The 55664-nt window shown below is 67.8% G+C and carries 54 protein-coding genes and 1 pseudogene (1 of these 55 running past the window's edge); 38 read left to right on the top strand and 17 right to left on the bottom strand.

The window, feature by feature from the left end; genetic code table 11:
* The 5 genes in view from G6035_RS12395 to G6035_RS12375 are tightly spaced (at most 50 nt apart) and all read left to right on the top strand, a layout consistent with a single transcriptional unit that may run on beyond the window.
* Positions 1–259: the end of an ABC transporter permease gene (locus G6035_RS12395; protein ID WP_176617407.1), read on the top strand. It extends 647 nt beyond the left edge of the window; only the last 259 of its 906 coding nucleotides appear in the window; the start codon falls outside the window, past its left edge; its stop codon occupies positions 257–259.
* 47 nt (positions 260–306) lie between these two features.
* Entirely contained in the window at positions 307–1593 is a 1287-nt protein-coding gene (locus G6035_RS12390; protein WP_256127947.1) for a sensor histidine kinase, read from the top strand.
* A 7-nt stretch (positions 1594–1600) separates the two neighbouring features.
* Entirely contained in the window at positions 1601–2314 is a 714-nt protein-coding gene (locus G6035_RS12385; protein WP_176617406.1) for a response regulator transcription factor, read from the top strand.
* 48 nt (positions 2315–2362) lie between these two features.
* Positions 2363–3808 carry an MFS transporter gene (locus G6035_RS12380; protein ID WP_176617405.1) on the top strand — a complete coding sequence of 482 codons (1446 nt, stop codon included), beginning with the start codon at positions 2363–2365 and terminating at the stop codon, positions 3806–3808.
* 50 nt (positions 3809–3858) lie between these two features.
* Positions 3859–5139, top strand: coding sequence for a M18 family aminopeptidase (locus G6035_RS12375; RefSeq protein WP_176617404.1), 1281 nt, complete (start codon positions 3859–3861; stop codon positions 5137–5139).
* Between the two features lie 2 nt (positions 5140–5141).
* On the opposite strand, the gene G6035_RS12370 is transcribed toward G6035_RS12375, so the two are convergent.
* Positions 5142–5783: a DUF1345 domain-containing protein gene (locus G6035_RS12370; protein ID WP_256127946.1), complete on the bottom strand. Its 642-nt coding sequence runs from the start codon at positions 5781–5783 to the stop codon at positions 5142–5144.
* A gap of 231 nt (positions 5784–6014) precedes the next feature.
* On the opposite strand from G6035_RS12370, the gene rpsF reads away from it, so the two are divergent.
* The 5 genes from rpsF to dnaB all read left to right on the top strand — a co-directional run bounded on the left by rpsF (position 6015) and on the right by dnaB (position 9709).
* On the top strand, positions 6015–6320 hold the full coding sequence (gene rpsF / locus G6035_RS12365) for a 30S ribosomal protein S6 (RefSeq protein WP_176617403.1): 306 nt from the start codon (positions 6015–6017) through the stop codon (positions 6318–6320).
* Positions 6321–6381: 61 nt separating this feature from the next.
* Positions 6382–6957 (top strand): single-stranded DNA-binding protein, encoded by a 576-nt coding sequence (locus G6035_RS12360; RefSeq protein ID WP_176617402.1) that lies wholly within the window; start codon positions 6382–6384, stop codon positions 6955–6957.
* A gap of 92 nt (positions 6958–7049) precedes the next feature.
* Entirely contained in the window at positions 7050–7289 is a 240-nt protein-coding gene (rpsR, locus tag G6035_RS12355) for a 30S ribosomal protein S18 (RefSeq protein ID WP_003800144.1), read from the top strand.
* Positions 7290–7304: 15 nt separating this feature from the next.
* Positions 7305–7754, top strand: coding sequence for a 50S ribosomal protein L9 (rplI, locus tag G6035_RS12350; protein WP_176617401.1), 450 nt, complete (start codon positions 7305–7307; stop codon positions 7752–7754).
* A gap of 572 nt (positions 7755–8326) precedes the next feature.
* Entirely contained in the window at positions 8327–9709 is a 1383-nt protein-coding gene (gene dnaB, locus G6035_RS12345; RefSeq protein ID WP_176617400.1) for a replicative DNA helicase, read from the top strand.
* Here the strand turns inward: dnaB and G6035_RS12340 are convergent.
* Positions 9662–10624, bottom strand: coding sequence for a DMT family transporter (locus G6035_RS12340; RefSeq protein ID WP_371131000.1), 963 nt, complete (start codon positions 10622–10624; stop codon positions 9662–9664). The two genes, dnaB and G6035_RS12340, sit on opposite strands and share 48 nt — an antisense overlap.
* 73 nt (positions 10625–10697) lie before the next feature.
* On the opposite strand from G6035_RS12340, the gene G6035_RS12335 reads away from it, so the two are divergent.
* From G6035_RS12335 to G6035_RS12320, 4 genes are all read left to right on the top strand, one after another.
* Entirely contained in the window at positions 10698–11627 is a 930-nt protein-coding gene (locus G6035_RS12335; RefSeq protein WP_176617398.1) for a LysR family transcriptional regulator, read from the top strand.
* A 4-nt stretch (positions 11628–11631) separates the two neighbouring features.
* The gene (locus G6035_RS12330) at positions 11632–13008 is read left to right on the top strand and encodes an MATE family efflux transporter (protein WP_176617397.1); all 1377 of its coding nucleotides are present in this window, start codon (positions 11632–11634) and stop codon (positions 13006–13008) included.
* A gap of 9 nt (positions 13009–13017) precedes the next feature.
* Positions 13018–13608, top strand: coding sequence for a DUF308 domain-containing protein (locus G6035_RS12325; protein WP_176617396.1), 591 nt, complete (start codon positions 13018–13020; stop codon positions 13606–13608).
* A gap of 75 nt (positions 13609–13683) precedes the next feature.
* Complete coding sequence (locus tag G6035_RS12320; protein WP_256127945.1) at positions 13684–14016, top strand: hypothetical protein; 333 nt, start codon at positions 13684–13686, stop codon at positions 14014–14016.
* Positions 14017–14029: 13 nt separating this feature from the next.
* Here G6035_RS12320 and G6035_RS12315 read toward each other — a convergent pair whose 3' ends face one another.
* Complete coding sequence (locus G6035_RS12315) at positions 14030–15016, bottom strand: N-acetylglucosamine kinase (RefSeq protein ID WP_176617395.1); 987 nt, start codon at positions 15014–15016, stop codon at positions 14030–14032.
* 93 nt (positions 15017–15109) lie between these two features.
* Here G6035_RS12315 and G6035_RS12310 point away from each other — a divergent pair, with 93 nt between their 5' ends.
* The 5 genes from G6035_RS12310 (at position 15110) to G6035_RS12290 (ending at position 20222) form a co-directional block, all read left to right on the top strand.
* Entirely contained in the window at positions 15110–16081 is a 972-nt protein-coding gene (locus tag G6035_RS12310; protein WP_218063172.1) for a MurR/RpiR family transcriptional regulator, read from the top strand.
* Complete coding sequence (locus tag G6035_RS12305; RefSeq protein ID WP_176617394.1) at positions 16074–16838, top strand: sugar isomerase domain-containing protein; 765 nt, start codon at positions 16074–16076, stop codon at positions 16836–16838. The genes G6035_RS12310 and G6035_RS12305 overlap by 8 nt, the downstream gene beginning before the upstream one ends.
* Before the next feature lie 80 nt (positions 16839–16918).
* On the top strand, positions 16919–18334 hold the full coding sequence (ngcE, locus tag G6035_RS12300; protein ID WP_176617393.1) for an N-acetylglucosamine/diacetylchitobiose ABC transporter substrate-binding protein: 1416 nt from the start codon (positions 16919–16921) through the stop codon (positions 18332–18334).
* Between the two features lie 92 nt (positions 18335–18426).
* Positions 18427–19326, top strand: coding sequence for a carbohydrate ABC transporter permease (locus tag G6035_RS12295; RefSeq protein WP_176617392.1), 900 nt, complete (start codon positions 18427–18429; stop codon positions 19324–19326).
* On the top strand, positions 19326–20222 hold the full coding sequence (locus tag G6035_RS12290; protein WP_176617391.1) for a carbohydrate ABC transporter permease: 897 nt from the start codon (positions 19326–19328) through the stop codon (positions 20220–20222). The genes G6035_RS12295 and G6035_RS12290 overlap by 1 nt, the downstream gene beginning before the upstream one ends.
* A 14-nt stretch (positions 20223–20236) precedes the next feature.
* On the opposite strand, the gene G6035_RS12285 is transcribed toward G6035_RS12290, so the two are convergent.
* A complete protein-coding gene (locus tag G6035_RS12285) occupies positions 20237–20809 on the bottom strand; it encodes a CGNR zinc finger domain-containing protein (protein WP_176617390.1) in 573 nt (190 codons plus the stop codon).
* Between the two features lie 74 nt (positions 20810–20883).
* On the opposite strand from G6035_RS12285, the gene G6035_RS12280 reads away from it, so the two are divergent.
* A complete protein-coding gene (locus G6035_RS12280; RefSeq protein ID WP_218063171.1) occupies positions 20884–21930 on the top strand; it encodes a DMT family transporter in 1047 nt (348 codons plus the stop codon).
* Here G6035_RS12280 and G6035_RS12275 read toward each other — a convergent pair.
* Genes G6035_RS12275 through G6035_RS12265 form a run of 3 tightly spaced genes read right to left on the bottom strand, consistent with a single transcriptional unit; the run spans position 21880 to position 24796 of the window.
* On the bottom strand, positions 21880–24189 hold the full coding sequence (locus tag G6035_RS12275) for a cation-translocating P-type ATPase (RefSeq protein ID WP_176617388.1): 2310 nt from the start codon (positions 24187–24189) through the stop codon (positions 21880–21882). The two genes, G6035_RS12280 and G6035_RS12275, sit on opposite strands and share 51 nt — an antisense overlap.
* Positions 24190–24236: 47 nt before the next feature.
* Positions 24237–24464 carry a heavy-metal-associated domain-containing protein gene (locus G6035_RS12270; protein ID WP_176617387.1) on the bottom strand — a complete coding sequence of 76 codons (228 nt, stop codon included), beginning with the start codon at positions 24462–24464 and terminating at the stop codon, positions 24237–24239.
* 5 nt (positions 24465–24469) lie between these two features.
* Positions 24470–24796 (bottom strand): metal-sensitive transcriptional regulator, encoded by a 327-nt coding sequence (locus G6035_RS12265; protein WP_176617386.1) that lies wholly within the window; start codon positions 24794–24796, stop codon positions 24470–24472.
* A 118-nt stretch (positions 24797–24914) separates the two neighbouring features.
* On the opposite strand from G6035_RS12265, the gene G6035_RS12260 reads away from it, so the two are divergent.
* Together G6035_RS12260 and G6035_RS12255 are read left to right on the top strand one after the other, a co-directional pair.
* Positions 24915–26027 (top strand): exo-alpha-sialidase, encoded by a 1113-nt coding sequence (locus G6035_RS12260; RefSeq protein WP_176617385.1) that lies wholly within the window; start codon positions 24915–24917, stop codon positions 26025–26027.
* Positions 26028–26038: 11 nt separating this feature from the next.
* Positions 26039–26329 (top strand): MoaD/ThiS family protein, encoded by a 291-nt coding sequence (locus G6035_RS12255; RefSeq protein WP_176617384.1) that lies wholly within the window; start codon positions 26039–26041, stop codon positions 26327–26329.
* On the opposite strand, the gene G6035_RS12250 is transcribed toward G6035_RS12255, so the two are convergent.
* Complete coding sequence (locus G6035_RS12250; protein WP_176617383.1) at positions 26326–26604, bottom strand: HPr family phosphocarrier protein; 279 nt, start codon at positions 26602–26604, stop codon at positions 26326–26328. The two genes, G6035_RS12255 and G6035_RS12250, sit on opposite strands and share 4 nt — an antisense overlap.
* A gap of 53 nt (positions 26605–26657) precedes the next feature.
* On the bottom strand, positions 26658–28343 hold the full coding sequence (gene ptsP / locus G6035_RS12245) for a phosphoenolpyruvate--protein phosphotransferase (protein WP_176617382.1): 1686 nt from the start codon (positions 28341–28343) through the stop codon (positions 26658–26660).
* A 115-nt stretch (positions 28344–28458) separates the two neighbouring features.
* Here ptsP and G6035_RS12240 point away from each other — a divergent pair, with 115 nt between their 5' ends.
* The 4 genes from G6035_RS12240 to G6035_RS12225 all read left to right on the top strand — a co-directional run bounded on the left by G6035_RS12240 (position 28459) and on the right by G6035_RS12225 (position 34233).
* Positions 28459–29181: a TetR/AcrR family transcriptional regulator gene (locus G6035_RS12240; RefSeq protein ID WP_176617381.1), complete on the top strand. Its 723-nt coding sequence runs from the start codon at positions 28459–28461 to the stop codon at positions 29179–29181.
* Between the two features lie 73 nt (positions 29182–29254).
* Positions 29255–31180 carry a PTS mannitol transporter subunit IICBA gene (locus tag G6035_RS12235; RefSeq protein WP_176617380.1) on the top strand — a complete coding sequence of 642 codons (1926 nt, stop codon included), beginning with the start codon at positions 29255–29257 and terminating at the stop codon, positions 31178–31180.
* Positions 31180–32340 carry a mannitol-1-phosphate 5-dehydrogenase gene (locus G6035_RS12230; RefSeq protein ID WP_176617379.1) on the top strand — a complete coding sequence of 387 codons (1161 nt, stop codon included), beginning with the start codon at positions 31180–31182 and terminating at the stop codon, positions 32338–32340. Before G6035_RS12235 ends, G6035_RS12230 begins: the two co-directional genes overlap by 1 nt.
* Positions 32341–32484: 144 nt before the next feature.
* Positions 32485–34233 (top strand): pyruvate dehydrogenase, encoded by a 1749-nt coding sequence (locus G6035_RS12225; protein WP_176617378.1) that lies wholly within the window; start codon positions 32485–32487, stop codon positions 34231–34233.
* A gap of 62 nt (positions 34234–34295) precedes the next feature.
* Here G6035_RS12225 and G6035_RS12220 read toward each other — a convergent pair whose 3' ends face one another.
* Positions 34296–35678 carry an MFS transporter gene (locus G6035_RS12220; protein WP_176617377.1) on the bottom strand — a complete coding sequence of 461 codons (1383 nt, stop codon included), beginning with the start codon at positions 35676–35678 and terminating at the stop codon, positions 34296–34298.
* A gap of 622 nt (positions 35679–36300) precedes the next feature.
* On the opposite strand from G6035_RS12220, the gene G6035_RS12215 reads away from it, so the two are divergent.
* Together G6035_RS12215 and rlmN are read left to right on the top strand one after the other, a co-directional pair.
* Positions 36301–36492, top strand: coding sequence for a hypothetical protein (locus G6035_RS12215; protein WP_176617376.1), 192 nt, complete (start codon positions 36301–36303; stop codon positions 36490–36492).
* Between the two features lie 91 nt (positions 36493–36583).
* Complete coding sequence (rlmN, locus tag G6035_RS12210; protein WP_176617375.1) at positions 36584–37840, top strand: 23S rRNA (adenine(2503)-C(2))-methyltransferase RlmN; 1257 nt, start codon at positions 36584–36586, stop codon at positions 37838–37840.
* A gap of 57 nt (positions 37841–37897) precedes the next feature.
* Here the strand turns inward: rlmN and G6035_RS12205 are convergent, their stop codons facing one another.
* Positions 37898–38545, bottom strand: coding sequence for a peptidyl-tRNA hydrolase (locus G6035_RS12205; protein WP_176617374.1), 648 nt, complete (start codon positions 38543–38545; stop codon positions 37898–37900).
* A gap of 143 nt (positions 38546–38688) precedes the next feature.
* On the opposite strand from G6035_RS12205, the gene G6035_RS12200 reads away from it, so the two are divergent.
* From G6035_RS12200 to G6035_RS12185, 4 genes are all read left to right on the top strand, one after another.
* Positions 38689–39423, top strand: coding sequence for an HAD family phosphatase (locus G6035_RS12200; RefSeq protein ID WP_176617373.1), 735 nt, complete (start codon positions 38689–38691; stop codon positions 39421–39423).
* 49 nt (positions 39424–39472) lie between these two features.
* Complete coding sequence (locus tag G6035_RS12195) at positions 39473–41839, top strand: glycoside hydrolase family 65 protein (protein ID WP_176617372.1); 2367 nt, start codon at positions 39473–39475, stop codon at positions 41837–41839.
* A gap of 23 nt (positions 41840–41862) precedes the next feature.
* Positions 41863–43071: an aminotransferase class I/II-fold pyridoxal phosphate-dependent enzyme gene (locus tag G6035_RS12190; RefSeq protein ID WP_176617371.1), complete on the top strand. Its 1209-nt coding sequence runs from the start codon at positions 41863–41865 to the stop codon at positions 43069–43071.
* Positions 43072–43219: 148 nt separating this feature from the next.
* Positions 43220–43714, top strand: coding sequence for a hypothetical protein (locus G6035_RS12185; protein ID WP_176617370.1), 495 nt, complete (start codon positions 43220–43222; stop codon positions 43712–43714).
* Between the two features lie 22 nt (positions 43715–43736).
* Here the strand turns inward: G6035_RS12185 and purB are convergent, their stop codons facing one another.
* Positions 43737–45179, bottom strand: a complete 1443-nt coding sequence (gene purB, locus G6035_RS12180) for an adenylosuccinate lyase (RefSeq protein WP_176617369.1) — start codon at positions 45177–45179, stop codon at positions 43737–43739.
* Between the two features lie 317 nt (positions 45180–45496).
* On the opposite strand from purB, the gene G6035_RS12175 reads away from it, so the two are divergent.
* Both G6035_RS12175 and G6035_RS12170 read left to right on the top strand, forming a co-directional pair.
* The gene (locus G6035_RS12175) at positions 45497–45748 is read left to right on the top strand and encodes a hypothetical protein (protein ID WP_176617368.1); all 252 of its coding nucleotides are present in this window, start codon (positions 45497–45499) and stop codon (positions 45746–45748) included.
* Between the two features lie 3 nt (positions 45749–45751).
* Positions 45752–47326, top strand: coding sequence for a hypothetical protein (locus G6035_RS12170; RefSeq protein ID WP_176617367.1), 1575 nt, complete (start codon positions 45752–45754; stop codon positions 47324–47326).
* Here G6035_RS12170 and G6035_RS12165 read toward each other — a convergent pair.
* Positions 47323–47736, bottom strand: coding sequence for a phage holin family protein (locus tag G6035_RS12165; RefSeq protein ID WP_176617366.1), 414 nt, complete (start codon positions 47734–47736; stop codon positions 47323–47325). The two genes, G6035_RS12170 and G6035_RS12165, sit on opposite strands and share 4 nt — an antisense overlap.
* Positions 47737–47799: 63 nt before the next feature.
* Between G6035_RS12165 and G6035_RS12160 the strand changes: the two genes are divergently transcribed.
* From G6035_RS12160 to G6035_RS12145, 4 genes are all read left to right on the top strand, one after another.
* Positions 47800–48921 (top strand): histidinol-phosphate transaminase, encoded by a 1122-nt coding sequence (locus tag G6035_RS12160; RefSeq protein WP_176617365.1) that lies wholly within the window; start codon positions 47800–47802, stop codon positions 48919–48921.
* 169 nt (positions 48922–49090) lie between these two features.
* Entirely contained in the window at positions 49091–50281 is a 1191-nt protein-coding gene (gene pdhA, locus G6035_RS12155) for a pyruvate dehydrogenase (acetyl-transferring) E1 component subunit alpha (RefSeq protein WP_371130998.1), read from the top strand.
* Positions 50278–51252, top strand: coding sequence for an alpha-ketoacid dehydrogenase subunit beta (locus G6035_RS12150; RefSeq protein ID WP_176617364.1), 975 nt, complete (start codon positions 50278–50280; stop codon positions 51250–51252). The genes pdhA and G6035_RS12150 overlap by 4 nt, the downstream gene beginning before the upstream one ends.
* A 10-nt stretch (positions 51253–51262) precedes the next feature.
* The gene (locus tag G6035_RS12145) at positions 51263–52624 is read left to right on the top strand and encodes a dihydrolipoamide acetyltransferase family protein (RefSeq protein WP_176617363.1); all 1362 of its coding nucleotides are present in this window, start codon (positions 51263–51265) and stop codon (positions 52622–52624) included.
* A 2-nt stretch (positions 52625–52626) separates the two neighbouring features.
* Here G6035_RS12145 and G6035_RS12140 read toward each other — a convergent pair whose 3' ends face one another.
* From G6035_RS12140 to G6035_RS20160, 4 genes and pseudogenes are all read right to left on the bottom strand, one after another.
* On the bottom strand, positions 52627–53943 hold the full coding sequence (locus G6035_RS12140) for a PLP-dependent aminotransferase family protein (RefSeq protein WP_256883040.1): 1317 nt from the start codon (positions 53941–53943) through the stop codon (positions 52627–52629).
* Positions 53944–54022: 79 nt separating this feature from the next.
* Entirely contained in the window at positions 54023–54652 is a 630-nt protein-coding gene (locus tag G6035_RS12135; protein WP_176617361.1) for a dihydrofolate reductase family protein, read from the bottom strand.
* Entirely contained in the window at positions 54649–55440 is a 792-nt protein-coding gene (locus G6035_RS12130) for an alpha/beta fold hydrolase (protein ID WP_176617360.1), read from the bottom strand. The genes G6035_RS12135 and G6035_RS12130 overlap by 4 nt, the downstream gene beginning before the upstream one ends.
* An 85-nt stretch (positions 55441–55525) precedes the next feature.
* Positions 55526–55664, bottom strand: a pseudogene (locus tag G6035_RS20160) (alanine dehydrogenase); the annotation flags it as partial.

Raw genomic sequence — 55664 nt, 5'->3', positions numbered from 1 at the left:
CAGCTCGGCCGGGGGCATCATCGTCCTGGTGGCACTGTTCTTCCTGCTGGAAATCGCCACCTCGCTCCTGGGCCTGGTCCCCGGTGACTTCTGGAAGTACGTGGGCCAGTACATCCCCAGCGTGGCCGGCGGACGGATGCTGGAGATTGGTGACAAGGCCGCGTTCATCAGCCCCCTGTCCGGCGGGCTGATCTTCCTGGGCTGGATCGTGCTGGTCACGGTGCCGGCCATCATCAGCCTCAAGACCCGTGACGTCTAGGAAGGCCTGGTGGCAGGCGTTGCAGCCTGCCTTCTAGACTCACCCTTATGCGCACACATGACCAGGCGGGGGCTGCGGAACGAACGGCCGCCGTCCCCGCCGATGTACCCGCCGCCGCACTGCTGGCCGATGAATTCTCGGCCAGCCGCCGCGGCGTGGTGCGCAAGTACTTCCACAACCATCCCCGCGTCATGGACGTGGTGGTGGTCCTGGCCTACCTGGTGGCCAGCGCCGGGGCCCTGATCAGCCCGCGAATGACCGGCCACGGTCCCGTCCAGCTGGTCCTGGTGGCCGCGTCCTGCATTGTGCTGATGTTCCGGCGGGACAAGCCCCTGGCCGTGCTGGCCGTGCTGCTCGTCTTTGAAGTCATCAACATTGCCATGGTGCCCGCGGCCAGCAATGTCGGGGCCAGCGTCTGGTTCGCGCTGTACGTGGTGGCCCTGGTCTACCGGGGCATCTTCAGCTTTACGGTCGCCGCCGTGGCATCCATCCCGCTCATGGCCTACACCCTGCTCTTTTATCAGTTTCCCACCGAATTCCTCACCGCCAACGGCCCCACCGCCGGTGAAAGCAACGTCATCACGGCCATTGCGACGCTCCTGTCCAACGTCATCGCCACGGGGGTGGGTGCATCCGTGCGGCGCAGCCGCGAACACGAGGCCGAACTGCGCCAATGGGCCGTGCGCAATGCCCAGCTGGCCTCCATAGGTGAACGGAACCGGATTGCCCGCGAAATGCACGACGTCGTGGCCCACTCCCTGACCGTGATGGTGGCACTTTCCGACGGCGCCGCCGTCGTGGTGAAAAGGAACCCGGAGCAGGCGGCGGACGTGCTGGGCCAGCTGTCCGGAACCGGGCGGACCGCGCTGGCGGACATGCGCCGCGTCCTGGGGGTGCTGCGCGACGACTCCGGCACGGAGCCGCGGTCCCCGCAGCCGGCCCTGACGGATCTGGCAGCGCTGTTTGAAGGATTCCGGCAGGCCGGGCTGCCGCTGTCGGTCACGCAGTCCGGACCGTCGCTGCCCCCGGACCCGGCCCTGCAACTCACCGTCTACCGCATTGTGCAGGAGTCGCTGACCAACGTGCTGCGCTACGGCACCTCGGTCTCGCGCGTACAGGTGCTCATTGAAAACAACCCGGCCGCGGGGCAGCTGAAGGTGGCCGTGGCCGACGACGGGCGCGGCTCGCTGGATGCCTCCATGGGGACGGGGCATGGGCTGGTGGGCATGCGCGAACGGGCCCGCATCTACGCCGGCACCGTCACAGCCGGTCCCGCCCCGGCCGGCGGCTGGGCCGTGGACGCGGTGCTCCACCCCGCCGCGGCGCAGGACTGAGCGCCGGATGTCCACCCCCGCAATCAAGGAGAACACGGTGACCCGCCAAAGCATCAAGGTCCTGCTGGTGGATGACCAGCCGCTGCTGCGCATGGGATTCCGGCTGATCCTGGAGGGCGAGGACGACCTGAGCGTGGTGGGGGAGGCCTCCAACGGGATTGAGGCGCTGGCCGCCGTTGACCGCCTGGCACCTGACGTGGTGCTCATGGACGTGCGCATGCCCCTCATGGACGGGATCGAGGCAACGGGAAAAATCAGCAGCTCCGCCGCTGAGGCCCGGGTCATCATCCTGACCACCTTCGACCTGGACGAATACGCCTTTGCCGGGCTGCAGGCCGGCGCCTCCGCGTTCCTGCTCAAGGACGTGGCACCGGCCGAACTGGTCAATGCCGTGCGCCTGGTGGCCAGCGGCGACGCCGTCGTGGCGCCCCGCGTCACGCAGCGCCTGCTGGAAAACTTTGTCAGGTCGCAGCCCGCACGCACACAACCGCGGCGGGACCCGCTGCTGGAGGAACTGACGCCGCGGGAGATGGAAGTGGCCCTCGCCATTGCCCAAGGCCTTTCCAACGCCGAGATCGCCCACCGGCTGTTTCTGTCCGAGGCCACGGTGAAGACCCACGTGCGCCGGATCCTGACCAAGCTGCACCTGCGCGACCGGGTCCAGGTGGTGGTGTACGCCTACGAAACCGGCCTGGTCATACCCAGTAACCCTGATTACTAAACGGGGTTACCATTGCCTAGAAGCTAATTTCGAGCAGGGGATTTTAACATGTCATCTCCGAAAGAAGAAATTGCGGCAACTCCCGGACAGTTGGTCATCGCCAGGCTTGAGCGCCTCGACGTTTGGTCGCTGTCCTACGTTTTTATCGGAATCATCGGGCTCGGATTCCTTTTCACTTTTTACGACATCTTTGACATCAACGTCTCCTTCATCCAGACGTGTGTGGCCCTCAAGCCCGGCTGCACCCCGGAGAATGCCCTGGAGGCGCTGCCGTACCCGGTGGTCCTGAACCTGGCCGGCTACGTGGTGGGCACCTTGGTCCTGAGTCCTTACGCGGACAAGGTGGGGCGGCGGAACATGCTGCTGATCACCATGCTCATCACCGGGCTTGGTTCGCTCTACAACGCCCTTGCCCCAGGGTACGTGAATTTCAACATTGCCCGCATCATCACCGGCATCGGCATCGGTGCCGACCTGGCCATCGTGAACACCTACATCAACGAGGTGGCGCCCCGGCGTGCCAGGGCCAAATTCACCACCATCATCTTCATCATGTCGGCCCTCGGCGCGTTCGTCGGGATCTGGCTCGGGCTGATCCTCACCACGCCCGCCACACCATGGCCGCAGGGCCTGCCGTTTGCTGTGGCGGGACCGGGGTTCGCCAACGGCTGGCGGTGGATGTACGGGGTGGGGGCCATCCTGGCGCTGGTCGCGATCCTGTTGCGGGTGCAGCTGCCTGAATCCCCACGATGGCTGATCGGCCAGGGCAGGGTGGAGGAAGCCGATGAGGTCGTCAGCGGCATGGAGTCCCGGGCCATCCGCCACGGCGCCTTGCGCGAACCTGTCCCTGCCGACGCCGCCGCCGTCCCGCCGCCGCCGTCGAAGGTCCCCTACCGCGACTTGTTCACCAGTCCGCTCTACCTGCGGCGGATCCTGCTGCTGTTCGCCATCTGGTTTATCGGCTACATCACCGTTTACTCCTATGCCTCAGGGTTCACGAGCATCCTGGTGGCGCTGCACTTCTCGCCGCCTGCGGCCGGCGTCATAGCCGCCGTCGGCACCATCGGCTTCGTGGGCGAGGCCGTTGTGATGTCCTTCCTGGTGGAGAAGCTGGAACGCAGGTATTGGCTGCCCATCGGGGCGGCGGTGACGATTATTGGAGCGCTCCTCATCGCCACGGCCGGAACCACCATCACCATCTCCTTTATTGGCGCCATCCTGATCTTCGCCGGCTTCAACATGTGGGTGTCCCCGACGTACGCGCTCAGTGCCGAGAGTTTCCCGACCCGGGCGCGGACCACCGGATTCGCACTGGTCGACGGTGTGGGGCACATCGGAGGTGGCATCGGCGTATTGGTGATTGCGCCGTTCCTGCCGCACATGTCCGTCCTCGGGGCCTTCATGCTGATTACCGTGTTCATTGTGGTGGCCTCGATCCTTGTCCAGTTCACCCCGCACACCCGCAACCGCCCCCTCGACGCGATCTCGCCGTGACGGCCGGTGGCCGGGGCCTGCCGGCGCGGAAGCCGTGATTGAATCGGAGCATGACTTCCGTTGAGCACATCCAGGACCTGCGCGACTTCATAGAAGCGTCGCCGTCCAGCTTCCACGCCGCCCATGAAGCGGCCAGGCGGCTGGCGGCGGCCGGCTTCACCCGGCTGGACGAACGCGCCGACTGGCCCGCCCATGGAAAGCACTTTGTGATCCGCGACGGCGCCATCATCGCCTGGGCCGTGCCGGAGAACGCCACCGCCACCACCGGGTTCAACATCCTCGGAGCCCACACGGACTCGCCCTCCTTCAAGCTCAAGCCCAAGCCCACCACGGGCCGGTTCGGCTGGCTCCAGGCCGGCGTGGAAGTCTATGGCGGGCCGCTGCTGAACTCCTGGCTGGACCGCGAGCTCCAGTTCGCCGGCCGCCTCGTGGACCTGGACGGCACCGAAACGCTGGTGGCCACCGGGCCGCTCCTGCGCTTCCCGCAGCTGGCCATCCACCTGGACCGCGGGGCCAACGACGGGCTGAAGCTGGACAAGCAGCAGCACATGAACCCCATCTGGGGCCAGGGCCACCCCGGCACGGCGGACCTGCTGGGGCTGCTGGCCGAGAGGGCCGGCCTGGCCGCCGACGCCATCGGCGGCTACGACATCGTGGTGGCGGACACCCAGCCCGGACAGGTTTTTGGCGCCAACAACGAGTTCTTTGCCGCCGGCCGGATGGACAACCTGACATCCGTCCACGCCGGCCTGGCGGCGCTCATCAACGCCGCGGCCCCCGGCACTGCCGCGGACACCGTCATTCCCGTCCTCGCGGCCTTTGACCACGAGGAGATCGGCTCGGGCTCGCGCTCGGGCGCGTGCGGCCCCCTCCTCGAGGACATCCTGGTCCGCGTGTCCGACGGCCTGGGCGCCTCGGCGAGCGAGCGGCGTCGCGCCTTCAGCACTTCCTTTTGCCTCTCCGCCGACGCCGGCCACGCAGTCCACCCGAACTACTCCGAGCGCCACGACCCGGCGAACCTGCCGGTGCTGGGCGGCGGCCCGCTGCTGAAGATCAACGCCAACCAGCGCTACGCCACCGACGCCACGGGTGCCGCCATCTGGGCCGGGCTGTGCAGCGCGGCCGGCGCACCATACCAGGAATTCGTCTCCAACAACGATGTGCCGTGCGGCTCCACAATCGGCCCGCTGACGGCCACCCGCCTGGGCATCCGCACCGTGGACGTGGGCACGCCCCTGCTGTCCATGCACTCGGCCCGGGAGCTGTGCGGGGTGGAGGACCCCTTCCACCTGGCCCGCATCACGGAGACGTTCTTCCGCACGGCGGTGTAGGGCTACGAGGCCAGGCTCACCACCAGGTTGATGGTGGTGGCCAGGATGCCGGTGCCAAACACAAAGGCGAGCAGGCTGTGCCTCAGCACCGCAGAACGCATGGGCCGCGTGGTGATGTTGGTGTCCGAAACCTGGTAGGTCATGCCCACGCTGAAGGCCATGTAGGCGATGTCGGTGTACTGCGGCGGCTCGTCCTGGTTGAAGCTGATGCCGCCCGGCTCGCCCGCGTAGTAGATTTCCGCGTAGCGCAGGGTGAACAGCGTGTGCACCAGCAGCCAGGACATGGCCGTGCACGCCAGGGCCAGCAGCGCCAGCAGCAGCCTGGCCCCGCCCGTGACGTCCTTGCTGCCCACCATGACCAGCACGACGGCGGCCAGCGAACCCAGCGCCGCCAGCAGGATCAGCAGGTCCGAGGTGCGCCGGTCCGGATCTTCCTCCAGCGCGTGGGCTGCGGTGCGGCGGCTGTCCATGGGGGCGATGACCAGCCACACCCACAGGTTGTAGATCAAGGCGGCCACGGACCAGCCGATGGCGGGGGCGTACACGCCTGCGCCGAATACGGCGGTGGCCGCCGCCGCGGCCAGCCCGGCCAGGAACATGACGGCCAGGCGCCGCTTGCGGTGTTGGGCACGTGTGGTTTCCATGGGGAGATCATGCCACGGGCGGGGCCGCTGCGCGGGCAGGCCCGGCCCCGCGCTGTGGCGGGGCTTACGGGAAAAGGGGAGCGCCCGGCGTCGTGCGTAAGCTAAGATGGATAAGTCTGTGCCGGCCCCTGCCCACCTTGCGGTGGACAAACGGGGTCCGCAGGCACCGCAAATGAACCTCCTGTTACGGAAAGACCGTAACCGCTTAGCCCAAAGGAGGTGGGTTCACATATGCGTCCTTACGAATTGATGGTCATCATCGACCCCGAGGTCGACGAGCGTACCGTAGAGTCGTCTCTTCAGAAGTTCCTCAATGTCATCACCACCGATGGTGGAACCATCGAAAAGGTAGACATCTGGGGCCGTCGCCGCCTGGCGTACGAAATCAAGAAGAAGTCCGAAGGTATCTACGCCGTGGTGAACTTCACCGCTACGCCGGCTACCGCCCAGGAACTTGACCGCCAGCTTGGCCTCAACGAGACCATCATGCGCACCAAGATCATCCGTCCGGAAGACCAGAAGGTCGTGGCCGAGTAATTTCGGCCCGCCCCACAAGTTTTTCACCGTAGGAAAACACCCAAGCAGGAAGCAGGAGCAGATGGCAGGCGAAACCACTATTACGGTCATTGGCAATCTCACCAGTGACCCCGAACTGCGCTTTACACCGAGCGGTTCAGCAGTAGCGAACTTCACCGTTGCGTCCACTCCGCGGACCTTTGACCGCCAAACCAACGAGTGGAAGGACGGCGAAACGCTGTTCCTCCGCGCGTCGATCTGGCGGGAAGCGGCAGAAAACGTGGCCGAGTCCCTTACCAAGGGCACCCGCGTCATTGTCTCCGGCCGGCTGAAGTCGCGGACCTACGACACCAAGGAAGGCGAAAAGCGCACCGTCATGGAGCTTGAGGTCGACGAGATCGGCCCCTCGCTGCGTTACGCCAACGCCAAGGTCAACCGCACCCAGCGCTCCGGCGGACAGGGTGGGAACAACTTCGGCGGCGGCAACGCCGGCGGGGGACAGGGCGGTTTTGGCGGCGGCCAGCAGGGTGGCGGCAACGCCCCCTGGGGCGGCGGCCAGCAGCAGCAATCGGCTCCGGCCTCCGATCCGTGGGCAACGCCCGGCGGATCAACCGGCGGCTGGGGTGCCGGCCCGGACAATTCTGAGCCTCCCTTCTAGCAACAACGTTTTACATAGTGCGGCAACCGCCGCACACCCACCATCCCGCGGATTAATATCCACGGGCTCCACGAACACTAAGGAGCTCCACGATGGCTAAGGCTGAACTCCGTAAGCCCAAACCAAAGTCCAATCCCTTGAAGGCCGCTGACATCACCGTCATCGACTACAAGGACGTAGCATTGCTGCGCAAGTTCATCTCTGACCGTGGAAAGATCCGTGCGCGCCGCGTCACGGGCGTCACGGTCCAGGAGCAGCGCAAGATCGCCCAGGCAATCAAGAATGCCCGCGAAGTTGCACTGCTGCCCTACTCCGGCGCTGGCCGCGGTTAAGGGAGATAAATAAACATGGCAAAGCTCATTTTGACCCACGAAGTAACCGGTCTCGGCACCTCGGGCGACATCGTCGAGGTGAAGAACGGTTACGCACGTAACTACCTTCTGCCCCGCGGCTTCGCCCTGCCCTGGTCCAAGGGAGGCGAGAAACAGGTTGAGTCCATCAAGGCTGCACGCGCCGCCCACGAGCACGCTTCCGTTGAAGCTGCCCAGGCCCAGGCTGCCGAGCTGTCCGCCAAGCCGGTCACGCTGACCGTCAAGGCCGGCGAGGCCGGACGCCTGTTCGGCACCGTCAAGACTGACGACGTCGCCAAGGCCGTTGCTGCTGCCGGTCTCGGCAACATCGACAAGCGCAAGGTTGAACTGCCCGCCCACATCAAGACGGTTGGCAAGTACACGGCAAACGTGCGTCTCTACGAAGACGTCACCGCCGTCATCACCCTGAACGTCGTGGCCGGCTAACAGCCCGCTTCACGCTTCAGCCCGAAGGCCGGTTCCCGTTCGCGGGGGCCGGCCTTCAGGCGTTCCCGGCCAGCCCGGCGCCGCAGCGCGGCGGTCCTGTTACCGGCTGGTACATGCGCCTTCGTACATAACTGCAGGTCAGCGCCGCCCTGTCGGGCTGCGTGATTCACAGCTGGGCATACTTCTGTGGATATCCCGGGCCCACCCCTTGATTTTCCTCCTTGTCAACATGCAAGTTGTGGATGGGAGCGATGTGAAAATTTCTTTTCCTCCACAGGCGGTGGGGAGTGTTTGTGCAGGTCAGAGCCGGATTGGTGATGGAACTCATTGCTTATCCACATAGTTCTCCCCATCCTGTGCACAAGGCATGGCACTTAATGCACAAGTTATGCACAGGGTCGGTGGACAACGAGGTTGGCAGTTGTCCACAGAGCGTCTACCGTTGCAGGGGATCCCCTCCGCGAACGGCAATAATGTCGTTATGTGCTGGTAGGACGGGAGGAAGCACTCCAAGCCGAATCAATCGGTTGCGTAGCATGCCAGGCCAGCAGGTAGGAAAGTGGGCACAACTCATGTCAGCTCCAGCAATGGACACCGCCGTTTCGTCCAGGGAGCCGGACTTCGCCCGGACGCCCCCGCAGGACCTTGTCGCCGAGCAAAGCGTGCTGGGCGGCATGATGCTCTCCAAGGACGCCATCGCGGACGTCGTGGAGGTGCTGCGCGGCAACGATTTCTACCGCCCCTCCCACGAGAGCATCTATGAGGCCATCCTCGACCTCTACGGCCGCGGCGAGCCTGCCGACGCCGTCACCGTTGCCGACGAGCTGACCAAGCGCGGCGAGATCGCGAAGGCCGGCGGCGCCGCCTACCTGCACCAGCTCATCCAGTCCGTGCCCACCGCCGCCAACGCCGGCTTCTACGCCGAGATCGTGGCCGAGCGCGCCGTGCTCCGCCGCCTGGTCACGGCCGGCACCAAGATCGTCCAGATGGGGTATGCCCAGGACGGTGAGGTGGAGGACGTGGTGAACGCGGCCCAGGCGGAGATCTTCGCCGTGGCCGAACGCCGCACCACCGAGGACTACGTGATCCTCAAGGACGTCATGGAATCCACGGTCGATGAAATCGAGGCGTCGGGCCACAAGGGCGAGGGCCTGACCGGCGTGCCCACCGGCTTCTACGAATTCGACGAACTGACCAACGGCCTGCACCCGGGGCAGATGATCGTCATCGCGGCCCGCCCGGCCGTGGGAAAGTCGACCTTCGCCCTTGACTGGGCGCGGTCGGCCGCCATCGGCCACAACATGGCGACGGTGGTGTTTTCCCTGGAAATGGGCCGCAACGAGCTGGCCATGCGCCTGCTTTCGGCCGAGGCCACCATCAGCCTGCAGGACCTCCGCAAGGGCACTGTCAAGGACGACCAGTGGTCGAAGATCGCCACGACCATGGGCAAAATGAACGACGCCCCGCTTTTCATCGACGATTCGCCCAACATGTCGCTCATGGAAATCCGCGCCAAGTGCCGGCGCCTGAAACAGCAGCACGACCTCAAGCTCGTCATCCTGGACTACCTCCAGCTCATGTCCTCCGGCAAGCGCGTGGAATCGCGCCAGCAGGAAGTCTCCGAGTTCTCCCGTGCGCTGAAGCTGCTCGCCAAGGAGCTGCAGGTGCCCGTCGTGGCGCTCTCGCAGTTGAACCGAGGCTCCGAGCAGCGCACGGACAAGAAACCGATGGTTTCGGACCTTCGCGAGTCCGGGTCGATCGAGCAGGATGCGGACATGGTCATCCTGCTCCACCGCGAGGACATCTACGACAAGGAGTCCGCACGCGCCGGCGAGGCCGACGTCATCGTCGCCAAGCACCGCAACGGCCCCACCAAGACGATCGTGGTGGGCTTCCAGGGCCACTACTCACGGTTTGCCAACATGGCCAGCGACAGCGGCGGAGGCGGGTACTAGCCCCGGCAGTTCCGGCACTGCAAGCCTGGTCCGGGCCTCGATCCGCTGCCCGGCATGGCATCCTGCCACGATCAGGGCTGCGCCAAGCGCCCCGGACCAGCCAACAGCCTCCCCGGCGAGCAGCACGCCCGCAAGCACGGCCCAGACCGGTTCGGTCCCCATCAAGAGGCTGGCCCGGGCGGCCGAAGTGCGCCGCACCGCCCAGAGCTGGACCAAAAACGCGAACACGCTGCAGGCCAGGCCCAGGAACAGCACGCGCAGCCAGCCGGACGGGCCAAAGGCAAACGCAGCCGTTGCCATTCCCGCCGGATCCATTGCCACGCCGGCCCCCGCGCACACCGCCGACTGGATGAGCGTGATGGTGACGGAATTGAACGGCTTGTGCCGGGTCAGCGTGCCCAGCAGGGTCACGTGGCCGGCCCGGACCGCCGCCGCGGCCAACATGAGCAGGTCGCCGGGGTTGGGTGCGCGGAACCCGCCGCCGGAGACCAGCAGGGCCACGCCCACTACGCTGACCACGGCCGCCACGAAGAATCCGGGCGGCAGCCAGCGCCTCGCGGCCGCGGAATCGACCAGCGGCGTGAACACCACCACCAGGCTGATGATCAGGCCCGCCTTGGACGCGCGTGTCTGGGCCACGCCCCAGGTCTCCAGAAACAGGACCGCCGCCTGGGTCAACCCCAGCAGCACACCGGTCCACAGTTCCGCACGCCCCGGGACCCGGCGCACCCGCCACAGCCACACGGCGCCCAGGGCCAGGGAGGCCACGACAAAGCGCCATCCCAGCACTGCGGGCACGGAGGCCTCCGCCGTCAGTTCCTTCGCCACCAGATAGCTGCCGCCCCACACGGCCGCCACGCCCAGCAGCGCCACATCCACGCCGCGGCCGCCCGGGCCGCCCTTCAAGGTCTTCACAGCCTCCATCCTGACGCCGCAAATACCTTCGCACCAGATGCCAATTCACGGGGCTATGCATTAGTTTGAACTTATGGAAATAGGCCAGTTGAGGGCGCTGCGCGAAGTCCAGGCGAGGGGAAGCATCGCCGCGGCTGCGCAGGCGCTGCACGTCACGCCGTCGTCCGTCTCGCAACAGCTCTCCGCCCTGCAGCGCAAGGCCGGGACGGCGCTGACGTTCAAACAGGGCCGCCGCACCGCACTGACCCCCGCGGGCCTTGCGCTGTGCCGGGCCGCGGCCGACGTGGAGGTGGCGCTGGCCCGCGCGGAAACGGCCGTCCAGAGGTTCGCGGACGACGCCGGCGCCCCTGTCAGCGTGGCCGCCTTCCACAGCGCCGGGCTGGCCCTGTTCCGCACCCTGGAGCAGGCCGTGGCCGAAAGCGGGGGCCCGCGGCTGGCGTTGTCGGACGAGGACGTGGCCCAACAGGACTTTGCCACCCTCACGGCCGACTACGACGTGGTGGTGGCCCACCGGCTGGCCAACAGCCCCGGCTGGCCGGCGACGGTGCACGCCACCGCGCTGGCGTTTGAGCCCCTCGACGTTGCCGTCGGTGCCGGACACCGGCTGGCCCGGCGCAAGAGCCTGGTCCCCGCAGACCTTCGCGGCGAACAGTGGATTTCCGTGCACCGCGGGTTCCCGCTGGAGGGGGCCATCGAGCTGATCGGCACGCTGGCAGGGGAGGAGGCGGCGATCGCGCACCGGATCAACGAGTTCTTCGTCGCCGCATCCGTCGTGGAGCGCGGCTCCTGCATCTCACTCATGCCGCGGTACACCGTGAACCGCATGCACTTTCCACAACTCGTGCTCGTCCCGCTGCGCACCCCGCGGCTCGGGCGGCACATCGACCTGCTGGCCCGGCCCGAGGCGATGGAACGGGCCGGCGTGCAGCACGTCATCCGTGCCCTGCACACGGTCATGGCCGGGCTCGCGGATGCCGGGGCACTGCCGGCGCCGATACGCTAGGTCCATGCCCAAACCTGTGCCGCAAAAGGCTCCGGCTGCCCCCGCGCCCGGACAGTCCACCTCCCGGCAAATCCTGCACCTGGCGGTCCCGGCGTTTGGTGCGCTCATCGCCGAACCGCTGTTCCTGCTCGCCGACTCCGCCATTGTGGGCCACCTGGGTGTTGCCGAACTGGCCGGCGTGGGCCTGGCCGCAACCGTCCTGCAGACCGTGGTGGGACTCATGGTGTTCCTGGCATATTCCACCACCCCGGCCGTGGCCCGGCTGCTCGGGGCCGGCCGCCGCGCCGACGCCCTCGCCGTGGGCCGCGACGGACTCTGGCTGGCCCTGGGCCTGGGGCTGGCACTGGTCGTCGCGGGCTGGCTGGCGGCAGGCCCCGTGCTGTCCGCGATGGGGGCCCGCGGCGTGGTCCTGGGCTTCGCGCACGAGTACCTGCTGGTCAGCATGGCGGGCCTCCCGGCCATGCTGCTGGTCCTGGCGGCCATGGGCGTGCTGCGCGGCCTGCAGGACACCCGGACCCCGCTCGTGGTGGCCGGCGTGGGCTTCACCGTGAACATCGCCCTGAACTTTGCCCTGGTGTACGGCCTGGGCCTGTCCGTGGCCGGCGCGGCGCTCGGCACGGTCCTGGCGCAGTGGGGGATGGCAGTCGTGTACCTGGTGATCGTGGCCCGGGCCGCCCGCGCCGAGGGCGTGTCCGTGCGACCCGACTGGGCCGGCGTCCGCACGGTCTCCCGCGTGGGCGGCTGGCTCATGGTCCGCACCCTGTCGCTGCGCCTGGCCATCCTCGCCACCGTGGTGGTGGCCACCGCCCAGGGGCCGGCCAACCTGGCCGCGCACCAGCTGGCCATGACCCTTTTCACGTTCCTGGCCTTCGCGCTCGACGCCCTCGCCATTGCGGCCCAGGCGCTCATCGGGAAGGAGCTGGGTGCCGGCCGCGTCACGGCCGTGCGCGTCCTCACGCGCACCATGACGTGGTGGGGCCTGGGCTTCGGGGTGGTCACGGGCGTGGCCCTGTGGGCGGCCGCCCCCGGCGTCGGCTGGCTGTTCACCAACGACGCCGGCGTCCACCGGGCGCTCGCCGCCGCCCTCGTCGTGATGGCCGTCGGGCAGCCGCTGGCGGGCTACGTCTTTGTGCTGGACGGCGTGCTGATCGGCGCCGGTGACGCACGGTACCTGGCCCTGGCCGGGCTGGTCAACGTGGCCGTCTACCTGCCGCTGCTGTGGTGGGTCTGGGCTGCCGTGCCGGGCGGCAGCCCGGCAGCCCTGGGCTGGTTGTGGGCAGCGTTCAGCCTCGGCTACATGGCGGCCCGGGCCGCGACGCTGGGGCTGCGCGCCCGCACGGGACGGTGGATGCAGGTGGGGGTCCCGGCTGGCCGCGGCTAGACTTGGGGGGTGAGTGAAACTGCCGTGCCGCAAGGGGCACATCCCACTGTGAACAAAGCCCGCGGGGCCCTGTTGTGGCAGCCGGTGCTGTTCCGGTCCATGGCCACGCTGCTCTTTGGCATCATCACGGTCTTTTTCGGGGCCCCGGGCACGCTGGGCCTCTGCCTGAACTTCGGCTGGTACTTCGTGGTGCTTGGCCTCTCGCACTACTGGATTGTGCGGCGGCTGGCCCTGCCGCGCGGCGATGCCAAGCGTCTGGCCCTCATGGGCGCCGCCGCCCTCCTGGCCGTCGCCGGCGTCGTGGTCTTCATTGCCGTCAGCACCGTGCTGGCGGCGTGGCTGGGCGCCGCGGCGCTTGCCGTCATGGGTGCCGCCGAGCTGTACGCGGCCCTCACCTCGGCCCGCTCGCAGCTGCGCAGCGACTGGCTGATTTCCGGCGTCCTGGGCTTGGGCACCGGCGTGCTCCTGCCCTTTTTCATCACTTCCGGCCCGCACGGGCTGCTGGGCGTCAGCGGCGGCGGGGCGCTCATGACCGGCGCACTGTGGCTGCTGTCCGCGCTCACGCTGCGCCATGACACGCGCACGCCAAAAGGAAAGTAAACTTGAAGCAATTGTTCTACTTAACGTAGAACGCACCGAGGTGAGCCGGTGCCAAACAACACCTAAGGATCCATTGTGGGCAAAGAAGAGCCGCAAAGCCCGAAGTCGGGCAATTCCATCAAGTTCCCCCTGGGCTTTTCCTTTGCGCTGGGGGCCGTGGCCGGCATCGTGGTGCTGGTGGTGTCCGCGGGCGGCACCGTGCACGGGCTGCGCTGGGACCTGGGCGGCATCGCCTTTGGCATCGCGTTCATCGCGGCGCTGTTGATCTCCTCGCTGCTGGTCATGGGGCACAAGGAAAACCCCGACTACCTCAGCGAGGGCTCGGGCGTGAACCGCCGTTCCTCCGACCGCCTGCCGGGCGCCCGGCAGGCTGGAAAAAAGGGCGACGGCGGCACCCCCGCCGCCTAGGCCCGCCCGCGGCTCAGTCCCGCAGGGCGGCCAGGCTGGAGGCGATCCGGCCAAAGACGATGGCATCCACGGCAATACCGTGGCGCTTGAGTGCCAGCACGGCCGCACCCGCCACGCCGTCGTGGACCAGCACCGGCACCGGGCGCGCACCCGGGCGCCGCAGGGAGACTTCCTCCACCACGGCAGCCGCCACCGGGGCACCCTTGGTCAGTACGCTGCCGCCAAACACAAGCGGGCCGCCCGGCCCGCCACCCCCGACGGCCAGCAGCGTGCCGGCCAGCGCGGCTGCCGCACGGTCCATGATGTCCCGGGCCACGGGATCGGCGGGGACATCGAAGACCCTGGGCGCAAAACGCGAAAGCTGGACGGGCATGAACCCGTACACGGCGTTGATCAGCTGCTGCAGGGTGCCCGTGCGGCCCGAGGCCCCGACGGCCGGATCCGCCTGCAGGCCAAGCTGCGCCAGCACCCCTTCCGTCAGCGCGGTGCCCGGCCCCCTGCCGTCCAGGGCGGCTGCGACGGCCCGGACAGCCTCGCGCCCCAGCCAGAAGCCGGAGCCGCTGTCGCCCAAAAGCCACCCGGCGCCGTCGGCCACGGCGGCGAGCCGCCCGCCCTCCACCCGGGCCGCCACCGCGCCGGTCCCGGCGATGAGGGCATGGCCCGCATCGTGATAGCTTCCGGAATAAAATACCGCCAATAAATCAGATTCAATCGTTATGCCCTGTGCCGGATTGAACTCCCGGAGGTGTTCCAGGAGCAGCCCCGGCGGCTGCGCCAGGGAGGCCCCGGCCATGGCGACGGTGGCTGAATGCACCGGGCGCGCGGACCCGCCAAGGGCCTTCCGGGATGCCCGCAGCACGGCATCCGCCGCACCGCGGAATCCGCGCGATACCGGGTTTCCGGCACCTGATTCGCCATACCCGAGGCATGTGCCCGAGGGTGACACCAGCACGGCCCTGGTGGAGGTTCCACCGGCGTCGACTGCCAGGAAATTATGCATCGTTACCATTCCGTGCCCTCGATGTGACTTGACTAACACTCATGATGATAATAGTTTTCAATTATTGATCGCAAAAAGGAAATGGATTTTCACATGACACCGTTCACCGATGCCCCCATGGCGGCACATGCTGCCGGCGTGGTGAACCGCATCCAGGCCAAACTACCGGACATGCCGGCCGCGATGGCGAAGATTGGCGTCTTCCTGCTGGCACAACCACAGGCCCCCCTGGAACTGTCCATCCTGGAACTGGCCGGACAGACCGGGACCTCCCCGGCCACCGTGACGCGCTTCTGCCGCCTGCTCGGGTATGCCGGCTACGTGCCCTTCCGTGTGAGCATCGCCTCGGACGTCGGCCGCAGCGACGCCCGCGAATCCTGGAAAACGGACATTGGGCGCGCTTTTGGCCCCGACGATCCCGCCGGCGACGTGCTCAGCACGCTGGTCAATGCGCACACGCGTTCCCTGGAGGAAACCGCCGCGGTCATGGACCTGGCGCTGATGAACAAGATTGCCCGCCGGATCGCCATGAGCTCACATGTGGACATCTACGGCATTGGCGGCAGCGCCGTCATGGCCAAGGAACTGCAGTCGCGGCTCTACCGCATCGGCGTCAATGCCCACCACTGGTCCGAAGTCCACGCCGGCCTCACCAGCGCCGCCATCCAGGACTCCAACTCGGTGGCCATCGGCATTTCCAACACGGGCCGCACGGAGGAAACCATAGAAATGCTGCGGGAAGCCGGGGAGGCCGGCGCCCTGACCGTGGCCTTGAGCAACAACCCCGGCTCGCCGCTCGCGGAGATCGCCGACGAAGCCATCATCACCTCCGTCCACGAACAGTTCCTCCAGCCGGACGACCTTTCGGCCAAGCACGTGCAGCTCCTGGTCCTGGATATGATCTACCTGCTGGTGGCCCAAACGAACTTCACCCAGTCCGCCGCCAGCCTGGCCGCCTCAGCCGCGGCCGTCTCCCCGCACCGCCGCCCCACACGGGCGGCCCGCCGGGAGCTTGGCGGCGGCCGGCTCCAGCGTGCAGGGGGAAGGGCCCCCGGGCATGTCTGAGGCCATCGTGGACTTCAGCCGGGAAGTCAGCTCCCGGCTGGCGGAGATCACCGGCTGGGCTGCCGGCGGCGGAATGGCCGCCGCGGCCGCCGCCCTCGCGGACGCCGTGGCCAACGACGGAGTCATCCATGCCTTTGGGACCGGGCACTCCGAGGCGTTTGCGATGGAGATCGCCGGCCGGGCCGGCGGGTTGATCCCCACCAGCAAGATTGCGTTGCGGGACGTGGTGCTGCACGGAACACGGGAGGCGGCTGCCCTGGATGCCACGACGGGGTCCGTCCTGGAGCGTGAGGAAGGCGTCGCGGAGGAACTTTTTGGGCTGCAGGCCGTGGAACCGCACGACATCTTCATCATTGCCTCCAACTCCGGCGTCAACGCTTCCGTGGTCGGCCTGGCACTGCTGGCCAAGGAGCGGGGGCATACCGTGATAGCCGTGACAAGCCTGGCGCACACGGCCGCCGTCGAGAGCAAGCACCCCTGTGGGATGCGTCTCAGCGAAATTGCGGATATTGTTATCGATAACAGGGCGCCGTTTGGCGATACAACCCTTGAGATTTCCGGCGGAGGGGGAGTGGGGGCGGTGTCATCGATAACAGGCGCGTACATTGCGCAGCTGTTGACCATTGAGACTGTCCAATGCCTGATCCGTGCGGGGAAAAAACCGCCCATCTATGTTTCGGCAAACACCCCGGGCGGCGATGAACACAATAATGCGCTGGTGGCCAGCTATGCCGGCCGGCTCAGGCGTGAGGCATGACTGGACGAAGCCGGAACCATACCCAAAGTACAAAGCAGTACCTGTAGCGCTCGTACCAACAATGGAAGGCAGTACAAAAAATGATTATTTTGAACAAGCCGGTGCAACGGCGTGGATTCCTCCGCGGGGCCCTGGCCGCGGCCGTTGTGGTCCCCCTGGGCGGGGCCCTGGCCTCCTGTGCAGGCGGGGGCAGCACCACCCAAACGTCCACCGCTGCCGGTGGCGCCGTCTCGGCCACCAACCCGTTCGGCGTGGCCAAGACGGGCACCCTCGACGCCGTCATCTTCAAGGGCGGCTACGGCATTGACTATGTTGACTTTGCCGGGGACATCCTGAAGAAGAACTACCCGGGCATCGACGTGAAGATCAGCCCCTCAACCAACATCGCCCAGGAGCTGCAACCCCGCTTCGTGGGCGGCAACCCGCCGGACCTCATCGACAACTCTGGCGCCAAGGCCATCGGCTTCAGCACCATCCTGGACCAGCTCGAGGACCTCAAGTCGATCACCGAGGCGAACAACCTGGAAGGCACCAGGATCGCCGACACCCTGTACGACGGCGTCCTGGCCCCCGGGACGTTCGGCGGGAAGGTTGCGGCCATCAACTACGTGTTGACGGTGTACGCCCTGTGGTATTCCAAGTCCCTTTTCGATGCCAACGGCTGGAAGGTTCCGACCACCTGGGATGAGGCCATGGACCTGGGTGCCAAGGCCAAGGCCCAGGGCAAGTACCTGTTCCTCTGGGGCAAGGAAGCCGCCACCTACTACCAGACGATGGCCATCGAATCCGCCATCAAGGAGGGAGGCGACGAGGTCCGCCTGGCGCTGGAAAACCTCAAGCCCAACTGCTGGTCGCTGCCGGCCGTCCAGAGCGTCTTCAGTGCCCTGGAAAAGATCATCAAGGCCGGCTACGTCAAGCCCGGCGGATCCGGAACGCAGTTCACGGCCGCCCAGGCGCAGTGGTCCAACAACCAGGACGCCCTGCTGTACCCGTCGGGGTCCTGGATTGAGAACGAGATGAAGGACCAGACCAAGGCCGGCTTCAAGATGACCGGGACCCCTGTGCCGGTCGTCACCTCGAGCCCGAAGATTCCGCAGATCGGCGTCCGTTCCGCGGCAGGGGAGCCGTACATTGTCCCGTCGAAGGGCAAGAACACCGCCGCCGGCAAGGAACTGCTGCGCACCATGCTCTCCAAGGAATCGGCCGTCAACTTCGCGAAGACCAAGCTGGCGCCCACGGTCGTCAAGGGCACCGTGCCGGCAGACGGCTTCGGCTCCACGGCGCTGGTTTCCCAGATCTCCATGCTGGACAACGCGAAGAAGAACATCTTCACGTGGAACTTCGTGGACCTTTACGGCATCAACCAGGACCAGCTGGTGCCGTGGAACTCCTTCCTGGACGGCAAGCTGGACACCGCCGGCCTGACCAAGGCGCTGCAGGACATCACCGACAAGGTCGCCAACGACAGTTCGGTCACAAAGATTGAAGTGAAGTGACACAGGCACTAAACCGTGTGCAACCGGGCAGCGGCCTTCCGCCCGCTGCCCGGCGGCGCCGGAAAAAACTGACATTCGACAAGGTCAGCTTCATGGCGGTCTTTATGGGGCTGCCGTTGGTGATCTACCTGGTTTTCGTCATCTCGCCCTTTGCCCAGGCCGTGTACTACTCCCTGACCAGCTGGAACGGCTTCAACAACCAAATGCCGTTCATCGGGTTGGCGAACTATGTCCAGCTCTTCCAGGACAACATCTTCATGATCGCGGTCCGCAACAGCATCATCCTGGCCATCTTCCTGCCCGTCATCACCGTCATACTGTCCCTGGTCCTGGCCACCCTGGTCACGATCGGCGGCAGCAGCCGCGGCCAGATCAAGGGCCTGCGCGGGGCAGGCTTCTACCGCATCATCTCGTTTTTCCCCTATGTGATCCCGGCCGTCGTCATCGGCATCATCTGGGGCCAGATCTACGATCCCAGCGCCGGGCTGCTGAACGGCATCCTGACCGGCCTCGGCTTTGACGGCCTGAAGTCCTACCCCTGGCTCGGCGACTCCCGCACCGCCATGGTGGCCTCCATGGTGGTGATCGTCTGGGGTTTTGTGGGCTTCTACATGATCCTGTTCATCGCAGCCATCAAGGGAATCCCCGCGGAGACGTACGAGGCGGCCCGCATTGACGGTGCCGGCCGTTTTCGCACGGCCATCAGCATCACCATCCCGCTGATCCGCGAGAACGTCCAGACCGCCTACATCTACATGGGCATCCTGGCCTTGGACGCCTTTGTCTACATGTCGGTGCTCAACTCCACCGGCGGACCGGAAAACTCCACCCTGGTGATTGCCCAAAAGCTGTTCACCACCGCCTTCTCGAAGGGTCAGTTCGGCCTGGCCTGCGCCATGGGCGTGGTCCTGGCGGCCCTGACCCTGATCTTCGCCGGGCTGGTGTTCCTGGTCAACCGGCTGACCGGCGGACGTACGGAAGTGGCTGAATAATGACGCTCAAATTGTCCAATACGACACCCCCGGTGCAGGGGCACGTCCAACGCAAGGCCCGGGAAACACGCGCAGACAAGACGGTGGCAGGGGTTTCCCACGTCCTGCTGGCGCTGTGGGCGTTGATGGTGCTGATCCCCCTCGCCTGGACCCTGCTGTCCTCGTTCAAGACGACGAAGGAAATCTTTGCCTCGCCGTTCTCCCTTCCGGAGCATTGGAGCTTCACGAACTATGTCACCGCCTGGGCGACGGCGGGAATCGGCAGCTACTTCCTGAACACCGTGATTGTGGTGGGCTGTGCGCTGGTGATTGTCATGGTGCTCGGCGCCATGTGTGCCTACGTCCTGGCCCGCTATGCGTTTCGGGGCTCGCGTGCCATCTACTACCTGATGCTGGCCGGCCTGACGTTCCCGATCTTCCTGGCCATCGTCCCGCTGTTTTTCATCCTCAAGAACATCGGGCTGCTGAACACCCTGCCAGGCCTGATCATTGTCTACGTGGCCTTTGCGCTTCCGTTCACCGTGTTCTTCCTGTTCGCGTTCTTCCAGGCCCTGCCCACGGAAATATCCGAGGCCGCCCAGATCGACGGTGCCGGCGAGTGGCGCACCTTCTTCCAGGTCATGCTGCCCATGGCCAGGCCCGGCATGGCGTCCGTGGCGATCTTCAACTTCCTGGGCCTGTGGAACCAGTACCTGATCCCCGTGGCCATCAACACGGACCAGGACCATTGGGTGCTGTCCCAGGGCATTGCGGCCTTTGCCGGCCAGCAGGGCTATGCCGTGGACTTCGGCTCCATGTTCGCTGCCGCCGTCATCGTGGTGGTGCCGGTGCTGGTGGCCTACATCTTCTTCCAGCGCCAGCTGCAGGGCTCCGTCTCGGCAGGCACCATGAAGTAGCCGCCCCGCCGGCGCTAGTCCTTGGCGAGCCGGCGGCGCCGGTAGGCCGCCACGTGGGCGCGGTTGCCGCAGTTTCCGGTGTCGCAGTAGCGGCGGGAGCGGTTCTTGGACAGGTCGATCAACACGGCCTGGCAGTCGTCGGCCGCACACACCTTCAGCCGTTGGAGTTCCTTGGCGCGGATCACGTCCACGAGGGCCATGGCGGCCTCCACGCCCATGCGCTGGGCCAGCGGGGCCGCCGGGGCGGTGGCGTGCAGGTGCCAGTCCCACTGGTCGTGGCGGACCAGCTGGGGGAGGGCGTTGGCCCGGGCCAGCAGCCCGTTGACCAGGGCCACCGCGGAGTCCTCGCCGGCCGTCCAGATGGCGCGCAGTTCGTTGCGGATCTGATGCACGGCCGCCAGCTCCGCGGCCGTGTGTTGGCGGGAGCCGGTGAACTGCTCAGCCGCCACAAAGGCATCCAGGTCCGCCATCGTGGCCAGCTTCTCCGTGCCGGACACGCCCCCGTCCGGCAGGATGCCCACGGGCGCGGTGTTGATCAGGTTGACCGCTGACACCAGGGCGACTTCCGTGTCATTAGTAAAGACCATGTTGACTCCTGACAATAGGCACGCGTAGTGTCATGAGTCTAACGCCTTTTACTCATGACCTACGGACGCGCCCCATGACCATTTCCAGGAATTCCCGCCCCACGGCCCTGCCGGGCGCACCCGCCCAAAACGCCTCCTCGGCACTGCTGTTTGCCTTCGCGTCGGCCGCGACCTTTGCCCTGTCCGGGCCCTTTGCCAAGTCACTCTTCGAGGCCGGCTGGTCGCCCGGGGCGGCCGTGGCGGCCCGCATCGGGGGCGCCGCCGTCGTGCTGGCCGTTCCGGCGGCCGTCAGCCTGGTGCGGCAGTGGGTGGCCGTGCGGGGCTCGCTGCTGCGCATTGCCGTTTACGGCATTGTGCCCATTGCCCTGTGCCAGCTGTTTTACTTCAACGCCGTCTCCCACCTGTCCGTGGGGGTGGCGCTGCTGCTGGAATACCTCTCACCCGTGCTGCTGGTGGGCTGGGCCTGGCTGACCACCCGCACCCGCCCGCGGCTGCTGACCATTTTGGGTGCCGCCTGCGCCATGTCGGGGCTGGTCCTGGTGCTGGACCTGGCCGGCAGCACCCAGGTCAGCGTCGCCGGGATCCTCTGGGGGCTGGCGGCGGCCGTGTGCTCGGCGGTGTTCTTCATCATGTCCGCACGCAGCAATGACACCGTCCCGCCCATCCTCATGGCCGGCGGCGGCATGGCCGTGGGCGCGGCCCTGATCCTGGGCCTGGGCGCGGCCGGGCTCATGCCCTTGACGTTTTCCGCTGCCAGCCCGGTGTTTGCCGGCCGGCTGGTGCCGTGGTTTGTGCCCGTGCTGGGCCTGGTGCTCCTCACCACCGTCTTTGCCTACGTGGCCGGGATCATTGCCACGCGGGGCCTGGGCTCGAAGGTGGCGTCCTTTGTGGCGCTGTTTGAAGTCCTGTTTGCCGTGTTGTGGGCGTGGGTCCTGCTGGGGGAGATGCCGCGCCTGGTCCAATTGCTGGGCGGGTTGTGCATCATGGCGGGTGTCGTGATGGTGCGGCTGGACGAGCTGCGCGGCCGCGGCCGGCGCGGCCCGTCCTACGCGGTGGACCTGGCCGGCGGGTTACCGCCCGAAGCGGCGCAGCCGCAGCGAATTCGCCACCACCAGGACTGAACTGGCGGCCATGGCACCACCGGCGACCATCGGGTTCAGCAGGCCAAGGGCCGCCACCGGGATGCCGATCGCGTTGTAGAAAAAGGCCCAGAACAGGTTGGTCTTGATGGTCCCCAGCGTCTTCCGGGAGAGGGCAATGGCCGTGGCCACCTGGTTGAGGTCGTTGCCCATCACCGTGAGGTCGGCCGCCTCGATGGCGGCGTCGGTGCCCGAGCCCATCGCGATGCCGAGATCGGCCTGGGCCAGGGCTGCTGCGTCATTGACGCCGTCCCCGGCCATGGCCACGGTGGCTCCGGCGCGCTGCAGCTTCACCACCGCCGCCACCTTCCCCTCCGGCAGGACCTCGGCAAGGACGTCCTCCGGCGCGATCCCCACGGTTGCCGCCACCTGGGCGGCGACGGCGGCGTTGTCGCCGGTGAGCAGGAGGGGGCGCAGGCCCAGTTCCTTGAGCCGGGCAATGGCCGCTGGGGAACCGGCCTTGATGGTGTCCTGCAGCGCGAGGAGCCCGGCGGCCTGCCCGTCCACCGCCACCCAAATGGCGGTGGTGCCGCGCTGTTCCTGGGCGAGCAGGGCACTGCGGTCCTGCCCGGAAAGCTCGACGCCGTTTTCCTCCAGCCAGCCCGCCCGGCCGGCCAGCACGGTGCGGCCCGCTATGCGCGCGCGCACCCCGCCGCCGGGGGAGGAGGTGAAGTCCGCAACGGCGGGCAGGCCGCCGCTCTGGCCTGCGTTTTCACGCGCATGGGCCGTGATGGCGTGCGCGATGGGGTGTTCGCTGTGGGATTCCACGGCGCCGGCCAGGCGCAGCAGCTCCACTTCCGGCACCTGGGCGAGGGGCACGACGTCGACCACGGACAGCCTGCCTTCGGTGACCGTGCCCGTCTTGTCCAGCAGGATGGTGTCCACGGTGCGCGTGTCCTCCAGGACCTGCGGGCCCCTGATGAGGATGCCCAGCTGGGCCGCGCGGCCGCTGCCGGTCAGCAGGCCGACCGGCGTGGCCAGGCCCAGTGCGCAGGGGCAGGCGATGATCAGCACAGCCACGGCCGCCGTGAACGCCGCCTGGAGGTCGCCGCTGAAGGCCAGCCACAGTGCGAAGGTGGCCACGGCGACGGCCAGGACGACGGGCACGAACACGGCGCTGATCCGGTCCGCCAGGCGGGCGATGGGGGCCTTGCCGGCCTGCGCGGCGCTGACCAGGCGGCCCATCTGGGCCAGCGTGGTTTCACTGCCCACGCGGGTGGCCCGCACCAGCAGGCGGCCGGAGGTGTTGATGGTGGCGCCGGTGACCGCGTCGTCCACGGCCACGTCGACGGGCAGCGATTCGCCGGTGATCAGCGAGGTGTCGATGCTGGAGGCGCCGTCGGTGACCACGCCGTCCGTGGCGATCTTCTCGCCGGGGCGGACCACAAAGACCTCGTCCACGGCGAGTTCGGCCGCGGGAATCTTCACTTCAACCCCGTCGCGCAGCACCGTGGCCTCCTTGGCGCCCAGGCTCAGCAGGGCCTTGAGCGCGTCGCCGGCCTTCGCCTTGGCCTTGGCTTCCAGGTAGCGGCCGAGCAATAGGAAGGTCACCACCACTGCGGACACTTCAAAGTACAGCGGGGCGTGCGCACCGTTCATGGGCATGCCGTGCGCCGTCAGCTGCGGGTGCAGGGCCAGTTCCACGGCGGAGAACAGGAATGCCGCGGTGACCCCGATGGAAACCAGGGTGTCCATCGTCGAGGCGAGGTGCCGGGCGTTGACGGCCGCGGCGCGGTGGAACGGCCACGCCGACCACGTGACCACCGGCAGGGCCAGGATGCCCGCCACCCAGCCCCACTGCGGGAACTGCAGGGCGGGGAACATGGAAACCAGGAACACGGGCACGGTCAGGATGGTGGCAAGGACCAGGCGGGGGCGCAGCGTGGCGGCCGTGCCGCCGTGGGCCATGTGGTCGTGGCCGCCGTCCTGTGCGGCACCCGGGTGGGGGCCGTGCGCACCGTGCGGGCCGGCGTCGTGCCGGGGGACGGCGGGGTGCTTCAGGGTGGCGGTGTAGCCGGTGGCGTTGACGGTGTCGATGATTTGTTGGTCGGACATGCCGGCGGGGACCGTGACCGCGGCTGATTCCAGCGGGAGGTTCACGGCAGCGCTGACGCCTTCGAGTTTGCCCAACTTGCGTTCAACCCGGCTGACGCACGAGGCACAGGTCATGCCTTGGATGTCGATCTCGACGACGCGGGGGCCCGGGGTGTCGGTTTGGGACAAAATGTCTGAGGCGCTCATGGCGCTCCTTACTGGTTCCTTGGTGCGGGTTCCTTGGTGCGGGTGGCTCAGGCGTTGGCGGCGACGACGAGGTAGCCGGCCTCCGCGACGGCCTCGCCGATTTCCTGCGGGTCGAGGGTCAGGGAGGAGGTGACGGTGACCTCGGAGATCCCGCCGGCGTGGAGGTCGACGGCGACGTTCTCGACGCCTTTGAGCCCGGTCAGTTCCTCGGTCACGGAGTTGACGCAGTGGCCGCAGGTCATGCCGGAAACGTTGATGGTGGTGGTGTGGCTCATGGGTTTTAGCTCCTCAAAAGGCGGGAAATGGCGGCAGTGGCTTCGGAAACCTTTTCGGAGACGATCTCCGGGTTGCCGGTTTCGGTGGATTCATTGGCGGCGTTGACCACGCAATGCGCAATATGGTCCTCGAGCAGGCCGATGCTGACGGCGTGCAGGGCCTTGTTGACGGCTGCCATCTGGGTGAGGATGTCGATGCAGTACTTGTCTTCCTCAACCATCCTGGCGATGCCGCGGACCTGGCCCTCGGCCCGCTTGAGGCGGCGCAGGTAGGCCTGTTTGGCGTCGCTGTAGCCGTACGGTCCGGCGGGTTGTTCCCCAGTGCTGGTCATACCTTCAACATATACCCCTATGGGGTATGTGTCAATTACCCCCTGGGGGTATATTTTGCAAAAAGTTACCGGCCGGAAAGTCTTGCCGGGCGGGCCGCGGGTGGCAAGACTTGGACCCATGGCTAACAACGCAGAACAGTCAAAAACCACCTACCTGCTGGCCGTGGGGACCAAGAAGGGCCTGTGGCTGGGCACCAGCACGGACCGCGCGGACTACACCTTCACCGGTCCGCACTTTTTGATGAACGAGATCCCCAGCATCGGCATCGACACCCGCAACCACAACACCCGCATCCTGGTGGGTGTGCGCAGCGAGCATTGGGGCCCCACCGTGGCGCACTCGGACGATCTCGGGACCACCTGGACGGAGCCGGAACACGGTGCCATCACCTTCCCGCCGGACACGGGGGCCGCCCTGGAACGGGTCTGGCAGATCCAGCCCGACGCCGAGGACCGGCCCGGCGTCGTGTGGGCCGGCTGCGAGCCGATCTCGGTGTGGAAGTCCACCGACGGCGGCGAACACTTCGAGTTGAACCGCGGGCTGTGGGACCACCCGCACCGGACCGAGTGGGGTGCCGGCTATGGCGGCGCGGCGGCGCACACCGTGCTGCCCAGCCCCGCGGACCCGAACACGATCCACATTGCCATGAGCACCGGCGGCGTGTACCGCAGCACGGACGGCGGCGCCTCCTGGGAACCAAGGAACAAGGGCATCGGTGCCGGCTTCATGCCGGACGGGGAGCCGGAATTCGGCCAGTGTGTGCACAAGGTGGCCCGGGACGCGGGCAACCCGGACGTCCTGTACGCGCAAAACCACGGCGGCGTGTACCGCAGCGATGACAACGGCGACACCTGGAATTCCATCGCCGAGGGCCTGCCCGCCGACTTCGGCTTCACCATGCTGGCCCACCCGCGGCGCTCCGGGACGGCGTGGGTGGTTCCCATCAAGGCCGACAGCGAGCGGATTCCCCCGGGCGGGCGGCTGGCCGTCCACCGCACGGACGACGCCGGTGCCTCCTGGACGCGGTTTGCCGACGGCCTGGTGGAACCGGAGTTCAACGTGGTCCTGCGCGATGCGGCCGCCGTGGACACGGAGGAGCCCGTGGGCGTCTACTTTGGCACGCGCGGGGGCACCGTGTATGCCAGTGCCGACGAGGGCGCCACCTTCGTGCCCGTGCTCAGCCAGCTGCCGGACGTGCTGTGCGTCCGTGCCGCCGCCGTCGAGCTTTAAGGGCCGTGGACGTGGCGGGGGTCAGGGTGCTGGTTCCGAGCCTGCTGCGGCCCGTCACCGGCGGCCAGGAGGAGCTGCGCCTGGAGGTGGACGCCGGCGGTGCCTCCATTGCGGAACTGCTGGACGCCATCGGCGCGCACTATCCGCTGTTCAACCGGCGGGTGCGCGACGAAACGGGCACCCTGCGCCGCTTTGTGAACATCTACCTCGACGGCGACGACGTCCGGCGGCTCGACGGGCTGAAAACCCGTGTCGCCGCCGGGGCCGAGGTGATGGTCATGCAGTCGGTGGCCGGAGGCTAAACGGCGTCGAGGTCCGTTTCGAGCATGGCCACGAGCTTGTCGAGGGCGGCGTCCGCGCCGTCCCCCTCGGCGCGCAGCACCACCACGCTGCCGTGTTCGGCGCCAAGGGTCATGAGGGACAGGATGCTGCTGGCGTCCATGGCATCCTCGGCCGGGGCGCCGTCCATGGCGATCGTGACTTCCACGCCGGCGGCACCTGCGGCCTCGGCAAAGAGCGAGGCGGGGCGGGCGTGCAGGCCGGAGCTGCTGGCAACGGTGGCTTTGCGTTCGGACATGGTTCCTCCTGGGGAGCTGTTGGTGAAAGGGTCGGTGGTCGGTGCGGCCGGGTCTAGAGACCGAGCTCGTCGAGGATGGGCAGTTTTCCGCGGGCCCGGTCCCGGGCTTCCCCGGGGCTGGTTGCGCGTAGGGCAAGTGTAGCGATTTCCTGTGCCTCTTTCAGTGTCACGGTGGCCAGGACGGCGGCCACGGCCGCCAGCGACCGCGCCGTCATGGACAGCGTGCTGACACCGAGGCCCACGAGCACGACGGCGAGGGCCGGGTCCGCGGCTGCCTCGCCGCACACCCCCACGGGCGTCCCGTTTCCCTCGGCTGCGGCGCCGGCCACCGTCAGGCGGACCAGCTGGAGCACGGCGGGCTGCCAGGGATTGTTCAGGGCCGCCAGCGGGCCCAGCTGCCGGTCGGCCGCCATGGTGTACTGCGTGAGGTCGTTGGTGCCCAGGCTGGCAAATTCGACCTCGCGCAGGATCGACTCGGCGGTCAGGGCCGCAGAGGGGACCTCCACCATGACGCCGGGTGTGTGCAGCCCGGCGGCCGCACACAGCGAGGCGAAACCGGCCGCCTCGGCGGGGGTGGAAATCATGGGGGCCATGACCCGGACGTCCGCCGTGGACTGTCCTGCTGCCCGGGCGATGGCGGCAAGCTGGCGTTCCAGCACGCCGGGGGAGGACAGGTCGGTGCGGTAGCCGCGCACGCCCAGCGCCGGGTTGGGTTCGCTCGCGTCGGTGAGGAACGGCAGGGGCTTGTCCGCGCCGGCGTCGAGCGTGCGGACCACCACCTTTTTGCCGGGGAAGGCGTCAAACACGCCCTGGTAGGCCTCCACCTGTTCGACGATGGACGGCTCGGTGTCGCGTTCCAGGAAGCAGAACTCGGTGCGGAGCAGGCCCACGCCCTCGGCGCCGGCGGCGGCCGCCTTCACCGCATCCCTGGCCCCGCCCACATTGGCGAGAAGCGGGACCAGGTGCCCGTCCGCCGTCGTGCCCGGGCCAGTGAAGGCGGCCAGGGTGGAGGCATTGGCCGCCCACGCCGCGGCCGCTGCGCGCTCGCGATCGCCGGGGCCCGTGCTGATGGTCCCGGCGGCGCCGTCCACATATACCTCGGTGCCGTCCGGCAGGGTGTCCACCCCGGCGGCGGCCACCACGGCGGGCAGGCCCAGGGAGCGGGCGATGATGGCCGTGTGCGACTGCGGGCCGCCGCCGGCCGTGACCAGGGCAACCACGACGGCGGGGTCCAGGGTGGCGGTGTCCGCCGGGGCCAGGTCCTCCGCCACGAGGATGAAGGGCCCGTCGGAGGCGGGGATTCCCGGCGCCGGGACGCCGCGCAGTGCGGCGATGATCCGGGCCCGGACGTCCAGGACATCCGTTGCGCGCTCGGCCATGTAGCCGCCCAGGCCCGCCAGCATCGCGGCCACGCCGTCGGCGGCCTCCCAGACCGCCCGCTCGGCGGACGTGCCGGCGTTGATGAGCTTGACGGCAGCCTTGAGGAGCATGGGGTCGGCGGCCATGAGCGCCGTGGCCTCCAGGACCGCCTTCGCATCGCCGGCCGCCCCTGCGGCGCGGCCGCGCAGTTCCGCCTGGACGGCCTTGGCTGCCGCCTGCAACGTGGCGGCGGCGCCATCGGCGGTGGTCCCGGGGGCCCGCTTTTCGCCGGCCGGCGGTTCGGACAGGGGCCGGGGCATTTGCCGGACCGGGCCCACTATTCGTCCCGGGCTGACGCCCACTCCTGGGAAATTCTGCATGGAACGTCCTTTGCTTCCTGGGTCTCTGGCGGCGGCTCCCGGCTTGCGCGGGGCCTCAAAATTGATCCTGTGATTCACTTCATATAGCGATGTTATAGGTGCTAGGGTAGCAGTCATGAATTCACACGGCCAGCTTCCACCCAAGGCCAGGCTCCTTCAGGCCGCCGCCGAATTGCTGGCCAATTCGGCCGGCAAACCCGTCTCGACACGGCAGATCACCGAGTTGGCGGGCGTGACGGCACCCACCCTGTACCACCACTTTGGCGACAAGGAAGGCTTGTTCAACGCGGTCATCGACGCCGGCTTTGAAGAGTATGTGGCCGGCGAACACAACTTCACGCCCACCGGCAGGCCGCTGGTGGACGTGCGCCAGATATGGGACAACCACCTGAAGTTCGGCCTGGACAACCCACAGCTGTACTCGGTGATGTTTGGCAACATCCGTCCGGAAAGCCGTCCGGCGCGGGTGGCCGAGGCGGAAGGCTTCATGGAGGAAATGCTGGAAAAGGCCGCTGCCGCCGGCCAGCTCTGCGTTTCACCCCAGGAGGCGGCCCGCAGCATTCTGGCGGCCAACGTCGGGGTGACCTTGATGCTCATCGCCGAACCGGCGGCCGAGCGGAACTTTGATTTGTCCGACATGACCCGCGAGGCCGTCATTTCCGCCGTTTCCTCCGAAACGGAACTGGATGCCGCCGGTGCGCCGGTGGGCGCGTCGTCAGTGGTGGTTGCGGCCATTGCACTAAACGCGGCACTGGAATCATCACACCCGGAGCAGCTGTCAACCACGGAACTGAAGATGTTCCTGGAATGGCTGGACCGCATTGCCAAAACTTCATAACAACACCAGCAGCAACGCAACACCACCAGCAACCCCTTCTGCACAGACGCAGGACCAACGGTAAGGAATTGTCATGGCAACACCATCAGTGGCCGCCCGCAAGGGTGGCGCCAGGGTCAAGGTGCAGAGGTTCGGCACCTTCCTCTCCGGCATGATCATGCCCAACATCGGGGCCTTCATTGCCTGGGGCATTGTCACCGCCTTGTTCATCCCTTCGGGTTTCATCCCGAACGCGACGTTGAACGAGATGGTGGGCCCCATGATCACCTACCTGCTGCCTCTGTTGATCGGCTATACCGGCGGAAAGATGGTCCACGGCGTCCGCGGCGGCGTGGTGGGTGCGGCAGCCACGATGGGCGTGGTGGTCGGCACCGACATCCCCATGTTCATCGGCGCCATGGTCATGGGCCCCGTGACGGCCTGGCTCATGATGAAGCTGGACAAGATCTGGGAAGGCCGGATCAAGCCTGGCTTCGAGATGCTCATTGACAACTTCTCCGCCGGCATCCTGGCCGCCATCATGGCGATTGTCGGCAAGCTGGTGGTGGGGCCGGTGGTCGTCGCCTTCAGCAACGGCGCCGGCAACGTGGTGCAGTTCCTGGTCCACCACGGGCTGTTGCCGCTGACCAGCATTTTCATTGAACCGGCCAAGGTCCTGTTCCTGAACAACGCCGTCAACCACGGCATCCTCACCCCGCTGGGCACCGAGCAGGCGCTGCAGCAGGGCAAGTCCATCCTGTTCCTGCTGGAAGCCAACCCTGGCCCCGGCCTGGGCCTGCTGCTGGCCTACGCGATCTTCGGCAAGGGACTGGCCAAGGCATCCGCCCCCGGTGCCGCGCTCATCCAGTTCCTGGGCGGCATCCACGAAATCTACTTTCCCTACGTGCTGATGAAGCCCGTCATGATCCTGGCCACCATCGGTGGCGGCATCACGGGCATCTTCATGCTGGTCATCACCGGCGCCGGCCTGCGCGCCCCCGCAGCGCCGGGCAGCATTTTCGCCGTGTATGCCATGACCGCCAGCGACAGCTACCTTGGCGTCACCCTGTCCGTGGTGCTGGCCGCCACCGTTTCCTTCCTCATCGGATCCTTCATCCTGAAGGTCAGCCCGGTGCCGGCCGACAACGACAGCCTGGGCGAGGCCACCGCCAAGATGGAGGCACTCAAGGGCAAAAAGAGCTCCGTCGCCTCCGCCCTGGCCGGCGCCGCCAAGGGCCCCATCTCCAACGTCGTCTTTGCCTGCGACGCCGGCATGGGCTCCAGTGCCATGGGCGCCTCGGTGCTGCGCAACATGATCAAGAAGGCCGGTTTCCCGGAGGTCAAGGTCACCAACTCCGCCATCGCCAACCTGACCGACAGCTACGACGTCGTCGTCACGCACCAGGACCTGGCGGAACGGGCGGCCCCCTATACGGCCAGCGCCGCCCACTTCGCGGTGGACAACTTCATGAACAGCCCCCGCTACGCCGAAATCGTCGAACTCGTCAAGGCCAGCAACGCCCCGGACGCGGCAGCCGCCGCACCGGCTGCGGCCGAGGTTCCCGGTGACGCCGGGGAAGTGGCGGGCGCCAACATCCTGGCCCGCGAAAGCGTGGTCCTCCAGGGCACCGCAACCTCCAGGGATGCGGCCATCGACGAGGCCGGACGGCTGCTGCTCGCCCGCGGCGCCGTCAATGCAGCCTACGTGGCCTCTATGCATGAGCGGGAGGAGTCCGTGTCCACATACATGGGCAACTTCCTGGCCATTCCGCACGGCACCAACGAGGCCAAGGGCAACATTGCCAGCTCGGCCGTGTCCATCATCCGCTATCCGGAGGGCATCGACTGGAACGGCAAGCCCGTGAAGTTCGTGGTGGGCGTGGCCGGGGTGAACAACGAGCACCTGGCCATCCTGTCCTCCATTGCCCGCGTGTTCACCGACAAGGACCAGGTGGCCCGGCTGGAACAGGCCGGCAGCGTCGATGACGTCCTGGACATCTTCGGAAAGGTTAACGCATAGTGAAAACAGTTCATTTTGGGGCCGGAAACATTGGCCGCGGCTTCGTGGGGCTGCTGCTCCACAACGCCGGCTACGAGGTGGTCTTTGCCGACGTGGCCGAGGCGCTCATCAACGAGCTGGCGGCCGCGGAGAGCTACCAGGTCCACGAGGTGGGGGAGGACCCGGCCGTGCACACGGTGGACAACTTCCGCGCCCTGAACTCGGCCGCCGCGCCGGAGGCCGTGGTTGCGGAAATCGCGACGGCGGACATGGTCACCACCGCGGTGGGCCCGACCATCCTCAAGTTCGTGGCCCCGCTGATCGCCCAGGGCATCGCGGCGCGTGACGCCGTCCTGCCCCCGCTGCAGGTCATGGCGTGCGAGAACGCGATCAATGCCACCGACATTCTGGAGGCCGCGGTCCGTGGCAACAGCGCCGTGGATGCAGCCACGGTCGACGCCCGCGCCGTGTTTGCCAACACCGCCGTGGACCGGATCGTGCCCAACCAGGCGCCCGGCCAGGGCCTGGACGTCACGGTGGAGACGTTCTTTGAATGGGTCATCGACAAAACCCCGTTCGACGGCGGCGCCCCGGCCATCCCGGGGGCCACCTTCGTGGACGACCTGGCGCCCTACATTGAACGCAAGCTGTTCACCGTGAACACCGGGCATGCCGCCACCGCCTACTTCGGCTACGCGGCCGGGATCGGCAAGATCTCCGATGCCATGGCGGACCCGGGCGTGCAGGCCAAGGTCCGGGCGGTGCTGGCCGAAACGAAGGCGCTGCTGGTTGCCAAGCACGACTTTGCGGAGGCGGAGCAGGAGGCCTACGTCCAAAAGATCCTGCTGCGCTTCTCCAACGAACACCTGCCGGACACCGTGGTGCGGGTGGGCCGTGCGCCGCTGCGCAAGCTCAGCCGCCACGAGCGCTTCATCGGCCCGGCCGCCGAACTGGCCGAGAACGGCGTGGTTCCCGGCGCCCTGCTGGAGGCCGTGGGCGCGGCCCTGCGGTTCCACGACGACGGCGACGCCGAGGCCGTGGAACTGGCCGCCATCCTGGCGGACAACGCGGCGGACGCCGCCACGGAACGGATCACCGGGCTGGCCCCGGGGCATCCGCTGTTTGTGGCGGTGCGCGACGTGGTTGCCGCGGCGCAGGACGCCCGGGCCGCTGCCAGATAGCGAGAAAGGGGCCAAGCCGCGAGACAGGGGTGAAGCAACCCCTTTCTCGCGGCTTGGCCCCTTTTTCGGCGCCGGGCCGGCAGCCCGGACGATATATTGGCGTTATCCGAACAGCAGGACCACCCGAGTGCAGGAGAACAGCCCATGGCGAAGGAACTTGCCACCCAGCTCATTGAACAACTGCAGGCCGCAGGGGTGCGGCGCATCTACGGGATTGTGGGCGACAGCCTGAACCCCCTGGTGGACGCGGTCCGGAAAACGGGCGGATCCGCCAAGGGCGGGATCGACTGGATCCACGTCCGGCATGAAGAGGCCGCCGCGTTCGCCGCCGGCGCCGAAGCCCAGCTGACCGGGCAGCTGGCCGTCTGCGCCGGCTCCTGCGGTCCCGGGAACCTGCACCTGATGAACGGCCTGTACGACGCCAACCGCACCGGCGCCCCGGTGCTCGCCATCGCCTCCCACATTCCCAGCAAGCAGATTGGCAGCGGCTTCTTCCAGGAAACCCACCCGGACCGGATCTTCGACGAATGCTCCGTCTATTCGGAGCTGGTGAGCACCTCGGACCAGGCGCCGCGCGTGCTGCACAACGCCATCCAGCACGCCGTGGGCCTGCGCGGCGTGGCCGTCGTGACACTGCCCGGCGACATCGCCAGCCTGCCCGCCACGGCGGCGGCACCGATGCAGCGCCCGCTGCGCCCGGCCAGCCTGGTCCCGGCCGCGGAAAGCGTGCAGGAGCTGGCCGACGCCATCAACGGCGCCGCCAAGGTGGCCATCTTTGCCGGTGCCGGCGTGCAGGGCGCACACGACGAGGTGGTGGCGCTGGCGGAGAAGGTCAATGCACCGATCGGGCACAGCCTGCGGGGCAAGGATTTCATCCAATACAACAACCCCTATGACATCGGCATGACCGGCCTGCTCGGTTACGGGGCCGCGGCGGAAGGCATCGAGGACGCGGACCTGCTGATCCTGCTCGGCACCGACTTCCCCTACGACCAGTTCCTGCCGGCGACCCGGACGGCCCAGGTGGACCGGGCACCGGAGCACCTGGGCCGGCGCACCGACGTCGACCTCGCCATCCACGGCGACGTCCTGCCCACGCTCCAGGCCCTGCTGCCCCTGGTGGAGGCCAAGAAGAACTCCAAGTTCCTCGATGCGATCCTGAAGAAGCATGACAGGCTCATGAACAAGGCGGTCGGCGCCTACACGCGCAAGGCGGACAAGCTGGTGCCCATCCACCCGGAATACGCCGCCTCGCTGCTGGATGAGGTGGCCGCGAAGGACGCCATCTTCACCGCCGACACCGGCATGTGCAATGTGTGGACGGCCCGCTACATCAACCCCCTGGGCACGCGCCGGCTGATCGGCTCCTACCTGCACGGCTCCATGGCCAATGCGCTGCCCCAGGCCATTGGTGCACAGTCGGCGTATCCGGAGCGGCAGGTCATCTCGGTCTCGGGTGACGGCGGGCTGTCGATGCTGCTGGGCGAGCTGATTACGGTCGCCGCACACCACCTGCCCCTGAATGTGGTGGTGTTCAACAACTCCACGCTGGGCATGGTGAAGCTGGAGATGCTGGTGGACGGCCTGCAGGACTTTGGCGTGGACGTCCCGGATGCCAACTACGCCGCGGTGGCCGCCGCACTGGGGTTCCATGCCGTGCGCGTCACGGACCCGGCGGACATCGCGAACGCCTACCGCGCCGCATTTGCGCACAACGGCCCGTCCCTCGTGGAGGTCATCACGGACCCGCAGGCGCTGTCCATCCCGCCGAAGATCAAGGGCGGGCAGGTGATCGGCTTTGCCACGGCCATGTCCAAGATCGTGCTGAACAAGGGGGCCGGCGAGGCCGTCAGCATGGCCCGCAGCAACCTGCGCAACATCCCGCGCGGCTGACACGCAACATCCCCGCAGCCGGTGCACTGAAGGTGCACCGGCTGCGGGGATGCCCGCGGGGATCAGGCCACGGCGTCGTCGTGCACCACGGCCCGGGCCGGGATGGGTTCCAGCCTGCCCATGAGCAGGAGGTAGGAAAGCAGCCCGCCCACGAGCGCGACGCCTCCGATGATGAACGCGAAGGCGAAGCTGCCGGTGATGTCCACGACCAGGCCGGTGACGATCGGTGCGGCCACGCCGGCCAGCAGGTTCACGCAGTTGACGATCGCTGCCAGGGACCCGGCGCTGCCCTCGGGGGCAATGAGTGCCGGCAGGGAGTTGCTCGTGACGTAGACCAGTGCGATGCCGGCGCTGCCGGCCGCGATCCAGATGATGGCCGTTGTGGCACTGTGGCTGAAGGCGGCACCGACGGTCAGCAGGGCCACGACCATGCCGACGATGATGACGCCCTTGCGGACCTTGTCGGCATTGGCGCCCCGGCCAATGACCCGGTCCACCCACCAGCCGCCAATGGTCATCTCGGAGACGAACATGGCCAGGGCGGGCACGGCTGCGTAGATGCCGCTCTTGAGAATGCTCTGGTCCATGCTCTGCTGCATGTAGCCCGGCAGCCAGGTCAGCAGCATCCACAGCACGTAGCCGGCCCCGGCCAGGCCGAGCGACAGGCCCCAGACCTTGCGCTGGCGCAGGAGGTAGCCGACGGTGGCCAGGTCGCTCTTGGGGCGGACGGACTCGGATGAGGCGCCGCCGTCGACGATGTACTTGTACTCCTCCTCGGAAAGCGCCTTTCTGCGCAGCTTGGCCTGCGGGCCGCTGTATTTCCAGACGAAGGCGGCCAGGAACACCAGGGACAGGGCCGCCTGGACCCAGAAGGCCTCGCGCCAGCCCCAGGTGGCAACAGTAAAGGCAATGAGGGGCAGCCCGATGACGTTGGCCAGGCGCGTGCCGCTGTCAAAGATGGCCGTGCACAGTCCCCGTTCGTGGCGCGGGAACCACAGGCCGGTGGCCTTCATGGCGCCGGGGAAGGCGGGCGCCTCTGCAACGCCGAGCAGGACCCGGGCCAGTACGATGATCCACGCGCCCGAGGCAACCGCCGTCAGCACCGAGGCGATGAACCACAGCACGGCGCTGGCGCCCCAGACCTTCTTGACGCCGAAGCGGTCCAGCAGCATGCCGGAAGGGATCTGCATGATGGCGTAGGACCACAGGAACGCCGAGGACAGCACACCGAACTCGGTGGCGGTGAGGCCGAATTCGTGCGAAAGCGGCGTCTGGGTGACCGATATGGAAAGCCGGTCAATGTAGTTGATCAGGATCCCAAAGCCCATGAGGAGGGCAATGTTCCAGCGCGCCTTGCCGCGGGGCTTTGCCTGCGGGACGGTGGGCTGTGGATCGGGGGAGGCGGACGGGGTCACGGCGGATGCCGTCTTTGCTGTCTTGGGCATGGAAATCTCCGGGGGTGGTTTGGGGGCTCCCGTGGCGGGGGCCACTAAAAGGCCGGGCGAAAGGGGTGCGCGCCGGGGGCCGGACGGGTGGCGGCGGATCGCGCCAGGAGGGCCGGTGATGCCAAAAGGATCACCGGGAGGACGGATTCCATGCTCCAGGAAAGTGGCGTGAGGACAGTGTGCGGCCACAGATGGCCTGTCACTGTCAGCGCCACCGTGGCGAACAGAACCCGGGCGAGGGAGCGGCGTCGTTGCCGTCCCTGGCGGGGGTGTGCCGAACTCGCCTTCAGCGCACCGGGGTCAAAGTCATTCATCGCGTGTACAACCAATCGAGGGAATTGAATGTTGTGTTGTGTACGTCACCTTGTGGGGATGGAACGACTTTATTCCCCTGCGAACGATTTCCGCAAGAGGAAATCTAATTTTCATATGGTGAAAACTTGATCATGATTTGTTCGGTGATGGACCTGGCTCCACCCGACGGCGGCGCCTGTGCACTGAGCCGTCACTTGTGGCGGCTTTGAGCCCTCACAACCGCCGCTAGTGACGGGTGGGCGCCGGACCATTGAACGGGGCCGCCAATGGGCATAGCGTGGAAGCACATCCTAAGGGGGTGGCCAAAGTGGAAATTCATCTGTGGTGGCTTGAGCTGGACCTTCCGGCGAAGGAGTGGCTGCGCGAAAACCTTGAGGCCGAAACGGTGCCGGAGCACGTCCTGGCCGCCGTGAAGGCGGCCGGCGGGGAAGTGGCCGCGGGCAGCCTGACGCCGGCCGAGTGGAAATTCATCGAGACCCAGTCGGAATTTGTTGACTAGCGGCCGCCGGAAAAGCGGGACGAAACCGGGAGAATGTGATATTGACTGCCCCGGCGGGACAGGGGCGCGGTTGTAGGGGACAATGGGAAGGATGACTTCCCCCAAAAACGCCCCCAGCCCTGTCGATGCGCCTGCCGCAACGTCCACCAAAGCGCGCCCCGTCCGCCGTGCCGCCCAGGTCAGGCCAGCCACCGAGGGCTGGAAGCAGGCCACCGGCCCGGAAGGCCGCCCGCTGCTGCAGTTCAAGTCCCCGCGCGTGTCCCAGCCGCCAACCCACCTGGCGGACTTGACGCTCGCCGAGCGGGAGGCGAAGTTCAAGGAGATGGGCCTGCCGGCGTTCCGTGCCAAGCAGCTCTCCGTGCACTACTTCCAGCACTACACCACCGATCCCGAGCGCATGAGCGACCTCCCCAGGGACCGCCGCGCCGAGATCACCGAAACGATGTTCCCGAAGCTGCTGACCGAGGTCAAGCGCCTCACCACGGACAACGGCGACACCATCAAGTTCCTGTGGCGCCTCTTTGACGGCTCCCTCGTGGAATCCGTGCTCATGCGCTACCCCGGCCGCGTCACCCTGTGCGTGTCCAGCCAGTGCGGCTGCGGCATGAACTGCCCGTTCTGCGCCACCGGCCAGGCCGGGCTGACCCGCAACATGTCCACCGCGGAGATCCTGGACCAGATCGTCCAGGCCAACCGGGTCATCGCCGAGGGCGGGCTGGGCAACCTCCGCAGGGACGGCGGGCATGACGCCGAGCGCGTCACCAACATTGTCTTCATGGGCATGGGCGAGCCGCTGGCCAACTACAAGCGCGTCATGAACGCTGTGCACCGCATGGTGGCGGAGGCGCCGGAGGGCCTGGGCATGAGCGCCCGCGGCATCACGGTCTCCACGGTGGGCCTGGTCCCGGCCATCAACAAGCTGGCCCAGGAAGGCGTGGCCGTCACGTTTGCGCTGTCCCTGCACGCGCCCGACGACGAGCTGCGCGACGACCTGATCCCGGTCAACGACCGGTGGAAGGTGGACGCCGCCCTCGACGCCGCCTACAACTACTACAAGGTGACGGGCCGCCGCGTGTCCATCGAGTACGCGCTGATCAAGGACATGAACGACCACCCCTGGCGTGCCGAGCTGCTCGCGAAGAAGCTCAACGCGCGCGGCCGCGGCTGGGTCCACGTGAACCCGATCCCGCTGAACCCCACCCCGGGCTCCATCTGGACGTCTTCGGAGCCGCACGTCATGCAGGAGTTCATCGACACGCTGATCGGGCACGGCGTGCCCACCACGCTGCGCGACACCCGCGGCAAGGAAATTGACGGCGCCTGCGGCCAGCTCGCCGCCGCCGAGTAGCGGGGCACCCAACGTACAGGACGACGCCGGAACCCAGGTTCCGGCGTCGTCCTTTGGCTAAGCGGTGGCCACGTAGGCGGTGGCGGAGCCGGGCTCGATCTCGGTGCGGCCCGCATCCTGGATGACCGGCCCGGCCGATTTCCTGGCACCCTTGCGGAACTCCTTTGCCGGCAGTTCCCGCACGGACAGCGGGCATCCGTCCGCCACCCAGGCTTCCACGGCGGCCGGCTTGGCCTCCAGCACCCACGCGAAGAGCGCATGGGCGGCCTGCGCGGCGGCCTTCCCCGTGGACATGTCCAGCGAGCCATTGAGCACAATGGCCAGCGGCTGCAGCGCCAGCGGCTCCCCGGCAGGCAGCTGCGTGCCTGACACCTGCAGCTTGGCCAGCAGCTTCGGCAGTGCTTCCGCCGGCAGGGGCGGCAGGCCCGCCGCACGCGCGCGCCCCACCACGGCCAGGGCATGGTCCGGGAAGGCGGCCAGGACCTTCGCAAACATTTTTGCGTCCGCCCGGCGCACGGACTTGGCAAACGCCCCGGCAGCCCATGGCTCCCAGCCGGCCTGGCCGGGGTCGTGCAGGTACGCCTGCACGGAGGCCAGCGCGGCCGCGGCGATGCCCGCGTCCCGGTCCGCCGGCTCCACCCGGTCCACGAGCAGGATGATGGGCTGGACCAGTTCGCCGGGCGCGCGGCCCGTAAGTTCACTCACCCCACCAGCCTAGGGTGTGTGCCGGGACGGCGGGGAATGAAATTGGCGGCCGGTCCCACCCTGGCCACGGCCCGGCCCGGCATATGCTGGAAGGGAGCCCATCCAACGCACCACCACCCGCCAGTGATGAAGGGACCGCGACCATGACAGGGACCGCAGCCAACACCACCACCGACTGGACCGCCGCCACCGCACTCCTGTTTGACCTCGACGGCGTCCTGACACCCACCGCCCTGGTGCACGAACAGGCCTGGCGCCAGCTCTTCGAGGAATACCTTGCGGGCACCGGCCGGCCCGGCTACCGGGACAGCGACTACTTTGACTTCATCGACGGCAAGCCGCGCTTTGACGGCGTCCGGGACTTCCTGGCCTCCCGCGGCATCACGCTGCCCGAGGGCCCGCTGGACGACGACCCCGCGCACGACACCGTCCACGGCCTGGGCAACCGCAAAAACCGGGTCTTCAACGACATCATCGCCTCCGGCGGGGTGGCCCCGTACCCGGGCTCGGTGAGGTTCGTGGAAGCCGCGCTGGCGCACGGACTCAAGCTCGCCGTCGTCTCGTCCTCCCGGAACGCGCCGGCCGTGCTGAAGGCGGCCGGCCTGGACCACTACTTCCCCGTGGTCGTGGACGGGGAGGTCGCTGCGGCGCACGGCCTGCCCGGCAAGCCCAACCATGACACGTTCAGCTACGCGGCAAGCCTGCTGGGCGTGCCCACGCAGGACTGCATCGTGGTGGAGGATGCCGTGTCCGGGGTGCGGGCCGGCAGCGCCGGCGACTTCCGCGCGGTGATCGGCGTGGACCGCGGGGCCGGGCGCCAGGTGCTGCTCGACGCCGGCGCCACCACAGTGGTCGACGACCTTGCGGAGCTCCTGTAGGACCCTTCCGCCCCCAAATCTTCATTTCACCCCCCGAGGAGAGAAACCCATGGCACTGATCAGCTCCGACCGCCAGCGCTTCCCCTGCGATCCCTGGCGGCTGGTGGAAACCGCCTCCAGCCCCGACGACGCCGGCACCATGGAAACGCTCATGGCGCTGGGCAACGGGCACCTGGGGATCCGCGGTTCGTTTTCCTTCGGCGGCCCCGGCAAGCTCCCGGGCACCTTCATCAACGGCTTTTACGAAACGTGGGAGATCAAGCACGCGGAAAACGCGTACGGATTTGCCCGGACCGGACAGCGCATCGTGTATGTGCCCGAGGCCAGCGGCTTCACGGTCACGATCGACGGCGAACAGCTGTTGCTGGCCGAGTCCACGGTGCTGGACTACCGGCGCAGCATTGACTTCTCCACCGGCATCCACGAAGGGACGGCCACCTGGGCCACCCGCTCCGGTGCCACGGTGAACACCACGGTGCGCCGCGCCGTCGGTTTCACGGGGCGCGGCCTCCTGGGCATCGAACTGGACATTACCGCGGACCGGGACGTGTACGTCGATGTAGTGTCCACTGTCGTCAACCGGCAGGACCTGCCCGTCAGCGAAGAGTCCTTCAGCGACCCCCGCCGGCCCGGCCGCCACGCAGACAGGATCCTGCAGCCGCTGCACCTGGAAGGGGCCGACGGCGCCTTCAGCCTGGCCTGGGAGACCGCCACCTCGCACCAGCGCGTGGCCGTGGCCGTGGCACACGAGACCAACGCGGACGAACAGCCGTTTGAGACCGTGGTGGCCGCGGACGAGTCCAGCGTGCGGTACGTCCTGGCCGTCGAGGGCGGGCGGACGTTCCGCCTGGCGAAGAGCGTCAGCTATGCCGTGGCCGGGGAAAGCCAGGAGGAGGACCGCGGCGAGGCCCTCGCGGCACAGGCCGGTGCAGCCCTGGCGGACGTTGACGCCATTTTCGCCGACAGCGCCGCCCACTACCGGCACTACTGGGACGTGGCGGACATTGTGGTGGGAGGCGAGCCGCAGCTGCAGCAGGCGGTGCGGTGGAACCTGTTCCAGCTGGCGCAGGCCACCGCGCGGGCCGGCGTTTCCGGCATCCCGGCCAAGGGCGTCACGGGCGCCGGCTATGAAGGGCACTACTTCTGGGACCAGGAAATCTACCTCCTGCCGTACCTGACCTACACGAACCCGCACGCCGCGCGGCAGGTGCTTGAATCCCGCCACCAGATGCTGCCCACGGCCCGCCGGCGCGCCGCCGAGCTCAGCGTGGACGGGGCCCTGTTCGCCTGGCGGACCATCAACGGACTGGAGGCCAGCGCCTACTATGCCGCCGGGACGGCCCAGTTCCATATTGCCGCCGCCATTGCCTTCGCCGCGAACCGCTACGGGTGGGCCACCGGGGACCCCACCTTCCAGGGCGAAATCGGCGCGGACCTGCTCGTTGAAACGGCCCGCATGTGGGCCTCGCTGGGCTTCTTTGGCAAGGACGGCATGTTCCACATCCACGGCGTCACGGGCCCCGACGAGTACACGGCCGTGGTCAATGACAACCTGTACACGAACGTCATGGCGCGCTTCAACCTGCGCAAGGCTGCCGCCGCCCAGGGCCGTCCCGACGTCACGGAGCGCGAGCGGCAGCTCTGGCAGCAGGCCGCCGACAGGATGTGCCTGCCGTATGACTCCCATCTGCAGGTCTACAGCCAGGACGCCGACTTCATGACGCTGGAGCCCTGGGACTGGACCACGCCGAAGGACAAATACCCGCTGCTGCTGCATTTCCACCCCCTGGTGATTTACCGCCACCAGGTGCTCAAGCAGGCGGACACGGTGCTGGCCATGTTCCTGCAGTGGCAGGACTTCACCGCGGAGGAAAAGCAGCGCGCCTTCGACTTTTACGATCCCATCACCACCGGCGACTCCACCCTGTCCGCCTGCGTGCAGGGCATCATGGCTGCGGAAGTGGGCTACGGCCACACCGCCCTGAAGCACTTCACGGAGGCCGTGTTCATCGACCTGGACAATACCCATGCGAACACCGTGGACGGTGTGCACATCGCCTCGGCGGGCGGCATCTGGAGCTCGCTGGTCTGCGGCTTTGCCGGCATGCGCGACCAGGGGGAAATGTTCCACTTCGACCCGCGACTGCCCGAGGGCTGGGACAGCCTGTCCTTCAAGCTGACCGTGCGCGGGGCCCTGCTGGCCGTCTCCCTGGTGGCGGACGCCATCACCTTCAGCCTGCAGGACGGGCCCGACGTCGAACCCCTCGCCGTGGACGTGCGCGGCACCACGGTCCGGCTCACCCCGGGCGACGACGTCAAGGTGGCGCTGCAGCCGGTCCCCCCGGCAACGCCGGCGGTGTTCCCCGGCTCGTTCCCGACCACCGGCATCCCGATCATCGGCAAGGGCCTGTCCTAGCGGTGGCGTGGGTGGAGCCTGCCATGAACCGTCCGCTGACCGTCGCCCGCCGTGCCCAGGTGCCGCCATTTGCCGTGATGGACATCCTGGCGCGGGTGGCCGAACTGCGTGCGGCGGGCCGAAACGTCATTTCGCTGTGCGCGGGGGAGCCGGGAGGGGGCGCGCCGTCGGCCGTGTCCGCCGCCGCGTCCGCCATCCACGCGGCCGGAACCCCGTTGACCTACACCCCGGCATTGGGCATTGCCGGGCTCCGCGAGGCAATCACCGGCCACTACAAACGCTGGTACGGGCTGGACGTCGCCGCGCGCAACGTTGCGGTCACCACCGGTTCCTCCGGGGCGTTCATGCTGGCCTTCCTGTCCGCGTTCAATGCGGGGGACCGCGTGGTGCTGGCCCGGCCCGGCTACCCGGCCTACAAGAACATCCTGCGCGCGCTGGGCATCGAGGTCGTCGAGCTGGACTGCGGCCCGGAAACCCGCTTCCAGCCGGTGCCCGCACAGCTTGACGCCGCGGCCGCCCAGCACGGGCCCCTGTCCGGGCTGGTGCTGGCCTCGCCGGCCAATCCCACCGGCACCATGGCGTCCCGGCAGGAGCTGGCCGCCCTGTCGGGCTGGTGCGCGGAGAATGCGGTGCGCCTGGTGAGCGATGAAATTTACCACGGCATCACCTACCCGGCCCCCGGCGCCCCCGATCCCCACGGCGTGTGCACCTGGGAACTGGACCGTTCCGGCGTCGTGGTTTCCAGCTTTTCCAAGTACTGGGGGATGACGGGCTGGCGGCTGGGGTGGGCGCTGGTGCCGGACGACCTCATCGGGGTGGTGGACGCGCTCGCCGGAAACGTGGCGCTCTGCCCGCCGGCGCCGGCCCAAATGGCGGCGGTGGAGGCGTTCAGAGAGGCCTCCTATGCCGAAGCGGAGGCGGCCGTGGCGGAATTTTCCCGCACCCGCGCCTACCTGCTGACAATGCTGGACCGGCTGGGCTGGGTGGACGCAGCGCCTGCCGACGGCGCCTTTTACCTCTACGCAGGCCTTGGCGCAGCCATGGACGGCTTCGCCGACTCGGCCGCGTACTGTTCGGCGCTGTTGGAGGCGCAGGGCGTGGCCGTGGTGCCCGGGCTCGACTTCGACACCGTCCATGGGGGCCGCACCGTCCGGTTGAGCTTTGCCGCCGGGTACGACGCCGTCCGCGAGGGCCTGGAGCGGATCGTCGCCTTCCAGGGGGCGCAGGTCTAGGGACGCCGTGCGCGCCTGCCCCGCCCGGCCCTGCACAGCCCGGCCCTGCACAGCCCGGACGGGGCGGCCTTTTGTCCACATTTGCCGCCCCGGCCCTTTCCGTGGGGGCCGGCCATTGCAAGGGTTGGTCCATGGAAAGGATCTCTTCATGGACGACTACGGCTTTGTGGACGATGACGGATCAACGGAAGGCCCGGATTCCGGCGATGGGTTCCCCGACGGCGGCACGGATGACGTGGACCGGCAATTCACGGCGCTGACGGCAGGGATGATGATGCCGGGGCCGAACGAATGCCTGGTGTGCTTCCTCATGCGTGCCAAGGAATTCTTGCTCCCCGACGGCTTTGCCATGGTCGCGCGGTTTCGGGAATGCAGCGCGCCGCGGGCCACCAACACCGAATACCGGCTGATAAACCTGGGCGCCTACAACGACCGTGCCGTGCTCCGGCGGGCCGCCATGGTAAACCCGGCCGTGTGGGCGCCCGAGTGCTGCCCCCGCTGCGGCCTGCCGTACGCAGTGCCGGACTGCCTCGGGGTCCGGCGCGGCTCCACACAGCCGTGCAAGCTCTGGCGGTGGCGGGATGACCTGGCGCGTGAGCGGTTCCTCGTGGCCTGGCAGTCCTACATCGACCGCTGCGGCTGAGGGCGGGGAGGCAGCCGCTACACTACTTTTGCAGGTGGTCCACCAGCGATTCGGCAATGCCAATGTACGTGCCCGGGGTCAGGGCCAGCAGGCGGGCCTGCGCGCCGTCGGACAAGCCCAGGCCGGAGACGAACTCCTGCATCCGGGCGGCGTCCACGCGGCGGCCGCGGGTCAGGTCCTTGAGGCGCTCGTACGGGTCTTCCATGCCGTCGACGCCGGCGATGGCCTCGGCACGCATGACCATCTGGATGGCTTCGGCGAGTACTTCCCAGTTGTGGTCCAGGTCGTCGGCCAGCACGGCCTCGGCCGTGTCCAGCCGGCCGAGGCCGCCCAGCACGTTGCTGATGGCCAACAGCGAATGGCCGAAGGCGACGCCGATGTTGCGCTGGCTCGAGGAGTCGGTGAGGTCCCGCTGCCAGCGGCTGGTCACCAGCGTGGCGCCCAGGGTGTCCAGGAGGGCGTTGGAGATCTCCAGGTTCGCCTCGGCGTTTTCAAAGCGGATCGGGTTGACCTTGTGCGGCATGGTCGAGGAGCCCGTGGCGCCCGGCACCGGAATCTGCACGAAGTAGCCGATCGAGATGTAGCTCCACACGTCGGTGCACAGGTTGTGCAGGATGCGGTTGAACCGGGCCATGTCCGCATAGAGCTCGGCCTGCCAGTCGTGCGACTCAATTTGGGTGGTCAGCGGGTTCCACGTCAGGCCCAGGCCCTCGACAAAGCTGCGGGAAACTTCCTGCCAGTCGGCTTCGGGCACGGACGCGTAATGGGCGGAATAGGTGCCGGTGGCGCCGTTGATCTTGCCCAGGAATTCGGTCTTGGCGATCCGGTCCAGCTGGCGGGTCAGGCGGTGCGCCGTGACGGCCAGTTCCTTGCCCAGCGTGGTGGGCGTGGCCGGCTGGCCGTGCGTGCGTGAAAGCATCGGCACGGCGCGGTTTTCCCCGGCCATTTCGGCGATCTTGGCAACCAGGCTCCGGGCTGCCGGCAGCCAGACGTCCTCCACGGCGCCCTTGATTCCCACCGCGTAGGAAAGGTTGTTGATGTCCTCGCTGGTGCAACCGAAGTGGACCAGCGGCTTCAGCCGTTCCAGTCCCAGGGCGGAGAGGTGGTTGCCGATGAAGTACTCCACGGCCTTGACGTCGTGGACGGTGACTTTTTCAATCCCGGCCAGTTCCGCGATGGAATCGGCGTCGAACTCGGTGACGATGGCGCGCAGCCCGGCCTGCTGTTCAGCGGTCAGCGGTGTGGTGCCGGGCAGCACGTTGTTGCTGGTGAGGTGGATAAACCACTCCACCTCAACACCTACCCGGTCACGGTTCAGGGCTGCCTCGGAGAGGTAGTCGACCAGCGGCGCCACGGCGCCCGAGTACCGGCCGTCGAGCGGGCCCAGGGCGATGTGGCCGGGGGCGGCGGCCAGGGACAGGCGGCCGGAAGGGATGCGGGCAATGGCGGAGGCGGAATCAGACATGACCCAATTCTTTCATGAACGACGGGTTCCTTCGCCGTGGGCCCCCGTGGCGGTGCGTTTGGCCGCACCGCCGCCTCCACAGGCCGGGAAGCGCGCCGCCTTGTCCCCCATCCGTGCCGGGGCGCTGGCACGGCACGCCGGCGGTGCCTACTGTCGAAAGGGAGAGGTCCCTGCGGGGCGCGATGCCGGCCTTGGCGGCGGCGGAAGGGGGAGGCGGCATGGGTTACGTGGTGCGGGGGCCGGCTGGACACATCAGCGGATTGGGGCAGTGTGCCGGACCTTCGGCTTACTGGGACCCGTCACGGTCGCCGGGCGAGATGTCCGCCCTGGCCGCCCGGTTGTCCCGCCTGGCCGGTGAGTTGGAAAACATCCGTGCACGACTGGCAGCTGCCACCCGCCTGGAGTGGGAATCGAAGGCGGCGGAGGCCTTCCGGCAGGAGGCCGCGCTGCGGGCGGCGGAACTGGCGGCAGCTTCCTCGGAGGTCCGGGTGGCCGGGGATTACGTTGCGGCCTATGCGAGGGTCCTTGAATCCCTCGCCGCACGCGGGCCGGGAATACCGGGAGGGTAGGCCATGACGCGGGACGATGGCGACGGCACCGGTTTCAGCATCACCGGCGGGGCGGGCCGGGTGAAGTACACGCTGGCTGAAATCGAGGCGGCGGCCAGGGGCATTGGGCCCGTGGGGGAGGACGCGCAGGAGCTGGCGACCGCCCTGGCAGGGGAGTTGCGGTGGATGTCGGACTTTGCGGCGCAGCTGGTGGCATCCGGCCTGCAGGGAGCCGATGCCACGTACTATGCCGCGCGGGCCGCCGAGGCCTTTCTGTCTTCGGCGCAGGAAAGGGCTGCGGCGGCGGGGCAGGGGGTTGCCGAACTGGCCCGGCATGCGTCTGCGGCCGCCGGGCGCTATGAGGCCGCCGAAGCGGAGACGGTGGCCCGTGAGAGGGCGAAGCGCCGCCAGGCCCTGCTGGCCGGCGTCCAGGTGTCTGCCGCGGGGATCTTTGGTCCCCTCGTGTTCCTGGGCCAGCTCCGACAGGCGCGGGACGCTGCGGAGCGTGGGGGGCTGCGGGACCAGGCCGAGGACATGCTCAACGACGGCCCGGCCTACCTCACCGGCCTGCTGGGCCCGATGGCGGGGCTGGCGTACCTCCTTGGACACGGCTCCTTTGCCGGGAGGGGCAATTCCGGCGTGGAGGCGGCAGCAGGCGTGCGCAGATTCTTCGACTGGAGCGGACTGGCCAAACCCGGGCACCTGGAGTTGCGGCAGGTGCCGGCCGGTGAATGGCACGCCGCGCCCGGGGAAGGGCAGCCTGGCCGGGCCGCCCCGGACCCCTTCGAACCCGTCCGGGTCGACGTTGGCCCTGGCGCCGCGGGCCTGCTGGCCGGCAGCCAGGACGCCTACGGCTACCCGCCGGGTTCAGTCGTCGTGGACCGCCTGGACCGGCCGGACGGAACACGCGCCTGGATCGTGCACTTGCCGGGCACGGAGGACTGGTCAACGGTGGACAGCGCCAACCCCATGGACCTGGAAGGCGACCTGGAGGGCCTGACGGCGGCGCAACAGGAGCACTTCAAGCAGCAGGAGGTTGTGGTCCAGGAGATGATGCGCCAGGCCCTGGCTGCCGCGGGGGCGCGGGCCACGGAGGATGTCATGATCACCGGCCACAGCGGCGGAGGAATCCATGCAGCGGCAGCCGCGGCAAATCCGCAATTTCTGGCCGACTTCAATGTCAAGATGATCATCATCGCCGGGGCCCCGGCCCGAAACCTGCCTGTCGCCCCCGGTGTCAAGGTGCTGGACTTTCAAAATGAAGACGACATCGTGACAGCCTTGGATTACGGCCCGCCGCCGGATTCGGCGGACTGGGTGACGGTGACCTCCCACCGGTCCGGGGGCGCCGACGTCAAGGGTGCCGTCGAGACCGTCAAGAACGCCCACGACCTGGGGAACTACCTCGATGACGCTGCGGCGCTGGAACGCAGCAGCGACCCGGGCATCCAGGCGGTGCAGGGAAGCGTGGGGCTCTTTCTGGGCCGCGCCGCAGCGGGGGGCCTGGCCGGCGGCGGCCCGCTGACGGTGTCCCGAAGGGTCTACCAGGGACGCGATGTGGACGGGCCGAAACCGGAAAGGCGGGCACGGCCCGGCTAGCGGCGCGTCCGGGACCGGGTCAGCCCGCCCATCAGCAGGGAGACGATGCTGATGATGACGGCGGCAAGGATGGCGGTCCAAAAGAAGTGGTCGATGGTGAAATGGACGGGCGTGTACGAGCTCAGCCACGACGTCAGCCACAGCATGGCCGCATTGATAATGATCGTGAACAGGCCCAGGGTCAGGATGGTGACGGGGAGGGCCAGGACCTTCACGACCGGTTTCACCAGGGCGTTGACCACGCCGAAAACCAGGCCAATGAAAATGAAGGCCAGCACGGTGTTGACGGTCGCGCTGGACGTTTCCAGGCCGGTGGTCCCCTTCTGCACCACTGCCACCCCGGGAAGGATCCAGGCGGCAACCCACACGGCAAGGGCGTTGACGAGCACCCGGAGCACAAATCTGATCATGTAGCCATGCTTTCACACCCCCAATCCGGCGCGCAGCCCCCCGCGCTCAATTAGGCTGGTGGCATGACCTTGAACAGCGAAGCCCAGCAAACCGGTGTCCACCCCCGCCCCGTCGTGGGGCGGCTGCCCAAATACGCAGCGGGCAAGCCTCCGGTGGAAATCCCCGGGCTGGAAAGCTTCAAGCTCTCCTCCAATGAAAACCCCCTGGGCCCCGTGCCCGCTGTGCTGGAACTGCTGCACGGCAAGCTGGAGGTCCACCGCTATCCCGACACCACGTGCACACTGCTCCGCACTGCCCTGGGCACCTTCCTGGACATCCCGGCCGACGACGTCGTCACCGGCGCCGGGTCCCTGGGCGCACTGAACCAGATCCTGGCGGCCTTTGCCGGCGCGAACGACGACGGCACCGCCGACGAGGTGGTCTACGCATGGCGCTCCTTTGAGGCCTATCCGATCTGCGTCGGCCTGGCCGGGGCGCGCAGCGTGCAGGTGCCCGTCCGTGTCGACGGCACCCACGACCTTCCCGCGATGGCCGCCGCCATCACCGAAAACACGAAGGTGGTGCTGTTGTGCACGCCCAACAACCCCACCGGCCCCGTGCTCAGGACCGCGGAAACGGAGGAATTCATCCGCAGCGTGCGCTCCGACGTGGTCATTGTCATCGACGAGGCGTACCAGGAATTCGTCCGCGCGGACGATGCCGTGGACGGCATTTCCATGTACCGCAAGTACCCCAACGTGGTGGTCCTTCGAACGTTCTCCAAGGCGCACGGGCTGGCCGGACTGCGCGTGGGCTATTCCGTCTCGCAGCCGGAGGTCACCGCCTACCTGCGCGCAGCCGCCACGCCGTTTGCCGTCTCCAACATCGCCGAACAGGCCGCCGTGGCCTCCCTGGAAAACTACAGCCAGGTTGTGGAGAGGGTACAAAGCCTGGTGGACGAGCGTGACCGCGTCACGGCAGGCCTGAAGGCGCTGGGCTGGGACATTCCCGAAGCGCAGGGCAACTTTGTGTGGCTCGCACTTGGCGCCGACACCCCCGAATTTGCCGCCCTTGCGGACAGCCACGCCCTCTCGGTACGGGCGTTTGGGAATGAAGGCGTCCGCGTCAGCATCGGCGAGGTGGAGGCCAACACGCGGTTTCTTCAGATCTGTGCCGCCTATACAAAAGCGCCACGGCGTTCCTAGCCATTAACAAAGCGACCCGATCGCAACTGTACCGATACAGTTATAAATCGAAAATGGAAATATATGCACCCGATGGAATACATTCCCATTGAGGCATATATCGATACCAACGTGCCGGCGCAGCAGCTTCCCCGCGGAGCCGGTGCGGCCAGGCAAACGAGGAGACGGTATGGGCTCTGCCCAGCAAGCTGACACCGGCACACGGCCTTCCGCCGGCGTGCTGCAGGCCAACACAGTGGGTGAAGGCGAGATGGTCCAACTGCTGGACGCCGCCGGGGCACGCCGCCAGGACGCCACCTTCGGACCGTACGTCGATGCGCTCGACGCGGACACGCTGCGCGGCTTCTACCGGGACATGGCCCTGGTGCGCCGCTTTGACGTGGAGGCAACCGCGCTGCAGCGCCAGGGCGAGCTGGCCCTGTGGGTGCCGGTCGTGGGGCAGGAAGCGGCCCAGATCGGCTCCGGCAGCGCCATGGGCGCGGCCGACTACGCCTTTCCCACGTACCGTGAACACGGCGTGGCCCTGACCCGCGGCCTGGACCTGGCCGACCTGCTGAAGCTGTTCCGCGGCGTCTCCAACGGCGGCTGGGATCCCCGCGGCGTCAACTTCCACCTGTACACGCTGGTGCTGGCCGCCCAGACGCTGCACGCCGTCGGCTATGCCATGGGCATCCAGCGCGACCTGGCGGCGGACAGCGGCACTGAGCCGGCTGCCGTCGTCGCCTACTTTGGCGACGGGGCCAGCAGCGAGGGCGACGTCCACGAGTCCATGGTGTTCGCCGCCTCCTACAACGCCCCGGTGGTGTTCTTCTGCCAAAACAACAACTGGGCCATCTCCGTCCCCTTTGAGGTGCAGTCAAAGGTGCCGCTGGTCAACCGGGCCGCCGGCTACGGCTTCCCGGGCATCCGCGTGGACGGCAACGACGTCCTGGCCGTGTACGCCGTGACGCAGTGGGCGCTGGAGCATGCGCGCTCCGGCAGGGGCCCGGTCCTGATCGAGGCCTCGACCTACCGGGTGGGCGCCCACACCACCGCCGACGACCCCACGAAATACCGCCGGAACGCGGAGGAGGAGTCGTGGAAAGGCAAGGACCCCCTGCAGCGCATGGAGAACTACCTGCGCGCCGGGGGCCTGGCCGACGAGGCCTTCTTTGACCAGCTGAAAATCGACGGCGACGAGCTGGCTGCCCACGTCCGCCAGGCCACGCTGGCGCTGGGCGGGGCGGACATCCGGGACAAGTTCGCCACCGTCTACGCCGAGGCGCACCCCCTGGTGGCTGAGGAACTGGCCTGGTTTGAAAATTATGAGGCGTCCTTTGCCGACGCCGGTTCACAGACTTCCCAGGGCGGTGCCGCATGACCACGATGACGATTGCCAAGGCGATCAACGAGGGACTGCGCGCCACCCTGGCCAACGATCCCAAGAGCTTCCTGATGGGCGAGGACATCGGTTCCCTGGGCGGCGTGTACCGCGTCACCGAAGGGCTCAAGGCCGAATTTGGCGCGCACCGCGTCATGGATACGCCGCTGGCGGAGTCCGGCATTGTGGGCACCGCGATCGGCATGGCGCTGCGCGGGCACCGGCCCATCTGCGAGATCCAGTTTGACGGCTTCGTGTTCCCGGCATTCAACCAGATCACCACCCAGCTGGCCAAGATCCGCACCCGCTCCGACGGCCAGCTCAGTGCGCCCGTGGTCATCCGCATCCCCTACGGCGGCGGGATCGGCTCCATTGAACACCACTCCGAATCCCCGGAAGCGCTGTTTGCCCACACGCCCGGGCTGCGCATCATCACCCCGTCCAACGCCAACGACGCCTACTGGATGATCCAGCAGGCCGTGGCGTGCCAGGACCCGGTCATCGTCTTCGAGCCCAAGCGCCGCTACTGGCTCAAGGGCGGGGTGGACACGGACAACGCCCCGGCCGACCCGTTTACCGCCCAGGTGGTGCGTGAAGGCACCGACGCTACCCTGGTGGCCTACGGCCCCCTGGTGCCGGTGGCACTGGCCGCTGCCAATGCCGCAGCCGAGGACGGCCACAGCGTGGAAGTCATCGACCTGCGCTCCATCTCGCCGATCGACTTTGACACCGTTGAGGCGTCCGTGACGAAGACCGGCCGGCTGGTGGTGGCCCATGAGGCGCCCACCTTTGGCGGCATCGGCGGGGAAATCGCCTCGCGCATCAGCGAACGCTGCTTTTACTCCCTCGAGGCCCCGGCCATCCGCGTGGGCGGCTTCCACATGCCCTACCCGGTGGCCCGTGTGGAAGGGCACTACCTGCCGGACATCGACCGCATGCTGGAGGCGCTGGACCGCGCCTTCGCTTACTAGGAAGGCCCACATGTCCCAGCGCTCCCTCTTCAAGCTGCCCGACGTCGGCGAAGGCCTCACCGAGGCCGAGATCGTCTCCTGGAAGGTCAAGCCGGGCGACGTCGTTGCCGTCAACGACGTCGTCGTCGAGATTGAGACGGCGAAGTCCATCGTGGAGCTTCCCTCCCCCTACGCCGGAATCGTCGCCGAGCTGATGGTGGCCGAGGGCGAGACCGTGGCGGTGGGCACGCCCATCATCGCCATCGGTTCCGACGTCGGCACCCCTGCCGCCCCGCAGGATCCGGCACCCGCCGCGTCAACACCCGCCGCGCCCGTGGGCGATGTGCCGGCTGCCGGGGAGATGAAGCCGCTGGTGGGTTCCGGTCCCAAGGCCGACGCCGTCAGGCGCCGCCCGCGCGCCGGCGCGGCCCCCGCCCCGGCACCCGCCCGGGTTCCGGCCCCGAACGCCACCCTGGCGGGGGCGCCGGCCGGGAACGGGGCGGCCGGCAGGGTCCTCGCCAAGCCGCCGGTGCGCAAGGCGGCGAAGGACTTGGGCATCAACCTGGCGGACGTTTCGCCGACGGGCCTGCGCGGCGAGGTCACGAAAAAAGACCTGCTCAGCTACCAGGACCAGCGCACCGCCGAGCAGGACGGTGCCGGGACGTTCTGGGCGCCCTCACCCGGCACCGGCCTGGTGGGGGACCCCCGCGTGGAACGCATCAAGGTCCGGGGCGTGCGGAAAGCCACGGCCAAGGCCATGGTGGAGAGCGCGTTTTCGGCCCCGCACGTGAGCATTTTCGTTGACGTTGATGCGTCGCGCACCATGGAATTTGTGAAGCGGCTGAAGGCCTCGCGCGATTTTGAGGGCATCAAGGTTTCGCCCCTGCTGATCCTGTCCAAGGCCGTCATCTGGGCTGCCGCGCGCAACCCTTCGGTGAACGCCACCTGGACGGGCGAGGAGATCGTCATCAAGCACTTCATGAACCTCGGCATCGCGGCCGCCACCCCGCGCGGGCTCATGGTGCCAAACATCAAGGATGCCCAAAACCTGTCCCTGAAGGAACTGGCCATTGCGCTGAACTCCCTCGCCACGACGGCGCGGGCGGGCAAGACGCAGCCGGCGGACATGCAGGGCGGATCGCTGACCATCACGAACATCGGCGCCCTGGGCATCGACACCGGCACGCCCATCATCAACCCCGGCGAAGTGGCGATCGTGGCGTTTGGCACCATCAAGCAAAAGCCGTGGGTGCTGGACGGGGAGGTCATCCCGCGCTGGATCACCACCCTGGGCGGCTCCTTCGACCACCGCGTGGTGGACGGCGACCTCTCCGCCCGCTTCATGGCGGACGTCGCGGCCATCATGGAGGAGCCGGCCCTGCTGCTGGACTGACCTCAGCCCGCGGCGGCAATGGCGGCCGCCAGCACGGGCGCCAGCCGCTTCACGCCTTCCCGCAGCGTGTCCGGCGGAACGGCGCTGAACGCCAGACGCAGTTTGTTGCTGGGTCCCTCGGACGCCGTGAAGGCCGCGCCGGGCACAAACACCACACCGGCGTCGATGCCCTTGTGCAGCAGCGGGTAGGTGTCGATTCCCGCCGGCAGGGTCAGCCACACAAAAAATCCGCCCTCGGGACGTGTCCATGAAACGCCCCCGGGCATGAACTCCTCCAGGGCACCCAGCAGTGCCGAGCACCGTTCGGCGTACAGGGCCCGGTAGGTGCGGATCTGCCCCATCCAGTCATAGTTGCGCAGGTAGTCGCTGACCAGCATCTGGTTGAAGGACGGCGGGCAGAGCGTGACGGCCTCGCTGGCCAGGTAGTAGCGCTGTTTGAGGTGCGCCGGGACCAGCGCCCAGCCGATGCGCAGGCCCGGTGCAAAGATCTTGGAGAACGAGCCCAGGTACAGCACGTCCGCGGGGTTGCCCGCGCGCAGGGGGGCCGGCAGGACGCCGTCAAACTTCAACAGGCCGTAGGGGTTGTCCTCCAGTACAAGAATATTCGCCTCGCGGCATATGTCCACGATTTCCTGGCGGCGCTCCGGGGCGAGCATGACGCCGGAGGGGTTGTTGAAGTTCGGGATGGTGTACAGCAGCTTGATGCGCCTGCCCGCGGCCTGCAAGGCGGCGATGCGCTCCCGCAGCTTGGACGGGATGATCCCGTGTTCGTCCACGGCCACCGGCTGCACGTCCACCTCATACGCCTCAAAGGTGTTCAGCGCGCCCACATAGGTGGGGTCTTCAAGGAGGATGACGTCGCCGGGGTCGCAAAACACCTTGGCGGCAACGTCCTGGGCGGATTGGGAGCCGGCCGTGATGACCACGTTGTCCGGATCGGCGTCGAGGATGCCCTCGGCCGCCATGACCTCACAAATCTGGGTGCGCAGTTCCAGCGTGCCCTGCCCGCCGCCGTACTGCAGGGCCTCCAGGCCGTGCGTGGCGATGATGCGCTGTGCCGTTTCGCCCAGGCGCTCGAGGGGTAGGGACTGCAGGTAGGGGTTGCCGCCGGCCAGCGAGACCAGGCCCGGCTGCATGGAAATTTCAAACACGTCCCGCACGGCGGACTGCTTGATGTTGGCGGCGCGGGCCGAGAGCAGGCTTTCGTGGGGGTGCGGGGCGCCCGCAGCGTTGGCGGCCTGTGCACGCGCGAGTGCGTCAACGGTTTCCTCGGACAGGGTTTCGGCGGCAGCACTGGCGCCGGCAGCAGATGTGTTCACCAGCTCAGGATACAACCAATGTTGCTAAATAGGCATCAAAAGTTTTTCATTAGGTTCCGATATTGGGGGCGCCCTGCCGTCACCCGCCGTCCACGGGTGCACGCCGGTACGTCAGGTGCGTGACCAGGCTCGTGGCGCGGGCACCGGCCTGGGTGAATTCCAGGCGGGGGAGTCCGTCGAACAGGCGCTCGCCGGCGCCGAACACCACCGGGACAAGGTGCAGGCGCAGCTCGTCGATGAGTCCGTCCGCGAGGAACTGGTTGATGGTCCGGGCCCCGCCGCCAATGGACACCCCGCGCTCCCCGGCAGCGGCGCGGGCCAGGTCCAGCGCGGCAGCCGGGCCGTCGCTGACAAAGTAAAACGTGGTGCCGCCGTCCATGGTGAGCGGTTCCCGGGGATGGTGGGTGAGCACGAACACCGGTGCGTGGTACGGCGGGTCCTCGCCCCACCAGCCGCGCCACGCCCCCGTTCCCTGGGCATCCCAGGTCTCCCAGGGCCCGCGGACGGGGCCGAACATGTTCCGCCCCATGATGAACGCGCCCGCGTCGGTGATGGCCGCGAGCTCGGCGGCGTTCTCTTCGGGCCGGTCAAACATCCACGTGTGCAGGCGGGTGTCGGCGCCTTCCCCGAGCGGGTGTTCCAGGCTCTGGTTGGGGCCGGCCATGAAGCCGTCCAGGGACAGGGCCACGTCGCAGCTGACCAGGCTCATGGGCGGCCGTTCAGGAAGCCGGCAACCCGGGAGGCCATGGTTTCCGGTTCCCAGCTGTGGTTCGCGGCACGGATGGTGCCGGAGCCGGCGTTGGGCACATTGGCCGCGATGGATGCGGCGGCCGGCGGCATGATCGGCAGCGTCTGCTCGCCCACGAGTGCCAGCGTCGGGGCGGTGATGGACGCCCACAGGTCCGCCCGCGGCGCGGACTGGGTCCAGGCCAGCGCTTCGGCGTCCGGTTCCAGGGACGGTCCCATGGCCGTCATGACCGGCCAGGCCGGACTGTTCCGGGCGCCGTCCAGCCACTCCGGCGGCATGTCCTTCATGAAGTAGGACACGACGTCGTCCGGGGTCCCCTCCGCCAGCTGTTCACGCAGCCCGGCCAGGTTGGCGGCACCGTCCGTGCCCAGTTCCTCCCCGAGCGGCACTTCCCACAGCACCAAGGCCGAGACGGGCAGACCGGCGGCCGCGGCCGCGAGGGCGATGGCGCCTCCGGAGGAATTGCCATACAGCGCCGCTGGCGCCCCCGCCGCCTCAACCAGTGCACGCAGGTCCGCAATGGAATCCGCCAGGGTGAACGACGGCGCCTGGGCACTCTCGCCGCGGCCCCGGCGGTCGTAATTGACTACCGTGAAGCCCTGCCTGGCCAACAACGCCGCCATGGCGGAGGTGGTGGGGTCGAAGCCGCGGAACTGCATGGCCCCGGCCACCAGGATGACGGGCGGGCCCGACCCCTCAATGTCGTAGGCGATCCGGGTGCCGTCGCGGGAGGTGGCGAAGCTGCTCATGGTGCTCCTTTGGTGGGTCTGGACGGCACACTACGCGTCTGCATGCGTGCCGTCCAGAACTTTTTGCCGCGGGGCACGGCGCCGGCTACACCAGCTGGTGCCAGTCCTGTGCCAGGGGCAGGCCGTGGGCGGTGGACACCGAGTGGTGCACCACCTGGCCGCCGGCCACGTTCAGCCCGGCAGCCAGGGCGGGGTCCGCCTCCAGTGCCGCAGCGACGCCCAGG

Origin of the sequence: Arthrobacter sp. SDTb3-6 (assembly GCF_013376095.1) — a bacterium.
Lineage (GTDB): Bacteria > Actinomycetota > Actinomycetes > Actinomycetales > Micrococcaceae > Specibacter.
The sequence above is the reverse complement of the archived record's forward strand: the minus strand, read 5'-3'. Positions and strand labels throughout refer to the sequence as shown.

Bases quoted from the DNA above. Each gene is read 5' to 3' on its own strand.
- G6035_RS12375 (WP_176617404.1), top strand. From the start codon at position 3,859: ATGACTTCCGTTGAGCACATCCAGGACCTGCGCGACTTCATAGAAGCG.
- G6035_RS12195 (WP_176617372.1), top strand. From the start codon at position 39,473: ATGGCACTGATCAGCTCCGACCGCCAGCGCTTCCCCTGCGATCCCTGG.
- G6035_RS12225 (WP_176617378.1), top strand. From the start codon at position 32,485: ATGGCGAAGGAACTTGCCACCCAGCTCATTGAACAACTGCAGGCCGCA.
- G6035_RS12220 (WP_176617377.1), bottom strand. From the start codon at position 35,678: ATGCCCAAGACAGCAAAGACGGCATCCGCCGTGACCCCGTCCGCCTCC.
- G6035_RS12285 (WP_176617390.1), bottom strand. From the start codon at position 20,809: ATGGTCTTTACTAATGACACGGAAGTCGCCCTGGTGTCAGCGGTCAAC.
- G6035_RS12305 (WP_176617394.1), top strand. From the start codon at position 16,074: ATGTCTGAGGCCATCGTGGACTTCAGCCGGGAAGTCAGCTCCCGGCTG.
- G6035_RS12130 (WP_176617360.1), bottom strand. From the start codon at position 55,440: ATGAGCAGCTTCGCCACCTCCCGCGACGGCACCCGGATCGCCTACGAC.
- G6035_RS12165 (WP_176617366.1), bottom strand. From the start codon at position 47,736: ATGATCAGATTTGTGCTCCGGGTGCTCGTCAACGCCCTTGCCGTGTGG.
- G6035_RS12260 (WP_176617385.1), top strand. From the start codon at position 24,915: ATGGCTAACAACGCAGAACAGTCAAAAACCACCTACCTGCTGGCCGTG.
- G6035_RS12265 (WP_176617386.1), bottom strand. From the start codon at position 24,796: ATGACCAGCACTGGGGAACAACCCGCCGGACCGTACGGCTACAGCGAC.
- G6035_RS12145 (WP_176617363.1), top strand. From the start codon at position 51,263: ATGTCCCAGCGCTCCCTCTTCAAGCTGCCCGACGTCGGCGAAGGCCTC.
- G6035_RS12160 (WP_176617365.1), top strand. From the start codon at position 47,800: ATGACCTTGAACAGCGAAGCCCAGCAAACCGGTGTCCACCCCCGCCCC.
- rpsR (WP_003800144.1), top strand. From the start codon at position 7,050: ATGGCTAAGGCTGAACTCCGTAAGCCCAAACCAAAGTCCAATCCCTTG.
- G6035_RS12190 (WP_176617371.1), top strand. From the start codon at position 41,863: ATGAACCGTCCGCTGACCGTCGCCCGCCGTGCCCAGGTGCCGCCATTT.
- G6035_RS12370 (WP_256127946.1), bottom strand. From the start codon at position 5,783: ATGGAAACCACACGTGCCCAACACCGCAAGCGGCGCCTGGCCGTCATG.
- G6035_RS12240 (WP_176617381.1), top strand. From the start codon at position 28,459: ATGAATTCACACGGCCAGCTTCCACCCAAGGCCAGGCTCCTTCAGGCC.
- ngcE (WP_176617393.1), top strand. From the start codon at position 16,919: ATGATTATTTTGAACAAGCCGGTGCAACGGCGTGGATTCCTCCGCGGG.
- ptsP (WP_176617382.1), bottom strand. From the start codon at position 28,343: ATGCAGAATTTCCCAGGAGTGGGCGTCAGCCCGGGACGAATAGTGGGC.
- G6035_RS12335 (WP_176617398.1), top strand. From the start codon at position 10,698: ATGGAAATAGGCCAGTTGAGGGCGCTGCGCGAAGTCCAGGCGAGGGGA.
- G6035_RS12135 (WP_176617361.1), bottom strand. From the start codon at position 54,652: ATGAGCCTGGTCAGCTGCGACGTGGCCCTGTCCCTGGACGGCTTCATG.
- rplI (WP_176617401.1), top strand. From the start codon at position 7,305: ATGGCAAAGCTCATTTTGACCCACGAAGTAACCGGTCTCGGCACCTCG.
- G6035_RS12175 (WP_176617368.1), top strand. From the start codon at position 45,497: ATGTCCGCCCTGGCCGCCCGGTTGTCCCGCCTGGCCGGTGAGTTGGAA.
- G6035_RS12185 (WP_176617370.1), top strand. From the start codon at position 43,220: ATGGACGACTACGGCTTTGTGGACGATGACGGATCAACGGAAGGCCCG.
- G6035_RS12270 (WP_176617387.1), bottom strand. From the start codon at position 24,464: ATGAGCCACACCACCACCATCAACGTTTCCGGCATGACCTGCGGCCAC.
- G6035_RS12235 (WP_176617380.1), top strand. From the start codon at position 29,255: ATGGCAACACCATCAGTGGCCGCCCGCAAGGGTGGCGCCAGGGTCAAG.
- G6035_RS12290 (WP_176617391.1), top strand. From the start codon at position 19,326: ATGACGCTCAAATTGTCCAATACGACACCCCCGGTGCAGGGGCACGTC.
- G6035_RS12250 (WP_176617383.1), bottom strand. From the start codon at position 26,604: ATGTCCGAACGCAAAGCCACCGTTGCCAGCAGCTCCGGCCTGCACGCC.
- purB (WP_176617369.1), bottom strand. From the start codon at position 45,179: ATGTCTGATTCCGCCTCCGCCATTGCCCGCATCCCTTCCGGCCGCCTG.
- G6035_RS12380 (WP_176617405.1), top strand. From the start codon at position 2,363: ATGTCATCTCCGAAAGAAGAAATTGCGGCAACTCCCGGACAGTTGGTC.
- G6035_RS12315 (WP_176617395.1), bottom strand. From the start codon at position 15,016: ATGCATAATTTCCTGGCAGTCGACGCCGGTGGAACCTCCACCAGGGCC.
- G6035_RS12280 (WP_218063171.1), top strand. From the start codon at position 20,884: ATGACCATTTCCAGGAATTCCCGCCCCACGGCCCTGCCGGGCGCACCC.
- pdhA (WP_371130998.1), top strand. From the start codon at position 49,091: ATGGGCTCTGCCCAGCAAGCTGACACCGGCACACGGCCTTCCGCCGGC.
- G6035_RS12390 (WP_256127947.1), top strand. From the start codon at position 307: ATGCGCACACATGACCAGGCGGGGGCTGCGGAACGAACGGCCGCCGTC.
- G6035_RS12360 (WP_176617402.1), top strand. From the start codon at position 6,382: ATGGCAGGCGAAACCACTATTACGGTCATTGGCAATCTCACCAGTGAC.
- G6035_RS12295 (WP_176617392.1), top strand. From the start codon at position 18,427: ATGGCGGTCTTTATGGGGCTGCCGTTGGTGATCTACCTGGTTTTCGTC.
- G6035_RS12330 (WP_176617397.1), top strand. From the start codon at position 11,632: ATGCCCAAACCTGTGCCGCAAAAGGCTCCGGCTGCCCCCGCGCCCGGA.
- G6035_RS12385 (WP_176617406.1), top strand. From the start codon at position 1,601: ATGTCCACCCCCGCAATCAAGGAGAACACGGTGACCCGCCAAAGCATC.
- rlmN (WP_176617375.1), top strand. From the start codon at position 36,584: ATGACTTCCCCCAAAAACGCCCCCAGCCCTGTCGATGCGCCTGCCGCA.
- rpsF (WP_176617403.1), top strand. From the start codon at position 6,015: ATGCGTCCTTACGAATTGATGGTCATCATCGACCCCGAGGTCGACGAG.
- G6035_RS12275 (WP_176617388.1), bottom strand. From the start codon at position 24,189: ATGAGCGCCTCAGACATTTTGTCCCAAACCGACACCCCGGGCCCCCGC.
- dnaB (WP_176617400.1), top strand. From the start codon at position 8,327: ATGTCAGCTCCAGCAATGGACACCGCCGTTTCGTCCAGGGAGCCGGAC.
- G6035_RS12310 (WP_218063172.1), top strand. From the start codon at position 15,110: ATGACACCGTTCACCGATGCCCCCATGGCGGCACATGCTGCCGGCGTG.
- G6035_RS12170 (WP_176617367.1), top strand. From the start codon at position 45,752: ATGACGCGGGACGATGGCGACGGCACCGGTTTCAGCATCACCGGCGGG.
- G6035_RS12150 (WP_176617364.1), top strand. From the start codon at position 50,278: ATGACCACGATGACGATTGCCAAGGCGATCAACGAGGGACTGCGCGCC.
- G6035_RS12200 (WP_176617373.1), top strand. From the start codon at position 38,689: ATGACAGGGACCGCAGCCAACACCACCACCGACTGGACCGCCGCCACC.